This is a genomic window from Bradyrhizobium sp. I1.14.4, from assembly GCF_050435825.1.
Taxonomy (GTDB): domain Bacteria; phylum Pseudomonadota; class Alphaproteobacteria; order Rhizobiales; family Xanthobacteraceae; genus Bradyrhizobium.
The window spans coordinates 55,160-111,702 of record NZ_JBNDLA010000021.1 but is presented as its reverse complement, the minus strand read 5'-3'; the positions used below and the strand labels follow the sequence as shown (position 1 = coordinate 111,702).

General features: G+C 60.2%; 53 protein-coding genes and 2 pseudogenes (2 of these 55 running past the window's edge). 31 read left to right on the top strand and 24 right to left on the bottom strand.

Annotated elements, in window-relative coordinates; translation table 11 throughout:
* Positions 1–213 carry the beginning of an ATP-dependent protease subunit HslV gene (gene hslV, locus ABIB78_RS30175; protein WP_429031167.1) on the bottom strand. 345 nt of this gene lie to the left of the window's left edge, so the window shows 213 of its 558 coding nt (coding positions 1–213); it begins with the start codon at positions 211–213; the stop codon falls past the left edge of the window.
* A gap of 183 nt (positions 214–396) precedes the next feature.
* On the opposite strand from hslV, the gene hisB reads away from it, so the two are divergent.
* The 7 genes from hisB to coaA all read left to right on the top strand — a co-directional run bounded on the left by hisB (position 397) and on the right by coaA (position 5,179).
* The gene (gene hisB / locus ABIB78_RS30170) at positions 397–990 is read left to right on the top strand and encodes an imidazoleglycerol-phosphate dehydratase HisB (RefSeq protein WP_021078165.1); all 594 of its coding nucleotides are present in this window, start codon (positions 397–399) and stop codon (positions 988–990) included.
* A gap of 85 nt (positions 991–1,075) precedes the next feature.
* Positions 1,076–1,606 (top strand): DUF2628 domain-containing protein, encoded by a 531-nt coding sequence (locus ABIB78_RS30165; RefSeq protein ID WP_429031164.1) that lies wholly within the window; start codon positions 1,076–1,078, stop codon positions 1,604–1,606.
* The gene (hisH, locus tag ABIB78_RS30160) at positions 1,603–2,253 is read left to right on the top strand and encodes an imidazole glycerol phosphate synthase subunit HisH (RefSeq protein WP_429031162.1); all 651 of its coding nucleotides are present in this window, start codon (positions 1,603–1,605) and stop codon (positions 2,251–2,253) included. The genes ABIB78_RS30165 and hisH overlap by 4 nt, the downstream gene beginning before the upstream one ends.
* Entirely contained in the window at positions 2,250–2,981 is a 732-nt protein-coding gene (gene hisA / locus ABIB78_RS30155; protein ID WP_429031160.1) for a 1-(5-phosphoribosyl)-5-[(5-phosphoribosylamino)methylideneamino]imidazole-4-carboxamide isomerase, read from the top strand. The genes hisH and hisA overlap by 4 nt, the downstream gene beginning before the upstream one ends.
* An 11-nt stretch (positions 2,982–2,992) precedes the next feature.
* On the top strand, positions 2,993–3,769 hold the full coding sequence (gene hisF, locus ABIB78_RS30150) for an imidazole glycerol phosphate synthase subunit HisF (protein ID WP_038382736.1): 777 nt from the start codon (positions 2,993–2,995) through the stop codon (positions 3,767–3,769).
* 94 nt (positions 3,770–3,863) lie between these two features.
* Positions 3,864–4,187, top strand: a complete 324-nt coding sequence (locus tag ABIB78_RS30145; RefSeq protein WP_429031158.1) for a phosphoribosyl-ATP diphosphatase — start codon at positions 3,864–3,866, stop codon at positions 4,185–4,187.
* Between the two features lie 35 nt (positions 4,188–4,222).
* Positions 4,223–5,179, top strand: coding sequence for a type I pantothenate kinase (gene coaA / locus ABIB78_RS30140; RefSeq protein WP_429031156.1), 957 nt, complete (start codon positions 4,223–4,225; stop codon positions 5,177–5,179).
* A 168-nt stretch (positions 5,180–5,347) separates the two neighbouring features.
* Here coaA and ABIB78_RS30135 read toward each other — a convergent pair whose 3' ends face one another.
* From ABIB78_RS30135 to ABIB78_RS30125, 3 genes and pseudogenes are all read right to left on the bottom strand, one after another.
* Entirely contained in the window at positions 5,348–7,642 is a 2,295-nt protein-coding gene (locus ABIB78_RS30135) for a response regulator (RefSeq protein ID WP_429031154.1), read from the bottom strand.
* 103 nt (positions 7,643–7,745) lie between these two features.
* Positions 7,746–8,264 (bottom strand): hypothetical protein, encoded by a 519-nt coding sequence (locus ABIB78_RS30130; RefSeq protein WP_429031152.1) that lies wholly within the window; start codon positions 8,262–8,264, stop codon positions 7,746–7,748.
* 131 nt (positions 8,265–8,395) lie between these two features.
* Positions 8,396–9,304: pseudogene (locus tag ABIB78_RS30125) on the bottom strand (YifB family Mg chelatase-like AAA ATPase); the annotation flags it as partial.
* Positions 9,305–9,337: 33 nt separating this feature from the next.
* Between ABIB78_RS30125 and ABIB78_RS30120 the strand changes: the two are divergent.
* Positions 9,338–11,062 (top strand): recombinase family protein, encoded by a 1,725-nt coding sequence (locus tag ABIB78_RS30120; RefSeq protein WP_429031150.1) that lies wholly within the window; start codon positions 9,338–9,340, stop codon positions 11,060–11,062.
* A 28-nt stretch (positions 11,063–11,090) separates the two neighbouring features.
* Here ABIB78_RS30120 and ABIB78_RS30115 read toward each other — a convergent pair whose 3' ends face one another.
* The 4 genes from ABIB78_RS30115 to ABIB78_RS30100 form a co-directional block, all read right to left on the bottom strand.
* On the bottom strand, positions 11,091–11,252 hold the full coding sequence (locus tag ABIB78_RS30115) for a recombinase family protein (RefSeq protein WP_429031147.1): 162 nt from the start codon (positions 11,250–11,252) through the stop codon (positions 11,091–11,093).
* Positions 11,253–11,347: 95 nt separating this feature from the next.
* Entirely contained in the window at positions 11,348–11,803 is a 456-nt protein-coding gene (locus tag ABIB78_RS30110; protein ID WP_429031145.1) for a hypothetical protein, read from the bottom strand.
* Positions 11,804–11,965: 162 nt separating this feature from the next.
* Positions 11,966–14,803, bottom strand: a complete 2,838-nt coding sequence (locus ABIB78_RS30105) for an NB-ARC domain-containing protein (protein WP_429031144.1) — start codon at positions 14,801–14,803, stop codon at positions 11,966–11,968.
* A gap of 271 nt (positions 14,804–15,074) precedes the next feature.
* Complete coding sequence (locus ABIB78_RS30100) at positions 15,075–15,749, bottom strand: recombinase family protein (protein WP_429031142.1); 675 nt, start codon at positions 15,747–15,749, stop codon at positions 15,075–15,077.
* Between the two features lie 569 nt (positions 15,750–16,318).
* Between ABIB78_RS30100 and ABIB78_RS30095 the strand changes: the two genes are divergently transcribed.
* The 3 genes from ABIB78_RS30095 to ABIB78_RS30085 are packed head-to-tail and all read left to right on the top strand — an operon-like array spanning position 16,319 to position 23,118.
* Positions 16,319–19,453, top strand: coding sequence for a site-specific DNA-methyltransferase (locus ABIB78_RS30095; protein WP_429031139.1), 3,135 nt, complete (start codon positions 16,319–16,321; stop codon positions 19,451–19,453).
* A 15-nt stretch (positions 19,454–19,468) separates the two neighbouring features.
* A complete protein-coding gene (locus ABIB78_RS30090) occupies positions 19,469–22,669 on the top strand; it encodes a DEAD/DEAH box helicase (protein ID WP_429031136.1) in 3,201 nt (1,066 codons plus the stop codon).
* Positions 22,670–22,671: 2 nt separating this feature from the next.
* Complete coding sequence (locus tag ABIB78_RS30085; RefSeq protein ID WP_429031134.1) at positions 22,672–23,118, top strand: PIN domain-containing protein; 447 nt, start codon at positions 22,672–22,674, stop codon at positions 23,116–23,118.
* Positions 23,119–23,275: 157 nt separating this feature from the next.
* On the opposite strand, the gene ABIB78_RS30080 is transcribed toward ABIB78_RS30085, so the two are convergent.
* The gene (locus tag ABIB78_RS30080; protein WP_429031131.1) at positions 23,276–24,424 is read right to left on the bottom strand and encodes an ImmA/IrrE family metallo-endopeptidase; all 1,149 of its coding nucleotides are present in this window, start codon (positions 24,422–24,424) and stop codon (positions 23,276–23,278) included.
* The gene (locus ABIB78_RS30075) at positions 24,421–24,717 is read right to left on the bottom strand and encodes a hypothetical protein (protein WP_429031129.1); all 297 of its coding nucleotides are present in this window, start codon (positions 24,715–24,717) and stop codon (positions 24,421–24,423) included. Before ABIB78_RS30075 ends, ABIB78_RS30080 begins: the two co-directional genes overlap by 4 nt.
* A gap of 211 nt (positions 24,718–24,928) precedes the next feature.
* Here ABIB78_RS30075 and ABIB78_RS30070 point away from each other — a divergent pair, with 211 nt between their 5' ends.
* The 4 genes from ABIB78_RS30070 to ABIB78_RS30055 are packed head-to-tail and all read left to right on the top strand — an operon-like array spanning position 24,929 to position 27,544.
* Complete coding sequence (locus ABIB78_RS30070) at positions 24,929–25,222, top strand: hypothetical protein (RefSeq protein WP_429031128.1); 294 nt, start codon at positions 24,929–24,931, stop codon at positions 25,220–25,222.
* A 5-nt stretch (positions 25,223–25,227) separates the two neighbouring features.
* Positions 25,228–25,683: a hypothetical protein gene (locus ABIB78_RS30065; protein WP_429031125.1), complete on the top strand. Its 456-nt coding sequence runs from the start codon at positions 25,228–25,230 to the stop codon at positions 25,681–25,683.
* Positions 25,680–26,231, top strand: coding sequence for a Mov34/MPN/PAD-1 family protein (locus ABIB78_RS30060; RefSeq protein ID WP_429031123.1), 552 nt, complete (start codon positions 25,680–25,682; stop codon positions 26,229–26,231). The genes ABIB78_RS30065 and ABIB78_RS30060 overlap by 4 nt, the downstream gene beginning before the upstream one ends.
* On the top strand, positions 26,201–27,544 hold the full coding sequence (locus tag ABIB78_RS30055) for a ThiF family adenylyltransferase (RefSeq protein WP_429031120.1): 1,344 nt from the start codon (positions 26,201–26,203) through the stop codon (positions 27,542–27,544). Before ABIB78_RS30060 ends, ABIB78_RS30055 begins: the two co-directional genes overlap by 31 nt.
* 47 nt (positions 27,545–27,591) lie before the next feature.
* Here the strand turns inward: ABIB78_RS30055 and ABIB78_RS30050 are convergent, their stop codons facing one another.
* The gene (locus ABIB78_RS30050; RefSeq protein WP_429031118.1) at positions 27,592–28,482 is read right to left on the bottom strand and encodes a hypothetical protein; all 891 of its coding nucleotides are present in this window, start codon (positions 28,480–28,482) and stop codon (positions 27,592–27,594) included.
* Positions 28,483–28,556: 74 nt separating this feature from the next.
* On the opposite strand from ABIB78_RS30050, the gene ABIB78_RS30045 reads away from it, so the two are divergent.
* Positions 28,557–28,790 (top strand): helix-turn-helix domain-containing protein, encoded by a 234-nt coding sequence (locus ABIB78_RS30045; RefSeq protein WP_429031115.1) that lies wholly within the window; start codon positions 28,557–28,559, stop codon positions 28,788–28,790.
* 524 nt (positions 28,791–29,314) lie between these two features.
* On the opposite strand, the gene ABIB78_RS30040 is transcribed toward ABIB78_RS30045, so the two are convergent.
* Complete coding sequence (locus ABIB78_RS30040) at positions 29,315–29,701, bottom strand: hypothetical protein (RefSeq protein ID WP_429031113.1); 387 nt, start codon at positions 29,699–29,701, stop codon at positions 29,315–29,317.
* 577 nt (positions 29,702–30,278) lie between these two features.
* Here ABIB78_RS30040 and ABIB78_RS30035 point away from each other — a divergent pair.
* The 5 genes from ABIB78_RS30035 (at position 30,279) to ABIB78_RS30015 (ending at position 35,999) form a co-directional block, all read left to right on the top strand.
* On the top strand, positions 30,279–30,752 hold the full coding sequence (locus ABIB78_RS30035) for a rolling circle replication-associated protein (RefSeq protein ID WP_429031110.1): 474 nt from the start codon (positions 30,279–30,281) through the stop codon (positions 30,750–30,752).
* A 354-nt stretch (positions 30,753–31,106) separates the two neighbouring features.
* Positions 31,107–31,640 carry a hypothetical protein gene (locus ABIB78_RS30030; protein WP_429031108.1) on the top strand — a complete coding sequence of 178 codons (534 nt, stop codon included), beginning with the start codon at positions 31,107–31,109 and terminating at the stop codon, positions 31,638–31,640.
* Positions 31,641–31,745: 105 nt separating this feature from the next.
* Complete coding sequence (locus ABIB78_RS30025; RefSeq protein ID WP_429031105.1) at positions 31,746–32,732, top strand: hypothetical protein; 987 nt, start codon at positions 31,746–31,748, stop codon at positions 32,730–32,732.
* Between the two features lie 49 nt (positions 32,733–32,781).
* A complete protein-coding gene (locus tag ABIB78_RS30020; RefSeq protein WP_429031102.1) occupies positions 32,782–33,162 on the top strand; it encodes a hypothetical protein in 381 nt (126 codons plus the stop codon).
* 5 nt (positions 33,163–33,167) lie between these two features.
* On the top strand, positions 33,168–35,999 hold the full coding sequence (locus ABIB78_RS30015) for a DNA polymerase (RefSeq protein ID WP_429031100.1): 2,832 nt from the start codon (positions 33,168–33,170) through the stop codon (positions 35,997–35,999).
* Positions 36,000–36,545: 546 nt separating this feature from the next.
* Here ABIB78_RS30015 and ABIB78_RS30010 read toward each other — a convergent pair.
* The 5 genes and pseudogenes from ABIB78_RS30010 to rsmI form a co-directional block, all read right to left on the bottom strand.
* Positions 36,546–37,190: pseudogene (locus ABIB78_RS30010) on the bottom strand (magnesium chelatase domain-containing protein); the annotation flags it as partial.
* 106 nt (positions 37,191–37,296) lie between these two features.
* Positions 37,297–38,268, bottom strand: a complete 972-nt coding sequence (locus ABIB78_RS30005; protein WP_429031098.1) for an MBL fold metallo-hydrolase — start codon at positions 38,266–38,268, stop codon at positions 37,297–37,299.
* A 200-nt stretch (positions 38,269–38,468) separates the two neighbouring features.
* Positions 38,469–39,416, bottom strand: coding sequence for a glutathione synthase (gshB, locus tag ABIB78_RS30000; RefSeq protein ID WP_429031096.1), 948 nt, complete (start codon positions 39,414–39,416; stop codon positions 38,469–38,471).
* 30 nt (positions 39,417–39,446) lie between these two features.
* A complete protein-coding gene (locus tag ABIB78_RS29995) occupies positions 39,447–39,830 on the bottom strand; it encodes a YraN family protein (protein WP_429031094.1) in 384 nt (127 codons plus the stop codon).
* A complete protein-coding gene (gene rsmI, locus ABIB78_RS29990; RefSeq protein ID WP_429031092.1) occupies positions 39,817–40,770 on the bottom strand; it encodes a 16S rRNA (cytidine(1402)-2'-O)-methyltransferase in 954 nt (317 codons plus the stop codon). Before rsmI ends, ABIB78_RS29995 begins: the two co-directional genes overlap by 14 nt.
* Before the next feature lie 220 nt (positions 40,771–40,990).
* On the opposite strand from rsmI, the gene ABIB78_RS29985 reads away from it, so the two are divergent.
* On the top strand, positions 40,991–42,205 hold the full coding sequence (locus tag ABIB78_RS29985) for a penicillin-binding protein activator (protein ID WP_429031089.1): 1,215 nt from the start codon (positions 40,991–40,993) through the stop codon (positions 42,203–42,205).
* 91 nt (positions 42,206–42,296) lie between these two features.
* On the opposite strand, the gene hemW is transcribed toward ABIB78_RS29985, so the two are convergent.
* Genes hemW through rph form a run of 3 tightly spaced genes read right to left on the bottom strand, consistent with a single transcriptional unit; the run spans position 42,297 to position 44,816 of the window.
* Positions 42,297–43,469 carry a radical SAM family heme chaperone HemW gene (hemW, locus tag ABIB78_RS29980; protein ID WP_429031086.1) on the bottom strand — a complete coding sequence of 391 codons (1,173 nt, stop codon included), beginning with the start codon at positions 43,467–43,469 and terminating at the stop codon, positions 42,297–42,299.
* Entirely contained in the window at positions 43,456–44,091 is a 636-nt protein-coding gene (gene rdgB, locus ABIB78_RS29975) for an RdgB/HAM1 family non-canonical purine NTP pyrophosphatase (protein ID WP_429031084.1), read from the bottom strand. Before rdgB ends, hemW begins: the two co-directional genes overlap by 14 nt.
* An 11-nt stretch (positions 44,092–44,102) precedes the next feature.
* Complete coding sequence (gene rph, locus ABIB78_RS29970) at positions 44,103–44,816, bottom strand: ribonuclease PH (protein ID WP_429031081.1); 714 nt, start codon at positions 44,814–44,816, stop codon at positions 44,103–44,105.
* Between the two features lie 171 nt (positions 44,817–44,987).
* Between rph and hrcA the strand changes: the two genes are divergently transcribed.
* Positions 44,988–46,076, top strand: coding sequence for a heat-inducible transcriptional repressor HrcA (hrcA, locus tag ABIB78_RS29965; protein ID WP_021078184.1), 1,089 nt, complete (start codon positions 44,988–44,990; stop codon positions 46,074–46,076).
* 153 nt (positions 46,077–46,229) lie between these two features.
* Positions 46,230–46,835 carry a nucleotide exchange factor GrpE gene (gene grpE / locus ABIB78_RS29960; RefSeq protein WP_429031078.1) on the top strand — a complete coding sequence of 202 codons (606 nt, stop codon included), beginning with the start codon at positions 46,230–46,232 and terminating at the stop codon, positions 46,833–46,835.
* 45 nt (positions 46,836–46,880) lie between these two features.
* On the opposite strand, the gene ABIB78_RS29955 is transcribed toward grpE, so the two are convergent.
* The 4 genes from ABIB78_RS29955 to ABIB78_RS29940 form a co-directional block, all read right to left on the bottom strand.
* Entirely contained in the window at positions 46,881–47,306 is a 426-nt protein-coding gene (locus tag ABIB78_RS29955; RefSeq protein WP_429031075.1) for a VOC family protein, read from the bottom strand.
* A 68-nt stretch (positions 47,307–47,374) separates the two neighbouring features.
* Positions 47,375–48,229, bottom strand: coding sequence for a helix-turn-helix domain-containing protein (locus ABIB78_RS29950; protein WP_429031072.1), 855 nt, complete (start codon positions 48,227–48,229; stop codon positions 47,375–47,377).
* Positions 48,230–48,252: 23 nt separating this feature from the next.
* Positions 48,253–48,963 (bottom strand): bifunctional nicotinamidase/pyrazinamidase, encoded by a 711-nt coding sequence (pncA, locus tag ABIB78_RS29945; RefSeq protein ID WP_429031069.1) that lies wholly within the window; start codon positions 48,961–48,963, stop codon positions 48,253–48,255.
* Between the two features lie 85 nt (positions 48,964–49,048).
* The gene (locus tag ABIB78_RS29940; protein WP_429031066.1) at positions 49,049–49,984 is read right to left on the bottom strand and encodes a hypothetical protein; all 936 of its coding nucleotides are present in this window, start codon (positions 49,982–49,984) and stop codon (positions 49,049–49,051) included.
* A 567-nt stretch (positions 49,985–50,551) separates the two neighbouring features.
* On the opposite strand from ABIB78_RS29940, the gene dnaK reads away from it, so the two are divergent.
* From dnaK to dapB, 7 genes are all read left to right on the top strand, one after another.
* A complete protein-coding gene (gene dnaK, locus ABIB78_RS29935) occupies positions 50,552–52,453 on the top strand; it encodes a molecular chaperone DnaK (RefSeq protein WP_429031063.1) in 1,902 nt (633 codons plus the stop codon).
* 160 nt (positions 52,454–52,613) lie between these two features.
* Positions 52,614–53,744, top strand: a complete 1,131-nt coding sequence (dnaJ, locus tag ABIB78_RS29930) for a molecular chaperone DnaJ (RefSeq protein WP_429031062.1) — start codon at positions 52,614–52,616, stop codon at positions 53,742–53,744.
* A gap of 95 nt (positions 53,745–53,839) precedes the next feature.
* Entirely contained in the window at positions 53,840–54,442 is a 603-nt protein-coding gene (locus ABIB78_RS29925; protein WP_429031060.1) for a class I SAM-dependent methyltransferase, read from the top strand.
* 131 nt (positions 54,443–54,573) lie between these two features.
* Positions 54,574–55,152 carry an NADPH-dependent FMN reductase gene (locus ABIB78_RS29920; RefSeq protein ID WP_429031058.1) on the top strand — a complete coding sequence of 193 codons (579 nt, stop codon included), beginning with the start codon at positions 54,574–54,576 and terminating at the stop codon, positions 55,150–55,152.
* A 6-nt stretch (positions 55,153–55,158) separates the two neighbouring features.
* Positions 55,159–55,869 carry an orotidine-5'-phosphate decarboxylase gene (gene pyrF / locus ABIB78_RS29915; protein ID WP_429031055.1) on the top strand — a complete coding sequence of 237 codons (711 nt, stop codon included), beginning with the start codon at positions 55,159–55,161 and terminating at the stop codon, positions 55,867–55,869.
* A 23-nt stretch (positions 55,870–55,892) separates the two neighbouring features.
* On the top strand, positions 55,893–56,189 hold the full coding sequence (locus tag ABIB78_RS29910) for a DUF1330 domain-containing protein (RefSeq protein ID WP_429031052.1): 297 nt from the start codon (positions 55,893–55,895) through the stop codon (positions 56,187–56,189).
* Positions 56,190–56,319: 130 nt separating this feature from the next.
* A protein-coding gene (gene dapB / locus ABIB78_RS29905; protein ID WP_429031049.1) for a 4-hydroxy-tetrahydrodipicolinate reductase crosses the window boundary here: on the top strand, positions 56,320–56,543 show its beginning. 589 nt of this gene lie beyond the right edge of the window; the window shows 224 of its 813 coding nt (coding positions 1–224); its start codon is at positions 56,320–56,322; the stop codon falls past the right edge of the window.

Genomic DNA, 56,543 nt, shown 5'->3' with positions numbered 1-56,543 from the left:
CTCGAACAGGGTGAACGCATCGGCGGTGGCGCCGGCAAAGCCACCGATCACGTCGCCCTTGCCGATCCGCCGGACCTTTTTGGCATTGGCCTTGATCACGGTCTGGCCGATCGAGACCTGGCCGTCGCCGCCGATCACCACCGTGCCGCCCTTGCGGACCGTGCAAATCGTGGTGCCATGCCAGACCGGCAGGTCATTTTGGGATGCTTGCATAGGTTACCTCTCTTCCGGGCAGATTTAGGCTGTCGGGCAGGGGGTTACAATCGGGGAGGTTTAGCAACGATTTCCGGTCACCATGGCCCGAAGTTGGGGCGTTTCGAGGTCATCCCGCAGTAGCGAAGGTGACATCAGCCTGTTAAAAGACCGGCGTTTTCGGCACGGGAAAGCTTAATCTTCATGCGCACGGCAACCATCAAGCGCAAGACCAAGGAGACCGACATCGAGGTGACGGTCAACCTCGACGGAGCGGGCGTATCCACGGTTTCGACCGGGATCGGCTTCTTCGACCATATGCTCGACCTCCTGGCCCGGCATTCGCGCATCGACATCACCGTGAAGGCGGACGGCGATCTCCATGTCGATTACCACCACACCACCGAAGACGTCGGGATCGCGCTCGGGCAGGCCGTGAAGCAGGCGCTCGGCAACATGGCCGGCATCACCCGCTACGCCTCGATCCACATGCCGATGGATGAGACGCTGTCGCGCGTCGTGATCGACATTTCCGGCCGCCCGGTGCTGGTGTTCAAGGTCGAGTTCCCCCGCGACAAGATCGGAGAGTTCGACACCGAACTGGTGCGCGAGTGGTTCAACGCCTTCGCGATGAACGCCGGCGTGACTCTTCACGTCGAGACCCTATATGGCGAGAACAGCCATCATATCTCCGAATCCTGTTTCAAGGGTTTGGCGAGGGCGCTCCGGACGGCGGTTGCGATCGATCCGCGTGCCCAGGGCGAGGTGCCCTCGACCAAGGGTCAGCTCGGCGGCTGATCCCGGGAGCGTGATCCGGAAACGGTGGCACCGTTTTTTCTGGAGATCATGCCGTAAATAGAGTCCATCCTCGGCGGAGCGTTCGATGCCGGTCTATACAGTGCATGCCCCTGTGGCCAACGGCGCCGATCTTGCGGCGACCGACAAGTTCGTGTTCGTGCGCGACGGCTTCCATTTCTGGGCCGCGGTTGCGGGCGCGGTCTGGCTGGCCTGGCATCGGCTCTGGCTGGCGCTGATCGGCTGGCTCGTTGTCACCTTCGTGATCGATTATGTGCTGGCCAAGCTCGGTGTGGGCCGTGGCGCGATCTTGTTCGTCGACCTGGTGCTGATGCTATTGCTCGGCCTCGAGGCGGCAAGCCTGGAGCGCTGGACGCTGTCGCGGCGCAGATGGCGCCAGCTCGACATCGTCGTGGCCGACAACGTGGAGGCTGCCGAGCGCCGCTTCTTCGAGCGCTGGACTGCGCGGCATCGCGGCGCCCTCAACGACCAGCGGTCGGTCGATCGCGGCGGACCGCCCCCGACCCGGGACGTTCCCGGTCAATCATTCTCAAAACCCCCACCGATGCCGCAGGGCGGCATCATCGGATTGTTTCCAGAGCCAGGAGGATCGCGATGACCGTTGCAATCATCGATTACGGCTCCGGCAATCTGCATTCGGCGGCAAAGGCCTTCGAGCGCGCCGCGCGCAGCATGGAGGATCCGCAAGCCATCAAGGTGACGCGCGATCCCGACGCGGTGTATCGCGCCGATCGTATCGTGCTGCCCGGTGTCGGGGCGTTCGCCGATTGCCGCCGCGGCGTCGACGCGGTCGACGGCATGCTGGAAGCGCTGACCGAGGCGGTGCGGGTCAAGGCGCGGCCGTTCTTCGGCATCTGCGTCGGCATGCAGCTGATGGCGACGCGCGGCAAGGAGCACGTGATCACCGAGGGCTTCAACTGGATCGGCGGCGATGTTGAGAAGATCGAGCCGCGCGACGAGAGCCTGAAGGTCCCGCACATGGGCTGGAATACGCTCGATATGGTGCGCGAGCACCCGGTGCTGGAACGGCTGCCGCTCGGGCCGAAGGGGCGTCACGCCTATTTCGTGCACTCCTATCACCTCAACGCCGCCCACGAGGCGGACGTGCTGGCGCGCGCCGACTACGGCGGACCGGTGACCGCGATCGTGGGCAAGGACACCGCGATCGGTACCCAGTTTCACCCCGAGAAGAGCCAGCGCTTCGGCCTTGCTTTGATCTCGAATTTCTTGAAGTGGAAGCCGTGATTCTTTTTCCAGCGGTTGATCTGAAGAACGGCCAGTGCGTGCGCCTGGAGCAGGGCGACATGGCGCGCGCCACCGTGTTCAATCTCGATCCGGCGGCGCAGGCGGCGAGCTTCGCCGCGCAGGGCTTCGAATATCTCCACGTCGTCGATCTCGATGGCGCCTTCGCCGGCAAGCCGATGAATGCCCACGCGGTGGAGGCGATGCTGAAAGCCGTCATCATGCCGGTGCAGCTCGGCGGCGGCATCCGCGACCTCAAGACCATCGAGGCCTGGCTCGACAAGGGCATCACGCGCGTCATCATTGGCACTGCGGCGGTGCGCGATCCTGAGCTGGTGAAGGGCGCGGCGAAGAAATTCCCCGGCCGCGTCGCCGTGGGCCTCGATGCGCGCGATGGCAAGGTCGCGGTCGAGGGCTGGGCCGAAACCTCGCATGTGAGCGCGCTCGAGATCGCGCAGCGCTTCGAGGATGCCGGCGTCGCCGCGATCATCTTCACCGACATCGCCCGCGACGGCCTGCTCAAGGGCCTCAACCTCGATGCGACCGTCGCCCTCGCCGACCGCATCTCCATTCCGGTGATAGCCTCCGGCGGTTTTGCCTCGATCGACGACGTCAAGGCGCTGCTCGAGCCGCGCGCCAGGAAGCTCGCCGGCGCGATCGTCGGCCGCGCGCTCTATGACGGACGGCTCGATCCCGCCGCCGCGCTTCAACTGATCCGCAGCGCGACTTAGGAGACAGAGATATGTTCAAGGTTCGCGTGATCCCCTGTCTGGACGTCAAGGACGGGCGCGTGGTCAAGGGCGTCAACTTCGTCGACCTGCGCGATGCCGGCGACCCGGTCGAGGCCGCGATCGCCTATGACGCTGCAGGCGCCGACGAGCTCACCTTCCTCGACATCACTGCCACCCATGAGAACCGCGGCATCATGCTGGATGTGGTGCGGCGGACGGCGGAGGCCTGCTTCATGCCGCTGACCGTTGGCGGTGGTGTCCGCACCGTCGACGATATCAAGACCCTGCTGCGGTCCGGCGCCGACAAGGTCTCGATCAATTCCGCGGCCGTCAGCCGGCGCGAATTCGTGAAGGAGGCCGCCGAGAAGTACGGCGAGCAATGCATCGTGGTTGCGATCGATGCCAAGCGGGTCAAGCGTGCCGGCGGCTCCGACCGCTGGGAGATCTTCACCCATGGTGGGCGTAATGCCACCGGGATCGATGCCATCGAATATGCCCAGGAGGTCGTCTCGCTCGGCGCCGGCGAAATCCTGCTGACCTCGATGGACCGGGACGGCACTCGGCAGGGTTTTGACCTGCCGCTGACCCGGGCGATCGCGGACAGTGTCCCCGTACCGGTCATCGCGTCTGGTGGCGTCGGCAATCTCGATCACCTGGTCGATGGTGTCCGCGAAGGGCACGCCACCGGCGTGCTGGCCGCGTCGATCTTCCACTTCGGGGAATTTACCATCCGCCAAGCCAAGGATCACATGGTACGCGCCGGCCTGCCGATGCGCCTCGATCCGTAGCGCGTCGTCTGGGACTCCTTGTCACAAAAATGCTAAGTCCCCACCTAGGGGATGGCACAAGAGCGGTGCCGATGCGCATGCTTGAGTTGAGTTGATGTCGCGTTTCACGGTCCACGATTTGGCCGCCACCATCGACGCCCGTGCTGCGGCGGGCGGCGAGGCGTCCTATACCCGCAAGCTGCTCGACAAGGGCGCGGAGCACTGCGCCAAGAAATTGGGCGAGGAGGCGGTCGAGACCGTGATCGCCGCGGTCGAGAATGACCGCGATCACCTGATCGCGGAAAGTGCCGATCTCGTGTTTCACCTGCTGGTTCTGTTGAAATCACGCGGCGTGAGGCTGGAGGACGTCGAGGCGGCGTTGGAGAAGCGCACCTCGATGTCGGGACTGGAAGAGAAGGCGTCGCGCAAGCGCGACTAGCGCAAATGATCGAGCGCATTGAGAGGGGCAGCCTCATGGATATCCGGGCACCAGATCAGCAGTACAACCCCTACCGCGTCTTCACGCGCCAGCAATGGTCGCATCTGCGCGACGATACGCCGATGACGCTTGAGCCGGGCGAATTCGATCGTCTGCGTTCGATGCACGACCGCCTCGACCTGCAGGAGGTCGAGGACATCTACCTTCCGCTGTCGCGGCTGCTCTCCATTTATGTCGATGCGACCCAGCGCCTGTATTATTCGCAGCGCCAGTTCCTCGCGATCCGCGATCGCAAGATGCCCTACATCGTCGGGGTCGCGGGCTCCGTCGCGGTCGGCAAGTCGACCACGGCCCGCGTGCTGCAGGCGCTGCTGGCGCGCTGGTCGCCGCGGCCGAAGGTCGACCTGATCACGACCGACGGCTTCCTGTTTCCGAATGCGGTGCTCGAGCGGCAGGGCATCCTGCAGAAGAAGGGCTTTCCGGAAAGCTACGATCTGCCCACCCTGCTGTCGTTCCTGAGCGACATCAAGGCTGGACGGCGTCGCGTGCGCGCGCCGGTCTATTCGCATCTGACCTACGACATTGTGCCGAACAAATGGGTCGAGATCGACCAGCCTGACATCCTGATCGTCGAGGGCGTCAACGTGCTGCAGACCGGGCGGTTGCCGCGCGACGGCAAGGCGGTGCCGTTCGTTTCCGACTTCTTCGACTTCTCGGTCTATATCGACGCGGATGAAGCCGCGCTGCGGCAGTGGTACATCAAGCGCTTCCTGGCGCTGCGCGACACTGCGTTCACCGATCCCAGGTCCTACTTCCACCGCTATGCGCCACTGTCGGACGAGGAAGCAACCGCAACCGCGATCGCGATCTGGGAGCGCACCAACCTTGCCAATCTCGAGGATAACATCCTGCCGACTCGCCCGCGCGCGACGCTGATCCTGAAGAAGGGCGCCGACCACGTGGTGCAGTCGGTCGCGCTGCGTCGGCTGTAATCGTTGTTCGGTTAGGGCGGCCACATCATGGCTGTCGTCCCGCGAACGCGGAGACCCATAACCACAGGTGCCCGTCGCTTGCCGGTCTGTGGCCGCAGCGGGATACAAAATCAAGTCCGGTGGCTATGGGTCCCTGCTTTCGCAGGGACGACACTGAGGTTTTGGCTACTACGCCGCGATATGCCGCGCGGCGGCCAGGCCAGCGAGCGCTTCTTCCAGCTTCTCGCGATCGAGCGGCTTGATCAGAAAACCATCCATGCCTGCCTCGAAACAGGCATAGCGGTCCTCCACCAGCGTGTTGGCGGTCAGCGCCAGGATCGGGGTCCGGCGTCCGGACTGGCCCGCTTCATGGGCACGGATCTGCTTGGTGGTCTCGATGCCGTTGAGGCGCGGCATCTGGATGTCCATCAGGACGATGTCGTAGGGCGTGCCGGCCGACGTCGCCGAGAGCCAGGATTCCATCGCCTGCTCGCCGTTGGTGGTGATGACCACGTTGTGGCCGAGCCGGGTGAGCAGCGAACGCATCAAGAGCGCGTTGATCTCATTGTCTTCGGCGACCAGGATCGAGAGCCCCTTGTCCGGCGGCGGGGACGCTGGCGCAGTGGGCGCGGCCTCGGCGGCCGCGTCGATAGCAAGGCTTGACGTCGCGAGGTTTGACGTCACAAGACTTGACGTCACAAGACTTGGCGCTGCGATTTCGGGTGACGCGGTCAGGCGTGCGGCGAGCGACGACGCGCGCAATGGCTTGACCAAATAGCCGGTGAACATGGCTGTCTCGGAGGCCGAAAGGTCCTGCCGCGTCGCCGGCGTGACCATCACGATGCGATGGGACGCATGGATGCGAGCGGCGTCGGCAAACGCTTCGATCGCCGGCGTGCCGAGCGTGTGATCGATGAGGACGGCGTGCCAGCTCCGCTCCGGCAGCAGCGCCTCGGCGACATTGGCATCCGATACGATGCAGGTCTGCGCGCCCCAGCGCTGCAACCGCCGCGAGATCAGCGAAACCTCGATGCTGTGCAGCGCAACGAGCATGATCGATTGGCCGGCGAGGTCAGGCGCTGTGAAGCTGTTGGCCGCGCCGGTGTCGGCGACGGCCAGCGGGATCGAGACCTCGAAGGTCGAGCCCGCGCCCGGCGTGCTCGCGAGCGTGATGCGGCCGCCCATTCGCTTGACGATGCGGTCGCTGATCGAAAGCCCGAGGCCGGTGCCGCCATAGCTGCGCGCGATGCGGTCGTCGGCCTGCTCGAACTCCCGGAAGATGCGTTGCTGCGCTTCCGGTGCGATGCCGATGCCGGTGTCGCGGACCAGGAAGCTGATCTCGTTCGGCCAGATGCCAGGCTCGACGATCAGCGCCACGCCGCCGGTCGCGGTGAACTTGATGGCATTGCCGGCGAGATTGAGCAGCACCTGACGCAGCCGCGCGGCGTCGCCGATCACCTGCATCGGCAACCGCTCGTCGACATAGGCGGCAATCTCGATGCCTTTGGTCTGCGCGCGCGGCGCCAGCAGCTCGGTGATGTCCTCGATCAGGCCGGACAGCGCGAAGGCGCGGTGTTCGAGATCGATCTTGCCGGCCTCGATCTTGGAATAGTCGAGCAACTCCTCGATCAGCGCGAGCAGCGCGTCGCCGGACGTCTTGACCGCCTTGACATAGGTCATCTGCTCCGGCGTCAGCTGCGTGTCCATCAACAATCCGCTCATGCCGATGATGCCGTTCAGCGGCGTGCGGATCTCGTGGCTCGCCATCGCAAGGAAGCGCGACTTGGCGCGGTTGGCGGCGTCGGCCTGATCGCGCGCTTCGGACAGGGCGCGCTCGCTCTCGGCGCGGTCGGTGACGTCGCGGCCGACGCTCTGCATCTCTGCGGGCGCGCCGGCATCGTTGCGCACGAGACCCTCGCGCCAGGCGATCCAGCGCGGCCCGAGCGGTCCGTCGATCTTCTGGTCGTAGACCCGCGTGCCGTTGGATTCGAGCGCGATGTCGCCCTGCTCGAGCACCTTGAGCGTGGCGGTGCTGCCGATCAATTCGTTGCGGGAACTCTGTGCCAGCTCGCAATAGGCGTCGTTGGCGTAGGTGATGCGGCTGTCGAGGTCGCGCAGCACGATCAGGTCGTCCTGCGCCTCGAACAGGGTGCTGGCGCGTTGTTCGGCTTCCTGCAGTTCCCAGTTGCGGTCGGCCATCGCCTCATTGTGCATGGCGATGGTGCGCAGCCTCTTGCGCATCAGCCGCAGGCGGATGCCGAGCGTCACGATCCAGAGGCAGGCGAGTGCGAACAGGAAGCTGACCCCGATCGCGAATGCATTCGGGTCGTAGCCGCTCTGTTGCGAGAGGGCGCCCGAAATGAACCCGAAGGCGCTGCCGAATGCGACGGAGAAGATCGTGAAGGAGCGGACGATCGTCGCGACCCAGGAATGGCGCCGCAGGAAGCGACGAAGCCGTAACTTGATCCGGAAGAAACGCCCCATCAACGGTGGCCCTGAGATAGCTTGATCTGCCGATGACGATGCGTCGGCCACCTTGCAAAGTGCTTGAGGTTGGTGGCCGTTTCGCGCCGCACTCGGAACAAGGTTAGCGGGAGGTTAATTCCGCCATTGTCTGGCCGAGGAAGCGCGCGTGAGGCTCGAGCGATGCGGCTTCGATCCGGCGATGGTCGCCGCGGGCGCTGACGATCAGGGCCGCGGCATCGCGCGCCGAAAACGTCTTCGACCGGACGTAGACGCGGTAATCGAACGGACCTTCATGGGAAAGATAGATGACGGGGCCGGTTGCGGTCGGATTGCTGGAAATCCCGATCAGCTGCGGTGCCGCGCGGCTGTCGCACGCGCCGGCCTCGGCATCGTCGATGTCGTCGATCACCGTGAAGTCGGCAGCTTCGGCGCTGTCGGCAATCTGCACCCGGACGGTCGCAAGGCTGGGATTGTCCGTGAAGCTGACGTGAAGCTGCGCCAGCCAGGGGGCCGATGCGATCTGCATCGTGGTGCCGCCCACCTCGATGCAAGGCCGGGGGCCCGGCAGGATTTCCGCGCGGGCAAATACCGCGGCCACGGCAAGGGGCACCACCGAGGCCAAAACCTTCATACGCAACATGACACAACTCGCTCGACCCAAGCCTGCCGCGGATCGCGGCGCTTATGGTTTGCGGAGCGTAAAGAAAACTCGTTACCACCGCGTTGACACGGCGCAGTCCGGCACGAATCGGGACAGCGCTTCCGTTTCGGTCAGGCTGCGCGGCGGAGATCGTCGGCCAATGCACGATAGGACAGCGCTTCGGCGAGGTGCAGCCGGCCGATCGTCTCGGCGCCGTCGAGATCGGCGAGCGTGCGCGCCACCCGCAGCACGCGGTGATAGCCGCGCGCGGTGAGGCGCATGTTGTCGGCTGCCTCGCGGAGCAGCTTCTGCCCATGCGCGTCGGGCTGTGCGATGGTTTCGAGCAGCGAGCTCGGCGCCTCCGCATTGGTGCGGACATGCGGCATGCCGGCCGCCGCATAACGCGCGAGCTGGATATCGCGCGCAGCCGCGACGCGTCGGGCGACCTCGGCCGAGCCCTCCGCCGCCGGTGGCAGGATCAGATCCGCCGCGGTCACCGCGGGCACTTCGATCCGAAGATCGATGCGGTCCATCATCGGGCCGGAGATCCGCATCTGGTAGTCGGCGGTGCAGCGGTCGAGCCGGCCGCGCTTGCAGGAATAGCCGGGCTCATAGGCGTGGCCGCAACGGCACGGATTCATTGCCGCGACCAGCATGAAGCGCGCCGGATAGGTGACGCGATGGTTGGCTCTGCTCACCGAGACCTCGCCGTTTTCCAACGGCTGGCGCAGCGAATCGAGCACACGCGGATCGAACTCCGGCAATTCGTCGAGGAACAGCACGCCCTGATGCGCGAGCGAGATCTCGCCGGGCTTGGCGCGCATGCCGCCGCCGGTCAGCGCGGCCATGCTGGCGGAATGATGCGGGCTGCGGAACGGACGCCGCGCGGTCAAGGCGCCGTCGCGGATCTCGCCGGCAACGGAGGCGATCATCGAGACTTCGAGCAGCTCCGATGGCGACAGCGGCGGCAGGATCGAGGGCAGTCGCGCCGCCAGCATCGATTTGCCGGCGCCGGGCGAGCCGATCATCAGGATATAGTGGACAATTAAATTACTAAATGTTAATGATCCCGGATGGTTATATCCCCACCAGCGGACCGGCCGAAGGCCTATTCCTACGTCAGGATGTCCACCGACCTTCAGTTGAAGGGCGACAGCCTCCGCCGTCAGCGTGAGGCCTCTCGGAAATATGCTGAAAATCACGGTCTTGAGCTGGTCGAGGACTTCGATCTCCACGACATAGGTGTCTCGGCCTACAAGGGCAAAAATCTCGCCTCTGGGGCCTTCGGACGGTTCCTGGAGGCCGTTCGGGACGGGAAGATCGAGAAAGGCTCGTACCTGCTTGTTGAGTCGTTCGACCGGATGAGCCGGCAGGAGCCCATGATGGCCCTCAAGCCATTCATGGAGATCGTCGAAAGTGGCCTGATCCTCGTGACGCTGGACGATGAACGTGTCTTCAGCGGCAAGGTCAGCTTTGAGGACCTGATTATTTCGATCGCCAAGATGAGTCGGGCGAACGAGGAATCAGCCAGGAAGAGCGATCGCCTATCTCAGGCGTGGAAAGCAAAACGGGCCGGCATTGGTCTCAAGAAGCTCACGGCCCGCTGTCCAAGCTGGCTGCGCCTGACCCGAGACCGGATGGATTTCGAGGTCGTCGAAGACCGGGCAGCAGTGGTCCGCAGGATTTTCGACGAGGCTGCATCAGGGATCGGCACGTTCACGATCGTTCGCCGCCTGAACGAGGAGGGCGTCCCGACCTTCATGGGGAAGGGTGGCTGGCAGAACTCGACCGTCAACAAGGTCCTGAGCAGCGCAGCAGCGATTGGGACATTCCAGCCCAACCGCATGGAAGGTGGGAAGCGGACGCCCGACGGCGATCCGATCCGCAACTACTTTCCCCGGATCGTGTCGCAGCCTGTGTTCGAGGCAGCGCAACGCGGCAGACTAGAACGAAAGACTAAGCCAGATAAAGAAACTGGGAAGAAAGGTAGCGGCGGACCGAAGGGTAAGCACTTCGCAAACCTATTTTCGAAGCTGGCGGTCTGCGACTACTGCAGCGAGCCAATGCACTACCAGAACAAGGGCCAACCACCCAAAGGGAGGGCGTACCTCGTTTGCTCGAACGCACTCCGCAAAGATGGCTGCGAGATGACCGGCCGGTGGCGTTATGACCAGTTTGAGTCGACGTTCTTGTCCTTCGTCGAGCAGCTTGATCTGGCATCGCTCGTGTCGTCGACTGAGCATTCGTCCAAGCGCAATGAGGTCGCGTTCTACCTTGATGCTGCCGTGGGCAAAATAAGGCTGTTGGAGGACGAGCAGCGCAAGGCTTACGAGATCGGCCTGAAAATGGCGGATTTTGACAGCGCATTCATTGCCGAGCGGATCAAGAAGGCAGAACTAGACTTGGTCGCAGCAAAGAAGCTGGAGAAGCAACTTCGCCACGAAATTTCGGTCCTCGACCAAACGGCATTGACGTATTACCGCAGCCCTGATCAGGTCGCCGAGCTGATCGAGCGTGTGCGGGCGGCCAGAGGCGGTGACGTGTATAAGCTCCGCGCTCAGATAGCATCGAGGCTGCAATCGTTGATCAGCGAGCTGCGTCTGACTGTCGACCCTGACGCTCAGAGCTTTGAGGTGGTGTTCAGAGACGGCCAAGGCATGATTTTGTTCGTCGATCCTGAAGACCCGACAAAATTCGTCCAGAAAGTCACGGGCGCTGCTCCGGATTTCGAGATGGTCTCCGCTGATGGCACGATTATCCAACTGCCGGCCGATGCGCCCGCGCTGGACGGGAAATAAAGATTCCCAAACAGGTCACTCAGAGAACTTAAATTCCCCCATCGGGAAACAAGCGTTCTCGGGTCAAGTAGTTCTTGACCGTCTGCGGGTAGAACTTCCGCCCCGTCGTCGTCGTAATTCCCGTGTCGTTCAAGTGCCGCGCAATCTCGCTGTATGATCGCCGCAATAAATCCGTATCCAATTTGGCCATTGGCCGAGACGCAAGTTCGTCAGCCGCCCTGCGATTCGTAGCGGCCAAATTCCGACCATTCGTGCCAAAAACTTTGTCTCGACGTTTTGCTTTGGCTATTCACCGGATCGGATATGGATACTTGTAAGTTCACCGACGCCCCTAATCGGCTTCAGGTAACTAAGCTCGACATGAGTAACGCTACCAGCTTCGAGCCGCGACTGCAGAGCCCAAAAAGCATCTGAAGGCAAGTACGCCAACATGGATCGCTGATTGCGCTTGAGCGTTACCGACAAAAAGAAGGGACGACCCGTGCTGTTCTTCGCAAGATCTTCATTAAAGCGTCTGGCGCAGACCAAAGAGCACGTCAGCTCTGCCCCGAGATGATCTGCGCTTGGAGGTTCGATTTTTACAACGGTCGTGTTCAGATCGATGATCGCCTCGTCGTCCACGAATTGATGTCCCTGCGCGTGATGATCGGAGATATAGTAACTAAACGAACTCGACTGAATTCTGCCGATCAGGTGGTGTTCTGGATCGAACTTTGCGTTGCGTTTCCTCGTTGCGGCCATGAACTGCTCCCATTAGACGATTGGTCAGCCGCGATCGAAGATAACTCGCCCTGCGGAGCCGCCCCAACCTAGTCAGGCCAGCGTCTCATGTAGTTTTTGACCGTCTGTGGATAGAATTTCCGCCCAGTCATCAGACAAGGAAGGAGGGCGAGCTCCCGTTCTTTAAAGCCCCGAATACAGCTCGACGTTCACTCCTCGTTTGCGGCCATCCACCCCAACGTTGAGGGTGCATCTGACACGGTCGCCCGAAGCCAACTTGTTGAATCTAGTCGTCGGCGTGCAGTCATTGCGATGAAAGAATAACTCTCCGCCCTCATCCAGCTTGATGAAACCGTACGTCTTCGTAAGGGACTTTATCGAGCCGAGGAGAATGAAGGTCGCATCCCGCGGCAAAGAATCTTCGTTGATCGGCCTAACATTAATAGCGCATGGCCCTTTCTCGCTCTTGCTAATCTCGAACTCAACAATTGCTCCAGCACCAAGTGCGGTAAAGTCCGCCTTACCCAACCAGCTTCCTCGATGGAAGAAGAGGCGCGATCCGCCAGTATCAACGAAGGCATAGTTGGTATGAAGTTGGGCTAAGCGCCCACGATTAGGCGGTGCTTCGCTTGCTTTGGCCGGACTTAGCTCCTCCGAAGGGATGGATGACAATGCTTTGCGCTGGTCCGACTGTCCGGAACGAGCGATCGGATCAGCAAGCCACTTCTCTATAGCGCTGACGCGTTTCTCTTCCCGCAGTCCCGCCAAGGCACGCTTGAGCGGCAATAGGTTGCGCATCGCATGGCCAACGTGCCTGGTCGTTCGTTGGTCAATCAGCGCTGGTGGCGCCGCCTCGAAAGTGTTTCTCGCTGCCTCTAAACAGTCTAATGCATCTATGAATTTCTGCTGTGTTATGAGTTGCTCAGACTTACGAAGGTCATTCTGTAGACTCAAATCAAGGTGAGTCCTTCGCAGCCGAGCTGAAAGCTTGTCAATGTCTTCAACAGCACGAAGGCGAGCGTCAGCTTCGGAGAATTTCCTTTGATACTGAAACACGCGGGCGCATTCAATTTTGACATATGCGGAGTTGGGAGCAAGCTCTTCTGCTTTCAGCAGTTGAGCCAGTGCCCGCTCTTGATCGCCAAGTTGCCACGAAAGGAAACCAGCGTACCACAGCCTCAGCGGCGCTCTTTGTGGTGCGAGCGAAATCGCGGCCTCGTACTCAGTTTCAGCCGAGAAGTAATCCTCTTGTTCAATATGAAGTCGGGCTTTGACTCTGTGAACTTCAAAATAGTTCGGCGATAGGTCATTGGCTCTTTGAATCTGAGTTTCGGCCTCTGTGCAATCTTTTCTAAAGACGCATTCCAAAGCGCGAGTAAGTATCTTCGCAACGATGTAATCATCCTTGTCTCGGACGAAAACATTCTTCATGTCGAATATGTCGGCTCCCGCTTGGGACGAAAACTCCTCTTGCGCAGATCTCAGAGCGTTCTGTTTTGATATGAGCTTCTTCTGTTCTTCGAGCGGGGGACGAATGAATTTCTGAATATACATGCGAGCGAGCGCGCTAAGTGTGTATCGATCTTCATCTTCAGAGCTTCTCCCACGCTCGACTGACAGCAAGTTGGAAGTGACCAGAACGGAAAGAGCGCTCTGTATGGTTAAGCTGTCTAAGTCGGTATAAAACGCCAGGCTAGCAACGCTTTGGGAGCCGTTGACGCTCGCGAGCGTGCTTGCGACGGTTCGTGAGTCTGCCGATAGTGAATTGAAGACGTTTTGAAGGCAGAACTGCAGAAGAACGGTTGGGTCACTAGTGAGGACGGTAGGCCGCCTTCCTGAGCGGACGCTCTGTATGAACCATTTGATGAAAAGAGGGTTGTGCTGCAGCTTTTCGCAGTATCCATCGACGACCTTGGGCGTGGCTGATGCTAGATCGTTGACACCCCAAACTCGCGCAGTCCGTCGGAAATAGAATGCTGCTTCTTTGCTCGCCAGCGGCGAAAGCGGAACTGGGAAGTCAAACGCACCAAGGCCGATGCGTGTTGTAAAGAGAATACGACTACCCGGGGGCACTTGGCGTACTAGATTGCGGATATTCTGATCGATGACCGTTTCGAGGTTGTCGATCACAAGCAAGATTCTATTGTTTCTTAAGTGCGTCAGCAAATCATCCATCGCGGATGTTTCGGTCTGGCGCCCGAGCAGCGCGGTCGCGCTTTCAATGATGCCTAGCGAGGACGAAATAGCCCCCTCGATCACCTGCATTTCCGTCAACGTAAGTTTAGTCGCCTTGGCGGTTGTCCAGACTATGGCGTCTAAACGAGCCTCTTCATCATCTAGTAAATCATAGCAAGCTTTTAGTGCTAAAGCTGTCTTTCCGAGCCCGCCCTCACCGACCACGGTCACAACGGGATAGGATCCCGTCAGTGCTCGCTTAAGTTCACCAAGCTCCTTTTCTCGGCCAACAAATCCCGTATCGTCGAATTCGACTTGAGGGAGATTGTGAAGAAGTTTAGTGCTCTCATCTGGCGTGTCTGGGATAGTAAGACTGGCAGCAAACTCCGGATCGCGGTCCAACTCTCGGCGGGTGGTTCGAAGATTGGCCCAGAGTGCACGGTGCGATTTGACAAGCTCACTCGCGAGATCAGATACCCGGGGCAGGTCATCGAATTCCAGCGGCCGCGTATGCATCACTCGATTCCGGATCGGAATCAGTCCCTCAAGACCTAAGTAGTATTTCTTTATGTACGTGCGGGTAACGTCGTCGAGCAAGCGATCGTGCGTACGTATTGCCTGAATCTCTTCTCCAAGGTCCAGATAGTCCAATAGGTCTTCAAAGTCGGGGACCGTATCAGCATTCTCCTTGCCAAAACGCTCCGTCGCTTTGTCCATCATCTGTTTGGGCAGCAGCTTATTCGGGTCGACAAGCGGAGCCACATGAAGGGTGAGAAAGTCCCTTAGGTCGCGCTCCAGTGCCGAAATCAGAGCATACATAGTCAGACGTTGTATCGTGTACGCCATGCGTGATCTCGAGCCTTTGCCAAGTCAACGATTCCGTGTGCAATGTATCGTAGGTTGTGTTCGCCTTGCTAGCCTTCCACCTTCGGGGCGCACGTAGCTAGTTGCGACTTTAGCAGTACTTGATAAGACTCGGGACACTTGGCCTGCGGTCCCCGTGACGCCACTATCGAACTGAGCGGATTGCTTGCTATCGACCGTGTAAGGAGTTGTAAGCCGCAAACTTGCGAATGGCTGCTCTAGGCGGACGAGTAGATGTTTACGGCAGACCTAATTAATGCGGTAGCTGGAGCGGTTCGCCAGCGGCGCCGTCACCCAAAGCGATTGGGCGGCTCAAATAGTTCTTGACCGTCTGTGCATAGAACTTTCGGCCAGTCACGGTCGTGATTCCCGAATCGTTCAGGTGTCGCGCAATCTCGGTGTAAGATAACCGCATTAAATCCGCGTCCAATCTCGCCCTGAGTTGGGATGCAAATTCGTCAGCTGCCTTGCGATTCTTTGCGGCCAAACACCGACCATTCAAGCCGAGAACTTTGCCTCGCCGTTTCGCCTCAGCCAAAGCCGCCTTTGTTCGTTCGGAGATCAGCCGGCGCTCCTCCTGGGCAAGCGCTGCGAATATGTGCAACTGGAAATCGGTAGCATCGGGCATTTCGGCGCAGACTAAGCCGGTGCCTTGCTCGAGAATGCTGGCTATGAAGCTGACACGGCGGGAGAAGCGATCGAGGCGGGCGATAACGATCTTGGCGTTCTCACGTTTGGCCAGTTGGATCGCCTTCTGTAATTCAACTCGCGAATCGTCTTTCCCCGATTGAACGTCGCAGAACTCGGCGATCAGTGTCCCGGCTCCCGATACGAACTCGGAAATCTTGCGATGCTGAGCGGCCAAACCAAGCCCAGACTTGCCCTGGCGTTCGGTAGACACGCGAAAATATGCGATGAACTTTGTCATGGGGTGACCCAAATCAGACGGTGGTCGCCGCCATCAATGAAACGCGCACGTCGGACAACAGCTGATACTGAAAATGCTGCCGTTTGGCCTGTAGTTGACGTCTACCCTTGATCCAGTCCTCCGCCGGACGGTCCTGACGATCAAATTGTGGGTGCATTTGGGCCGGGTCGTTCGTGGTCTCGTGGAGAGCAGTAAACGACAGCAACTCGACTGGTAATTGGGCTCCCCGGTTGGGGCAAACCTTCAACCCGTCGCTATGACAGTAGATAATACCGGCCAGAACAACGCAGTGGAGGTCATAGTCAAATGGCTTATTTCGCGGTTCACCAGGCTAGACGTAATGATTAGATGACTGACCCAGTCTTAAGGGATTCCAACCCTGGGACTGGCAGAACTTCATCCTAGCGCAACTTGAGCGAGCATGAGATTGTAGACAGGCCGTTCAGGGGTCAAGCGTGCGACTTCAAGGTGGAAAAATGCCTACCCCAGCTATCGAGTTGTTTAAGGACCGGTAATGATCGGCTTAACGCAGAACCCCATTTCTATTCATCAAGTGAGTTGTCTCGCCCATGGCGCGTAAGGGAAAGGCCAATCCAGCCTCGACTGCTAAAGCTGGTGAGGCGATTACGTCGATCAAGTATTCGGCCAAACGGAAGAATATTCCGCCAGCGGGACTCGAGGCACAGGGTGTCCTAGGGAAGGCTCCGCGAATTCGCTACGAATACAATCCGCATCTTCCTACAGTCCTTCGCTCTGCGGTAGACGGCACAGCGACAGACAAACTACCGCAACTGATCGCGCTAGCGCGACAACGTGCCCTTTCGGCCGATGAAGCGAAGGTATTGGTAGATGCGCTGAGGCGGCATGAGCCGTGGCTGGAGTGGAGCGGCAAGCGAGAGAAGCTTTGGTTCGAGGTTGACCCCGTAGCGCTTCACATGCACGAGCGCATTTCCACCCAAGCCATTTTGAGAGTTTTGGCGAGAGAGGATGTCGATCGTGATCTCTTTGCCGATCCGCAGCACGAATACGCGAAAGCGGTGCAATTTTATCAGCACGATATGGATTGGGCGAACCGCATGATCTTGGGCGATTCGCTGCAAGTGATGGCGAGTCTCGCGAGGCGCGAAGACCTCGCTAACAAACTGCAGATGATCTACATCGACCCACCATACGGAATCAGATTCACATCGAATTTCCAACCGCAGCTTGGCCAACGCGACGTCAAGGACCGCGAGCAAGACCTCACTCGTGAACCGGAGATGGTTAAAGCGTACCGCGATACATGGACGCTAGGTATTCACTCCTACCTTGCCTACTTGCGTGATCGACTGGCTATGGCGAAGGAACTTTTGGCAGATACCGGCAGCATTTTTGTTCAGATAAGCGATGAAAATCTGCATCGAGTTCGGTGTCTAATGGATGAGGTGCTGGGGTCGAATAACTTCGTTTCCATGATTGGAGTTAGAAAAACAGGCGGCGCCACAAGCGTCACCCTTCCAACTGTTACCGACACTGTTTTGTGGTACGCGAAAGACATTGAGCGCATGAAGTATCGGCCGCTCTATGTCGAGAAAGAGCTGGGGGAAGAGGGGGCGGCGGAGTACTTCAATGTAGAACTCCCGAATGGGGCAGTTCGTTTGGCGTCCGAGGATGAAATATCGGGTCGAGCCAACCTTCCGGAAGGCGCGCGGATATTCGCGACGGATTCAGCGGTCTCTGACGGATTTCGAACGAATACTTCGGTGCCATTTGATTGGTCGGGAATCCACTTTGATCCGGGTAAGACCAAGAACTGGAAAACGACAATTGAAGGGATGCTCCGCCTTTGCAATGCTGGTCGGATTGTGGCTCGCGAAGGATTCCGTATCTACAAAAGATACTTCGACGACTTTCCGGTTCGATCTTTGAACAACGTTTGGATGGACGTGCGCGGCGCACTTGATCGTATTTATGTTGTCCAAACTGCAACGAAAGTGATTGAGCGCTGTCTCTTGATGGTCACAGACCCAGGTGATCTGGTGTTAGATCCGACGTGTGGAAGTGGGACAACGGCTTTTGTAGCTGAACAATGGGGCCGACGTTGGATCACTTGCGATTCCAGCCGAGTGGCGCTGGTGCTGGCCAAACACCGGCTTATGACTGCGAAGTTTGACTACCAACAGCTTCGTCCCTTGAACGCAGAAGACGTCGCACGAAATCCGAATGGGACCTGGCTCACCGACCCAACAGGTAAGGTTTCTGGCAAAGCAACGTTTCTATGTAAGGCGGTTCCTCATATCACACTCAAAAGCATCGCTCGTAACAGCTCACTCGATCCTATTTTTGCAAAATACCAGCCCGTTCTTGACCAGTTACTGGTACGGCTGAATCGTGAAGTCGCAAAGACCGGTGCCGGATTGAAGGAGAAGTTAGGAGAGAAGTTGATCCAGAAGCACCGAGAAGAAGGCGCCAATAGCATCACGGATGCCGACAAACGGCGCTGGTTGCTGCCGGACATGCAGAAGGCATTAGTCAAGTCTATACCAGCTCGCAAGCCGCTGAAGGGCATCACGCCCAGACAAGCGGATGCCTACCGTGGCCTCATCCCTAAAGCTGGTTGGAGGGAGTGGGAGGTACCTTTTGATAGCGACCCCGAGTGGCCTAGACCACTGCAGGAGGCTCTCTCCAGCTACCGCGCCGCCTGGCGGGCAAAGATGGACGACGTCAACGCTTGCATTAATGCCAATGCAAAAATGGAAGAACTCGTAGACAAACCAGAGCCGGTAAAAGGCGTGGTACGCGTGACCGGCCCCTTCACGTTGGAAGGGGTCATTGCGGTGGAGGACGGCCTCGATACCCCGATAGGTGGTGCCCCGGACGAGTTAGAGCCTTTCGACGGCGAAGCGGCGACGACAAACGCAGAGGCACATCTAGACAAAATCATTCGGCTGTTAAAGGCGAGCGGCGTTGATTTCCCAGGCAACAAGAACATGAAGTTTAGCCGACTCGATCCGATGGCTGGCGCCTCACTTCTCCATGCTGAGGGAGAATGGGTGAATGGCGATAAAAAAGATCGCCGAGTAGCTATCAGCATCGGCCCTGAAGTTGGGAATGTGTCGGCTATGCAAGTCGAGGATGCAATCCGCGCTGCAAACCGAAAAGGCTATGATGATGTAGTATTTGCTGGTTTCGGCTTTGACGCTGCCGCGCAGGAAGCAATCGAGAGCGCTAGCCATCCAAAGGTGCGACTGCACATGGCATTGATTCGTCCTGACATTGCGATGGGTAATCTTCTTAAAACCCAACCTGGCAGCCAACTTTTCACGGTTTTCAGTGCTCCGAGAGTTAAAGGTCCGACTCCTCAGGCAGACAACGAGTTCGTTGTCGAGGTAGATGGCATGGATGTCTACGATCCGGTTAGCAATACATTGTTTCCAACGGATCAGGAGCGTATCGCCGCATGGTTTCTCGATACGGATTACGACGGCCGGACTTTCTGCATCTGCCAAGCGTTCTTCCCGGACAAAACTAAATGGTCGAGATTGGCAAAGGCGCTGGGCGACGCGGACGTGATTGACGAAGACGCTTTCGATGCTCTTAGCGGATTGAAAAGTTTGCCATTCCCTCGTCCTCCGCGAATTGGGAAGGGTGAAAGTTGGCGCGTGGCTGTTAAGGTCATTGATCCACGCGGCAATGAAGGCCTACGCGTTCTTACCATCCCCTGAATGGGCGAAGCTTAAATGTCTGAAAGCCCAATTCCTATTCAGCCGGTTGAAAATCCTATTCTGTGCTCGCCCTACAACGAGCCTGATCAACATTGGCTGTACGACACCAGCACGGGTGTCCCTACCAAGGTCAAAGGTCGTCGTCCGGCGAGCTATTGGTTCAAAAGCGAACGAACCGGAACAGCCCAACAGCAGCTGGGATTCTTAGCAGAAGAGGAGAGAGACGATCTTCCGTTGGTAAATGCGCTACGCGATGATGTGCGCAGGTGGCGTGAATCCGGGTGGGAAAACGCGAGCGAGACTACGAAGAAACTACTCCGACATTGGTGGCGGGAAGACCGCACGCGGCGCCTATTCTTTTGCCAGATCGAGGCAGCGGAGACCGTCATTTACTTGAGGGAAATTCTAGCGCTCGGGAAGAAGCCTCGGTGGACCCCAAAATTGACGCTTGAGGATTTCAATGCGCTGAGCGAGGGACGAAACCCGCGTCCGACTGAGTGGATAGCGAAGGTGGCTCAGTATCCGAAGCTTTCCGACATTCCCAACGACGCAGGGATGTATCCGATCCCGCGCTACGCTTGTAAGATGGCTACAGGCAGCGGCAAGACGGTGCTGATGGCAATGCTGATTTCGTGGGCATTTTGCAATCGCGGCACTAAACCCAATGACCCGCGCTATCCCCGTCGGGCGATAGTTGTTTGCCCCAATCTGACGATCAAGGAGCGCTTAAGCGTTCTGAACGCTGGTAATCCGAACAACTACTACGACACGTTCGATATAGTTCCATCATCTATGCGGCCAGAGCTCGCCAAGGGCAAAGTATTCGTTACGAACTGGCACTGGTTTAGCCCCGAATCTGAAGTGATCAAGGTCGGTACCGTGGAAGTCGGTAAACTTGGCGCCGAAACACCAGAGGCATTTGCGAAGAATCGACTGGGTGACCTGTGGGACACTGAACCCTTAATGGTGCTGAACGACGAGGGACATCACGCTTACCGTCCGTCGCCGGTTAGCGACGACGTCAAGCTAACGCCCGAAGAAAAGGCAGACAGAGAAGAAGCAACAGTCTGGGTCAGTGGATTGGACAAGATCAACGCGGCGTGCGGGGTTGGCATTTGCATCGATCTGTCCGCCACGCCGTTCTACATTCACGGGAGCGGCTACCCAGAAGGCTCGCCCTTTCCGTGGATCGTCAGCGATTTTTCTCTTGTGGATGCCATTGAGAGTGGAATCACCAAAATTCCACGGCTGCCGGCTTTGGATAATACAGGGCGACCAGATCCAAAGTACTTCAAGCTCTGGGACCACATCACGCGAGATTTAAGAGCCGGCGAAAAGCTGACGGGGGGGAAGCCGAAGCCCGACGTCATATATCGCAAGGCAGAGGATGCATTGCTAACCCTGGCTGGCGAATGGAAAGAGCGCTGGGAACAGGTCCAGAAGTCATCGCCGGGGCAAGATCACACTCCGCCAGTCATGATCGTAGTTTGCGACAATACTAGTATCGCAGAACATTTTTATCGGGCGATTTCTGGCGAAGAATTGCTTCAAGTCGATGGTTCGGACGACGAAGACGACGATGAGGATGAGACGCCTAAGAAGAAGCGAAAAAAAGCATCGAGAGCCATCAGGAATTATGGGGCAGGGCTACCAGGCTTCCCTGAGCTCTGGAACCGTAAGGGAGCGGAGGTAACGCTCCGTATCGACTCCAAACTTTTGGCTGCTGCCGAAAGCGAGGACCCTGCAGCTACAAAAAAAGAAGCCGGTGAGGATCTTCGGAAAATCGTCTCCACTGTTGGACGTGTGGGCGAACCGGGCGAACATATTCGCTGTGTTGTGAGCGTGAACATGCTCAGCGAAGGTTGGGATGCTAATAACGTCACGCACATTCTTGGCCTGCGCGCGTTTCAAAGTCAGCTGCTTTGTGAACAAGTGGTGGGTCGAGGGCTGCGGCGAATGGATTATACCCCTGATCCGGACACCGGGCTCCTCACGGCGGAATACGTGGATATTTTTGGAGTGCCATTCTCACTCATTCCTTTCAAGGGCCGTTCTCCCGGGGGAGGCCCGTCGCCGGAAGATCGACCAAAACACGAAGTGCTCGCATTGCCCGAACGGAGAGACCTCGAAATCCGATTTCCGGTCGTCGAAGGTTATGTCGTCTCGCTGAAACGGAATTTGGTAACGTGTGATGTAGGTCAAGTCGAGCGTACGGTACTCGATCCTTGGAGCACACCAACGGCAGCATTCGTGCGACCGCAAGTTGGTTATCAGCTAGGACATCCGAGCGGGCACGGCGGGTTTGGCTTCGAACTCGTCAATCGACAGACCTATTATGACTCCGTCCATCCGCAGACCATCGAGTTTGAAATCGCGCGGGAAATCGCGAGGGCTCTGACGGACGCACATTCCACCAAGAAGCGACTACGTAGTGAGAGCAGAAGTGCGCTCTTTCCGCAGGTCCTCCGTATCGTTCAGAACTATATTCGCGATCGTGTCGACCTAAATGGGCTTCATCCCAGTGAGGTGGGTCTTCAAACCTACACCCAGCGAATCGTCGGGCTGCTGGTCGCAGCCATCACCCCAGACGATAACAAAGGCGAAACGCCCCTACTTCCAAGATTAAATCGATATAGGCCGGTCAGCAGCACAGCCGCAGTTCACTTCAAGACCGTAAAGCCCGTACAGGCCACGAGTGCGAGCCATCTCAATTTTGTCGCGTGCGACACAAACTCTTGGGAGCAAGCCGCCGTATTCCAACTTGAAAAATTGGCAAGCGAGGGAGTTGTCCACTCATACGCCCGAAATGATCGGCTAGAGTTCAATATCCCGTATGAGCTTTACGGAAATCCTCACGTGTATGAGCCGGATTTTATTGTTCGGCTCGACAATTCAGTCCACGTGGTGCTGGAAATCAAAGGCAAATCCCACGAGGATACGGATGCTAAGCATCAGGCTGCGAAGCGCTGGATCTCGGCAGTAAACTATTGGGGCAGTCTCGGCGAATGGGATTTCCTGGTCTGCCGCGATCCGCAATCGTTGGGCAAAGAGTTTGCAAGGCTGGCTGCAACACGCAAGGATCGTGTTCGCACAATGGCAGCGAATCTACAATCGAAAGCAGAAGCGGAGCTAAAACGCTTGCGCGCCCTAGGTTGGTCGCAGGCGGATTTCGCGAGAGCCTTACGCAAACTATTCGAAGAGAAGGAGCCTGATTAGCGATGTCAGGACAAGCTGTCCGCGTAGTTTTGGATACGAATCAGATCGTGGGAGCCGGGACCGGTTGGCTCGATCACGGAAGGCCCTCGCCAGATCGTAATACTCACCGCCGGATTCTTATCCGCGTGGCAGAATTTCACGCGGGTTTATACTGTGGGAAGATCATCGGTGAGTATCTTGAGAAGCTTGTAGACCTCGCCCATCCGCCGGAACGTGCGTTAAAGATGATCACGTATCTAATGGGAGCATTCGACGCGGTCACGATAATCAGCGAAGCTGCGCCCCATCCGCCGACCGATGTGGACGATGAAATATTCTTGCTGTGCGCGATTGATGGTGCGGCTAACTTCTTGGTTTCGGAAGATCACGCGTTGGTGAACTTGAAGTCGAATTATTCAAACTTTGTGATTGGTCGAAGCGCCGACTTGTTAAAGTCGTTGGGCGCCTAGACTTGAAGGTTTAAAGCATAAACCAGCGTTTATGTTTGACGGCATCCGCTTAGTGATTGTCGAGATCGCGTTAAAGCTGCTTCCGCTGTGCACTGGAAAGCAGACCTCGCTCGCGACACGCATCACGGCTCCAGTGGCCACCAGCGGACAACAAGTCTTATTCCGCGATAAAAGAAGATTTCACTTCGCCCCGACCGATTAGCTTGGAAAAACGACGATAGTCCGAATACTCAAATCGCCAGCGGCCGGCAGCAATCGCCGGGTGCACGCCAGCTTTCTCCGCCGTCTCCAACACCTCCTCCGTGCTGCTGTCTTCCTCAATCGGCTTCCAGATGGCAGGAGGAATAAGGGCGTTACGTGCAAACGCATCCGCTTCGGCTTCGATGGCTTCGGAACTCGTTACGTCTAGATCGTCAAGAATTACCTGTCGATCAGGACTCAAGTGGCAAGTCACGTGGGCAAACTCATGCAACAGCGTGAACCAGAAATTGTCCAATCGATCGTGGCGTAGAGTGAGCGCAATCACCGGGACACCATCGCTGCGGCACATTGCTGCTCCGTCGAGAAACGTTCCTGGTAGGTGTTCCAAAATGACCAATACTACGCCCATTCGATGTAACGCAGCAACGATTTGATCCTGCCAATCTGGCAAGATGCTCAGTTGAGCCAGCTCACGCGCCGCCTTTTTCGGATCGCCGATCTTCACCTTTTTGATGGTGATCTTTTCTGCGCGCACTAATGCAGCTGCACACCAAGCTTCAAGTGCCGCCATGTCCGTTTTCGCGTTCGTCCGCTCAGTCCTCGTCTTGCGCAACATAGCGACCGCCGGAGCGGAAGCCTTTGAACGCGACAAGAAGCCAGCGAGGTTCTCTTTCGTTTTCATCACGCCAAGCTTACGGAGAGCGCCCTCGGCTGCTATCGAGGTGCTTGAGGAGCCGGTGGCGGGCTCATGCTTGAACGAGCCGATAAGCGACGCAACTGGAATGCCGAGATGCTGGTGTAGCGCTCGGATCTGATCGACCGTAGGCTGTCGCTGCCCGTTGAGTACTTCTGATACGCGCGACTTGCTCCCCAGGTATGGGATCAAATCGCGTTGTGACAATCCGGTCTGCTCCATGCGGAATTTGATCGCCTGCGCGGGCGTAGCCGCTTCGATGGAATGTTGGGACCTCTCCCATCGTTCGATGAGGGCTTGCAGTACTTCAAGGTCATCACGCTCCTTTTGACTGCCATGCCCGAAAAGCGCCGCGGCACGCTTCAGTGCCGATTGGTAGTCCTCGTTCGTACGTATCGGTCGGATTGTCATGCCGCCTTGCTCCCTGTCTTGCCGGCGCGTGCCCCGCTTCCCGCACCCGCGTATTCGATGAGAATCATCTGCGCCTCACAGTCAGCCAGGAGATGGACCCGATGGCCGCTGGTGAGGGGAATTCGGACTTTGATGCCGTCGATCACCGCCGCAGGAAAGAAGTCAGCAATTTCAGCCATCGACCGCCATGCACCCGCCTCCAGTTCGGCGACAAGTGCCGGTATCGCCCCATCCAGGCCGTCCCCGGCACCATGATCAAGTTCGGCCAACTTCGATATTCCCATCAGCTTCATGGCAAACCGCGGCTCCGCCAAAAAAGAGTTCCCAAATGTGGGACGACATCTTGCGCTCGACACCGCGCCGTGCCATATGAGAATCAGTGTTCCCAAAAGTGGGATTAACACGCAGATTCGCCCGGGCCAAGGGTTTTGCTCCGCCCTCCCGTGCGCAGATTCCGGGGCATTAGCAAACGGGCGAGTAGCCCGGTAACAACGGAGTCTGCAGATGTCCCAGGACAGCAACGCCCCCAGCGACAATTCGGGGAAAGGTCACGACGACGAGGTGATGCTCGAGATCGCAACGCCGAACGGCGTCTTCCGCGGCTCGTTCGACAAGAACGATAAGGTCGAGAAAGTGATCGCGGAAGTGGTCAAAGACCGCGATCTCGCCGAGGGCGATGCTTTCGAGCTCTACTTCGGCGACATCGACCTCGAGCCCGTCAACCGTCCCCTCGTGAGTTTCGGCATCAAGAAGGGCAAGTACAAGCTGACGCTGGTCGCCACCGGTTCGGGGGTCTGATCATCTTGACCAGCCCCGCTGCCCTTTTGGTGAAGGTTGAGATCGATGCGCTCCGGGCGAATGCCAGCCTCATGGGCTGGTCTTTCGAGCAGATCGATGACCTGATTTTCGTCCTCGGGCTCCCGGCCAAGGACGGGATCGCCTACCACCTGCGCGTCAGGTGTGACGGATACAACGCCACACCTCCCGCCTGGCACTGGTTCAACCCGGCGACCGGCAAGATCGACGATCAGCGGGATACGCCCCGCGGCGGCAATTTTTTTCACGGCAATGGCGTGATCTGCGCGCCGTGGAATCGCCTCGCATACACCCCGGTCGATTCGCGCGGTCCGCACTCAGATTGGGAGATCGGCGCTTGGCAGAACAATCCGCATACCGGGGCGTGCCGCACCCTGAGCGCCATGGCCCTGCGCATCGCCCACGAGCTGATCAAGAAATACGAAGGCAGGCTGGCAGCATGATCGGAGACTGGCTCAAGCGTGCCCTTGGTTGCAAGCCGAAGGACATGCCGATCGCGATACGGCCGGCTAAGTTTCTGATCCCCGTCAACGTGCTCGACGACCTGATGACCGCTCTGACCCGGTCGCAACGGCAGCGGCATGAGGGGATCGCCTATCTTCTTGGTCGGTCCGATGGCAGCGTCACTCTAGCCGTAGCGGTCTTCGCACCAGAAGCGCTGACGACGTCAGGCAGCTTCCACGTTCAGACGCGGGCTATGATTTCCTGCATGAGCGCTGCGGCACGCTTCGAGTTGCAGGTGGTTGCTCAAGTCCACACCCATCCTGGCCACGCTTATCACAGTGATGGCGACGTCGAGGGAGCAAAAATCCGTTACCCTGGATACGTATCAATCGTACTGCCGGACTATGGGCGGCATCTGCCGTTACTGGCCGGCGCAGCCGCCTACATTTGGCAGAAAACGTCCGGCTGGACCAAGCTTTCAGATGACGACCTTATCATTATTCCGACAGGCGGCCCATGGACCAGCAACAGTTTTACAACGAGCTGAACGATCGCATGCGACGTTACGGCGCTTCGCCGCTCGATCCAGCGCAGCCCATCACGATCACCGTGTCGCCCGAGTACCTTGCAAGTTATGACGGGCAGGTGGCAGCGCTCGTCGCTTGTAATCTGTTGGGACGCCTATCACCCTCTGTGCAAATCGGATTCCCCGACGTCGCCATTCACCCGAGATTGCCGTGGGCTGGTCGTCCGCTTGTTAAACACGCCCTCGACGGCATGCGGGCCGCCGATCCGTTCGGCAGCTATAGCCAACGTCCCGTAGCAGCGGGCGACATTCGCTTCCATCTCGGCCCGGAAGGACACGAGACTGTCGTGCACGGCTCTGGATGGAACGCCTATATAGGCGAAAGCCATTCGCCACTCCCCTTGATCGCGTCGGACATCGGCGTCGGTGCAGCGCTGGCCGTGGTTCTTGGCGCTGCCCATCTCTTCCGCACACGCTTCGGGGCCGTGACGGCTCCCTTTACCTGCAACGCTTGGAACTGGACTAACGCCTCCAGCCCGATCGAATTCTCTCCAATCGGCATTTCTCTCGGGCACGTAATGACAGTCGGCATCGGCTCCGTGGGGTCGGCGGCGAATTTCTTTCTAGCCATCGCTACTCGCAACTTCCGCTCCAGCCTAATCGACCACGATCATGTCGGGATTCATAACATCACCCGCTCACCGATCTTTACCGATGCACATGCCGATATCAATCTCGCAAAGGTAGATGCAGTCGCCGCCTTTCTACGCGGGGCCGGCGTTGAAAACGTAGTGACCGATTCGATCACATTGCATGAATCGACGTTATGGAATTCCCGAGAGGCCGGCTCTATCGACGTTCTGATATCGGCAGCCAATGAGTTCAACGTGCGCTACCACATCGAAATGGGTTTTCCGCCGATACAGCTATACGCCACCACCGGCCGAAACTGGCAAGCGACCTTGATGCGACATCCGCCGGGCGCGAAAGCGTGCTCGCTCTGCGTATTCCCGCCCGCTGAGAAGTTCGCTCCCACTCTTTGCGCTACGGACAGTTCCGTGGCCCGACATGCGACAGTCGAGGAAAGTCACACAGACGCAGCGCTACCATTCCTTTCGTTCGCCGCTGGACTTATGACAGCAGCAGAGGTTCTGAAGCTCACAGCTCCTGGCTACCCGTTTTCGTCCGAACGGATGATGTTCAGCCTTAGAGGCCAGCCATTTTTGGCCGGCACGCCGATTTCGCATCGTGCTGGATGCCTGTGTGAGGGACGCCATAAGGGGGTCCATCAAGCAGCAATCGCGAACTCGCGTTACGCTAAGTTAGAGAGCTAGCGCACGTTGGGCGGCGAATCCCGACGTTGATGGAACGACAACGAAAATTATTTCGATTTGAGAAGAACTGCGATTTCGGCAGCCTTCTTCTCAAGATAGGAGCCATGGCAGGGCGAATAGCCGCCAGGCTCAACACCAACCCATTCCGCTGGAAGTAAACAGGCCAATGGTCCTGATCCTCCCCCATATTGTCCCACAGCGTCAATTTCTGCTTGAAGCTCTTGAGCTTGGAAATTCTCGAGCCCGGTCTTAATCGCTAACTGTGCTAGTCCCTGGTCAGTCATATCTTCAACCCTGGAAGCGCTGGCCTCCTTCAGCTTGATAGCATTGTTGAGCAGCCTTCCGTTGAGTGCGCCCAACTGATCGGCATAGAATCCGCTCGAGGCATTGGCGATGGCAAGTGAAGCAACGAACTGCTTGATGCAGGCGACTGTTGCGGCGGGACCCCTCTTAGACCCTAGGTCATCCTTGACCGTGCGGATTCGGAGCTGATCGCTCTTTGAGGTTGCTCCAGCTTCGGCAGCCTGCAACCGGCCTAACACCTTATCTTGGTAGAGCCCCACGACCTCGCGACACTGGGCGAATGCTTTGGCGAAGACCGGCTTTGCCAGGATGGTGGCATTCATCCACTCGGAAAATTCTACTACTGACCTGTCGGGACCCCCGAATGTGGGATGTGCGACGGACTCGACTCCGGCGGCGCTGTTACAAAACTCCTGTATTGCCGTGAGCCTCGGATCGGACGGGCGAACACCTGCCGCTATGAGCGCCTCCAGGTTCGAGCCCTGCTCCTGACGAAGTTGGTTATCAACACAGGTCCGAAAAACAGGTGGGAGTGCATTCCACATCCGAGCAGCAATGCTTTGCTGTTGCGCCGATGCGGCCGTGCCGCAAAGCAGCAAAGAGGCGACCAGAAAAATCGAAATTTTGGACTTCATGCTTTCCTCCAATCAGCCAATTTTGTCGATTTAAAGCGGTGGGTCAATAAACGACAGCCTGATCATTTTGGCCCATGGATTGGCGCCAGGTGGTTGCGGCTAACTTGCGGAGGATTCGGCGAGAACGTGGCTTCTCGCAGGAGACGCTGGCATATGAGGCCGACATCAATCGCACCTACATCAGCAAGCTTGAGAAAGGGGCGACCTGGGTAGGTCTGGAGATCCTAGTGAAGCTGTCGACGGTACTTCAGGCCGAACCAGCCGATTTTCTCCAGCGTCCCGCCCGGAAAGCGGCCAGGAAGGCTTAATGCCCACGACTCTTCTCCGGAGGACGACTGCGGAGCATCAGAAGCAGCATAATCAAGCTGCTCGTCGTGAGCTGCAGCACAGTGACACTGAAGGCCAATAGTGCGCTTCCCGTTCTCTTCCAGTTGTACCAGCCGCACCAGCACTGGCTGCCCAGAGCGACCAGTCCGGCAGCGTAGAGAACGGTGGCGTTGGGTTCTGCATGTGATCCATTCGGCTGGAGAGCAACTGCAAGACAGGCCAGTCCGATAGCCGCCCCCTCGGAAAGAAGTGACACATAGGTCGAAGTCAGTGACCAGTAGCCAAGTCCGAGTAGGTGGAGCGCCCTCACAGTCACAATGATCCAAACGAGGAATGTGACTGGACCCGAGAGGAAGGCCAGAGCGCGAAGGAGCGGACTCTCTGAGACGATCGAAACGAACACGACGTACGGCGCTGCTGTCACGCTGAACACGAGACAGAGCGCCGCAATGATCGGGTAGTGCGAGTGAGGTGCAGGCCTTGACATTCGGCTACTCTGAATGAGCTAGCCCTTGCCTGCCTTCTTGTCCTTCGCAGTCTTGAAGTTCGACCTCACTGCATTTGCGCAGGCAGCCAGTGCTTCGTCCATGCCGCCGGCAACAGCGATCGTCTTGATCTGGTCCAACTGCTCGACGAGATCGTCCCAACTTGACGCCTTCAGAGTGCTCTTTCCCTTGTCGAGCTCCAGGGGCGTCCGCCCATACTTCAAGCCGAAAAATATTGCGCCGTTCTCAACCCAAAAGCTTTCCCGGCTGATCCTCTTCCCCTCTCTGAAAAGAGAAATCTTCGTGATCTGCTGATCGATGCTCGACGTAAACTTGTTGCGTCGCTTCAGCACCGGGGTAGTCGCACTTGGACGTTGCGTTGCAACCAAAGTCAATGCGCGTGCCATGATGGGCTCCTTCGTTATTGATGGAGCCGCCGTCTTCTGAATTCGACACTTGGGCAACAGCGATTTGGGTCAAAAATTTCGCCCAGTAGCCGAAGGCGTTATCAGCAGAATTTCTAAATATCTCCGTTGGGGCTGACATCGACTGTCAGTCCGCAATCCCAATTCGCAACGAAAACGGAGATCATATCTACATGGCAACAGCGCCACCGCTCTGGGAACCAGAGCGCACTCTTACTCCTTCCCTTTCGGTCCCGCAGGAAGCTTCCAATCGTAAGCCGAAATATCGCGACCGCCATCGAAACGGCGTCTCGACCGATGTTATCGAATGGCTCAAACAGAACGAGCCAGCCAACTTTCTCGAATTGATGGACTTGCGAAAGGCCCTTTATGCCCGACGCACTACGGGAAAATACCGAGTCAGGCTTTGCGGCCTCAATTTGATGGGCGAGCAGAAACTACTGCTAACCGGCCCGGCCGGTGCGGTCCTGATCCTCAGTGAGAAGGCGCGCCACTTGCTTCTTCGAACGCTGTGTAGACTTCGCAAGGCTCGACGTTGGCAGCCCATTCGATACCGATGATGCCGTCCGAGCAGGCATGCCGGGAGCAATTGGCTCGCCTGATAAACACGATGCCATTCATCGCGCCGGCAGCAGTGACCCTTACGATGAAAAAGCGCTACGGAGCACGTTCGGCCGATGACATCGTTGCTTCTGAGAATTTCAGGCACTTCCGCAACAGACTTGAACACTCACTACTCGGGAGCGCAGTCAAGCGATATGGCAAGCGCTTGCTGATGATCGTGGTGCTCGAAACTAGCGCGGACAATCGGCTGCATTATCACTGCATCATCGACCGCCCATACCATTGCACTTTCGGCCGCTTTGATGCCGTGCTGCGTGAACAATGGGCGAAGACAGATTTTGGGTATCGGCAGATCGATGTACAAGACCAGCCGGACGAAGGCTGGACAGATTACCTCCTCAAGCGGCGCCAGAAGCGTTCGCTGTTCGATTCTATAGATTGGGCCAATTGCCAACTGATTGCTGAGTGAAGTCTCCTCTCAGGCAACCGATCGTTTATTTTTTCAGGCAGGAGGCGTTCCCCCGTGGTGACGCTTCAATAGCTAACTGTAGCCCAATGGAAGTAACGTAGAGAGCAACGATTCAAAAGCAGAGTACCGAAGGCGCGGTCTTTGGATACCAAAAATACGAAGTCTATGATCAGAATGCCTCAGGTACCTGAAGGCCGCTGAGTCCGGCAGGCCTACAAAGGACCACCGCAATCGATTCGAAGTGCGAACCGGACTGGCAACTTGATTTTCGCCGAAGGGCGTTCCGAACGACGCTTCAACAGTTGATTGGGTTCTAATAGACTTCGGCAGCGAGAGACCAAGAGGTGATGCGAAGTGACCAAGAAGCCCTTGAAGAAAGCGTCGGAAGGACCCAAGCGGCAACATAGCCGCAACTTCCGGGATGAGTTATTCGAGTTCTTGGCGGAAGTGAAGCAAGGGATCGAAGAAGGGGACGATTGGGAGCGCGAGTTCAAGCCACACGTACCAGACGAAGACAGTGCTCCGGGTCTGGTCGAGATGTTCAATAGAGCAGGCCTCGACATCAATAAACCCGGGCACTGGCAGTTCATGCTGGTAGCTGTCGTAAACGCCTATGCGAAGTATTGGACACGCGTGACGACGGATTGGACTGAGAGTGACAAGAATCAGTTTCTTCGTGACGTAATCGCCCAGCGCATAGAGGGCGAGAACAACCGTCGAGGCCTACTTTGTGAAAGCCTCCACGACAGCAAACCGGATGAATACCCAGCAACAGGCGAGAGCCTACGCATCCAGCTTCAGGAAATTTTGAGGGAGAAGAGAGGCCGCATAGCGAACGGCACGGCCTCGGAAGAAGATGTTGAGCTACTGAACCTATTCGACGGTTAGGATTGCATACAGGTCGTGTAGGAGCAGACTGCAATATCCTACACGACGCAGCCCCCACTCATCGATACGACTATCAGCACCGAAACCAACCAAAAAGGTGTTGATATGCAAGTACTTACTGAAGAACAATCCCTCGAAGCATCGGCCAACCTTTGCACCGACGGTGCAAAACAGGGGTTACTCACCGGTGACGATGTGGCCGCTTGCGAGGCCAGCAATCCAGCCAATTTCGCGAGACGATTCGTCGCCCATCGTGCTGCGAGCATTGAAGAGGAAGTGTCGAGCACGGTCGTTCTGTCGGAAGGCCTGACGGCATTCGCGGCCGACGAGGCGTTGATGAAGGAATTCCTTTTGGAGCTTGCCAGAGCAAAGGTCCTCACGGCAGCGGAGGTCGCAGAAGGCGTGACTGCCAAGACGTCAAACTCGACGATCTCCAGGCTGAAGAAGATCAAGCAGAACGCGAAGGTTATTCTGCATCCCAAGATCCTTCCATATGTTCAGCCCGGCTATTCGGTGCTGTACGAGATGGCACTTCTCTATGAAGCCATGGAAGATATTCGGGGCATCGAGGATGCTGACGCCGCAATTGCGAAGCTGCACGAGCTGCTCGCAAGCAGCGATGGGCCAGCGACACGCCAGTGGCTGAAGGGCGAACGTAGCAAACTCTGTCCGCCGGCGCCTGCCAAGTCTTCAAAGGTGTCGCAGCAGCAGACCGCAAACGAAAGCCGCGCAGGGAGCCCACACTCTGAATCAGCAGCTCAACGGGATGAAGTCGTCCAGAGCGAAACCGGCACAGTGGTCGGTGGCGCCGAGGCTGATCCGACTGATCCCGATGATGATGAGTTGGTGGGCAGCACTGTCATATTTACCCCGGGCTGTTCCGCGTTCTTGGTCCGAGATCATCTGGTACGGGTGCTCGATCTCGCTGAGAGCATTGGCGACGATGCTGTTCTTCTCGTTCAAGGCAGCAAGAGTTCACTGCAACAGGTCAGAAGGTCGATTCTGAAAAAGATTGCAGCAACCAATGTCCACCTAATCACCAACTCCCCCGAGAATGGGTGGATGATCGCGGACGAAGAGCCGGCCGCGTAACCCGAACCATAGTCTAAAACTCCAACGCTATGCACGATCGACCGAGGGCATGAATGCCCTCGGCTTGCGTGCCTATCGCGCAAAGAAAGACGAATTCGACATGACACCAGAAGAGAGATTTCGAGAACACGTGCTCGCTAACATCGAAACGGCAGAGAGCCAAATCGACTATTCATTCTTCGGCCTTCGCGAGTTGATCGAGCTGCACGGTGCCGTATCAGTCGCCAAGATGCTGGTCGATATGAATAACGTGCTCAAGCCGTACGACGGATTCCAAGTGCTCGCGGAACACGATCTCGAGCATCTTTCAGTGGAGCAGGCGATCATCGACTTTGCCGACTCGGACATGTTCACAGCAGCGGAAGTCCAGACAGCCAAAACGCGGTTGGCTATCCACAAGCGCAGGAAACTCCGAGAGCGGAGCGAGTGAACCCAATGGACATTATACCTGAAGAATCGGCTGACATCGCCGAGCACACTGAGCACCCTGCGTCGTCAGAATCAAAGATGAAGCAGGGTCGAGAAGCGTTCCTGTTGGCTACTAACAGTGCGCTGATCGCTGAGCGGCCTACCGGGCCAAAGGCTCAATTCTCAATCGACCGAGACGACGTACGGGACGATCTGAAGCGGGACACGCATTATCTGATCCTCGGTTTCGACACCGAGTATCAGCAGTTGCAGGAATTCTACACGAACAAAGAGGTGCGAGATCGATTGGCAAAGTACGAAGTCCTCTCGTACCAGTTTTACGCTATCAATCACACTGGCGTCGAATGGTCAGGCATTGCCATTCCTGAACCAGGCCGTCGCCTGTCGTTCACTGAATTTTTGGTGTATGCGCTCGGCAAAGGAACGATGCTTGGGGAGCAGATCCCGAAGACAATCATTCTCGTCGGGCACTATAATCGTGCTGACGTGCCCGCCTTTGACGATACAAAGCAAATATTTCCTCGGCTGAAAAACGTTCGGAACTCGCTTGTGTCACTTGGCGTGCCGATCAAGGTACGAATCGCGTTCAGTGATACGAGGGATGACCATGCAGACGTCAACGTCTACGTTCGCGATACCATCCTGCTGACAGCGGCCAATCGGAAGAGCCTAAGCAAGATCGCGCCGTTGGTCGGTGTCGAAAAAATCAAGCTTGCCGATACCGACGAGGAGGATCGAGAGCTCAAGAAGCTGATGAAGCTTGTGAGAGCTGACGATTGGCAGTTGTTTCGTGAGTATGCGCTCCTCGACGCCGAAATCTGCGCCCGTTACTACAAAAGGCTCGCGGATACCGTCGCCGACATCACAGGCGATTTCGCGCCGACAGCACTTTCCTCGATTGGCATGAAGCTCCTCATCAACGATTGGGAAAAGAGGGAACTCGATCCAGTCGAAGTGGTCGGCCGTGAACGCGTGGAGGAGAAGGTCTACGACGACAAACGGCACATTTTCCGCACCGAAAAGAGCGAGCCGTTCATTCAAGAGCTTCACTACTGGATCGATTTTGCAACCGATTGCTACCACGGTGGTCGCAATGAACAACTGTGGTTCGGCCCGAGCCCAGTCGGCGTCTATTCAGACTACGACCTTTCTGGTGCGTACCCCACCGTCATGGCTGGTATTGGTCGGCCTCGATGGACGGAGGCGCATTCTGTCAGAGCATTTTCTGAAATCGGGCCTGATGATCTCGGCCTTGTATGGGTCGATTTCGAGTTTCCCGCCTCTACCCGATACCCCGTCCTGCCGGTTCGATCCCAGAATGGCATCATTTTCCCGCTCAAGGGACGCAGTTGCTGCGTGATGCCGGAGATCGAGCTTGCGCGCCAAATGGGGTGCCGGCTCAATCTGCTGCTCGGCATCAGCATCCCCAGGGATGTGAATGACAGGATTTTCTTTCCATTCATCAAGCAGTCAATAGCGAACAGGTTCGCCGCTCGGGACGCTGGCAGCGAGTTTGACGAAGCGTTCTGGAAGGAGGCGACGAACTCCTGTTATGGCAAGACGGCACAGGGGCTCAGGGACAAGCGAGTCTTTAATCTCAGGACAAGGCGCGGCCAACGGGTATCTCCGAGTCCGATAACCAATCCTTTTCTGGCGGCCGAGATTACATCCGGTGTGCGCGCAGTTGTGGGTGAAATTATGAACCTCATCCCCGCGCACCGAATGGTCTTCAGCGTCACAACAGATGGGTTCATTACTGATGCGACAGAGGATGAGATGGCTGTCGCTAAGGCTGGTCCTCTCGCGCGAAAATTCGGCCGTCTTCGCCAAGAACTGACGGGCATCGATGACACTCTAAAGGAGAAGCATTCTGTCCGGCAGCTACTTGGCTGGCGAACCAGAGGCCAAGCAACGTTGCGGCCGGGCGAGGCGACCAGAGAAGAATCAATCGTATTGGCTCGCGCCGGCATTAAACCACCGATCTTCTCTACGGAACTCGACGAGCAGAACGATTATATCGTCCAGACTTTCCTCGATCGATCGGCGACGAGCCAGATCGATTTTCAGGTGCACACGAGCATCCGGGAGACGATCCTGTGGGACGCTGACCTCGTCTCGAAGAAAATCCCGCGCCGCATCAGCATGGAATTCGACTTCAAACGAAAGCCCCACGCAGTGGCTATGCTGTCCGGCGAGGTCTTGCCGCTCGGGCGCAAGTTCGAACACGTTGCGTTTAGCACGAGGCCCTGGGAGACCATCGAGGAGTTCAACAAGCTGCGCCGGTTTTGGGACGATCACTGGAGTACGAACCGCCGATGCATCAAGACAGTCGGGGACTTTCGAGACTTCGCGCGGTTCTTCGATATGATTGCTGGACTGGACGCGAAGGACGCGCCGTATCTCAAACGGACTCCAACCGCTGATGTCAGCAGACTGCAGAGAGATCTCTGTCGCGCATTCAAGCACGGCAAGGCGGGTCTGGCGGCCTACCAATCAATGTCGGCAGCGGATTTTGCGGCAGTTCTGAATGAAGTCGGGCTCAAGGACTACGGCATCGTGACTACGAGGGCGACCGTCGAGAACGGCAAGCGGACTGCCTTCAAACCGCACACAACACCTCGAACGGCTCGGATTTTTCAGATGCTGGAGAGATTGACGGAAAGGTTACCGAACCTTGAATCCGCAGCCATTCTGACCAAGTCGATGATTGGTTACGAACTTGAAGAGGCGCTGTCGGCCTCATGTCCGTTTATCGATCGGGTCCAGGCGAGTCGTTCTCTGGATGGGAATTATCGCGACAATGCAGACGAGGGCGGCGCCTCCGTAAGTTTGTATTGATCTATCCCGTACGTCACTTTTACGGACCCTCGCCAGTGACGTAACGACAGTCAATCAGGGGTCGGCAGTCCAACTGCGGTCCCAATCAGATCGTCCCGCAATACAGCGGGGCGATCTTTTTTTCGGTCTGCGATCTGATTCTTAGACCATTGCCCTGCGAATTTCTCGCAAGATAGTTTCGGCGGTGTTTCTCCTTACATCGGTCCGCTCTCTAACACTGGCCGCGAGATTGTAACCCAACTCTTTTTCGGCTGCGGACAACTCCTTTGCGGCAATTGCCTCGGCCGCCTTGAGCCCATCGATGAAGTCCTTTGAATGCGGCAACCTTATAACCTCCAGGTTGTGACCTGTCCGAGAGTATCAGCACGCGCTGGACTGATCTGACGCCCCAGTTCGGAGCGTTTCTTCGCTCGCGTCGCTTCAGTCTGAGGCTTCCGAGCGAGTCGGCATTGATAAGTGGCTTCGTTCAAACGGGGAGAGGGCGATACCAAAAGGCCACCATATAAAGACCAGGTGTCCAATCAATCCGAAATTAAAAGGACACTACATAAGCAGATGATGCCCGCCCGCGGCCGCGATCTCGAGCGCGCGTTTGGCGCTCTCCTGCCCCTTGATGTCGCGCAGGTCGAGATGCGCTTCCTCGCGCTCATGCACTTTCGGCTGCGGGCGCGACAGAACCTGCGTGCCCTTGAAGTGATTGGCGATCTGGATCAGCGAGTGAGCGGCGATGATCTGGATGTCGGGGCTGGCCCAGGCGGCTTCCGAGCCGCAGGCGGCCGGGCAGATCAATCCCTCATCGCGCGAATTGGCGCCGATCGCCGCCGGCAGCACGCCGGCCACCGGCGCGATCGAGCCGTCCAGCCCAAGCTCGCCGAGCACAGTGAAGCCGCCGAGCGCATCCGGCGGGATCGCCCCGATCGCCGCCATCAGGCCGAGCGCAATCGGCAGGTCGTAATGGCTGCCCTCCTTGGGCAGGTCGGCCGGCGCGAGGTTGACGGTGATGCGGCGGGCGGGAAGCGCAAGCCCGGAGGCGATCAGCGCCGAACGCACCCGCTCGCGCGCCTCCGACACCGCCTTGTCGGGCAGGCCGACGATCGCAAACGCCGGCAGTCCCGGCGCGACCTGGACCTGCACGTCGACCGCGCGGGCCTCGATCCCCTCGAATGCGACGGTAGAAACGCGCTGGACCATGCTGCCCCTATCTTCCGCAATCGAAGGTAGCGGAGCGGGCTTCCCAGCGCAAGAACATTAAGGGAACATCCGGGGGCGACGCGAGCCGCTCCCGGATGCGCCGCTGTTACAGCGTCATCTGCATCGGTTCCGGATAGTAGTGGAAGCCCTCGCCGGCCTTGGCGACGTGGCCGTAGCCGGGCCAGGCGAAGTGATAGGACATCACCGGCGTCTTGTTCGCGGCCAGCATCTCCAGCAGCTTGACCCGTGAGTTCGCCGCCTGCTTCGGATCGGTGTCGTAGGAGAACTCCATCCGTGGCCGCTCCAGCAGCAGCACCGCGTGATGCGAGAGGTCGCCGAGGAAGGCGAAGGATTTGCCGCCCGAACTCACCATGAAGATGGTGTGGCCCACGGTGTGGCCGGGTGCTGCGATCGCCTGCACGCCCGGCAGGAATTCCTGGCCGTCCTTGAAGAACACGATGCGGTCGCGCACCGGCAGCAGGTTTTTGCGGGCGTGCACGATGAAATCCTTCAGCCCGCCGCCCATCTTGCCTTCGTCGGTCCAGAAATCGAGATCGCTCTGCGCGATGTAGTACTGCGCATTCGGGAACAGCGGCTTGTTGTCGCCATCGACGATGCCGCCGATATGATCGATGTGCGCGTGCGACAGCACGACGGCGTCGATGTCCTCCGGCTTGATGCCGGCTTCCTTCATGCTCTTCTGCTGCCGGCCGGTGGTCTTGCCGAACAGCTGCGACGTGCCCATGCCGGTATCGAACAGGATCAGTCTGTCGCCCATGTTGACGATCGGCGAGTTCTGCTCGAGCACGACATTGTCGGGCGAGAGGAAGTTGTCGGAGAGCATCTTCTTGACCTCTTCCTTCGGCACGCCGGTGAAGGTGCCGGAGGGATCGCCGAGCGGAAGTGGGCCGTCGGACACCACGGTCACTTCGGCATCGCCGAGCGTGAAGCGATGCCAATAGGGTGTCTGCGTGCCCAGCTTCGGCGCGCGCGCCTGTGCGGTGCCGCCGAGCATGGTGCTGGCGCCGAGACCGGCACCGAGCGCGAGCAAGGATCGTCGTGAGACATTGAGCGTCATAACGTCTTCCTCCACATTTTTTATGAGATTGTCGCGTTGTTGCCCGCGCGCTGACCCGCCGCTTGACCTGACGCTTGACCTGACGCAGGCAAGAGGATGCTGCCCTCGCCCGCGCAAGCTGGCAAGAAGAATAAGGCGAACGCATGCGCCGTCGAACTCTGGCTCAAGTTCAACCTGCATGTGCGGCGCACAAGGGAGGATTATTTGGCGGCGCGCTTGGGCTCGATGGTATCCCAGATCATCGCGGCGACGTCGGGGCCATTGAGCCGCTGAATTGCGCGGATGCCGGTCGGGGAGGTGACGTTGATCTCGGTCAGGTTGCCGTCGATCACATCGATGCCGACGAACAGCAGGCCGCGTTCGCGCAGCGCCGGTCCGAGCGTGGCGCAGATTTCGCGCTCGCGATCCGAGAGCTCGGTCGCCTTGGCCGCGCCACCGCGCACCATGTTGGAGCGCAGATCGTCCGCCGCCGGCACGCGGTTGACGGCGCCGGCGAACTCGCCGTCGACCAGGATGATCCGCTTGTCGCCATGCTTCACCTCGGGGAGGAAGCGCTGGATCACCCAGGGCTCCTTGAAGGTGACCGAGAACATGTCGAACAGCGAGCCGAAATTCATGTCCTGCGGCATCACGCGGAACACGGCGGCGCCGCCATGGCCGTGCAACGGTTTCATGACGACGGCGCCATGCTGGTCGCGGAACGCGTTGATCTCGTCGAGGTCGCGCGAGATCAACGTCGGCGGCATCAGCTGCGGGAAATTCATCACGAACAGCTTTTCCGGCGCGTTGCGCACGCTGGCCGGATCGTTGACGACCAGGGTCTTCGGATGAATGCGCTCGAGGAAATGGGTCGAAGTGATGTAGGCGAGGTCGAACGGCGGGTCCTGACGCAGCAGCACGACGTCGAAGCTGTTGAGCGGCTCGCGCTTCGGTTCGCCCAGCGTGAAGTGATTGCCGACCTCATCGCGCACGGTGAGAAGCTGCAGCGGTGCCACCAGCTCCTCGCCGCGCAGCGACAGCTTGTCGGGCGTATAGTAGGAAATGCCGTGGCCGCGCTTCTGCGCCTCGAGCAGCAGCGCAAAGGTGGAATCGCCGCGGACGTTGATGCGCGCGATAGGATCCATCTGGACGGCGACGTTCAATTTCATAGGCGTGTCCCGCGAGGTCTGAGGGTAACTTCAAGTGCTTGCGTCGAATGCCGCTAACAGATGGCGCGGCAGGCTCTTCGGCGCAATCAGCACGGCGTCGAATCTGAGATCAAATTCGGCATGTTCGGGATGCGCCATCAGCCAGGCCTGGGCGGCATTGACGATGCGTTGCTGCTGGCGCGGCGTCACCGCATAGGCGGCGTCGTCGAGGCTGGCACGGGCCTTGACCTCGACGAAGGTGATCAGATTACGCCGGCGGGCCACCAGGTCGATCTCGCCATAGGGGGTGCGGAAGCGTCTTGCCAGGATACGATAGCCCTTGGCGATCAGAAGGGCTGCGGCGCGGCTTTCGGCCGAGATGCCGGTGCGGAACGCCGCGACGCGTTCGGGCGAGGCGCTGTCAGTCTTCGCCATCGTCGTCTCCGATGGTTTTTGCGAGCTCGAGGGCGCGGGCGTAGACCTCGCGGCGTGACCGGCCCGACAGTTCGACCGCGTGGGCAACCGCATCCTTGACGCTGCCGCGGGCGAGCTGCGCGCGCAAGAGATCGTCGAGCGCATCCTGGTCCATCACCCCGGCATCATCAGCCGGGGGGCCGATGATGAGCACGAACTCGCCGCGAGTCTCCAGCGCGTCCGCGCCTGCCGCAAGCTCGGCGACCGGTGCGCGCTTGACCTCCTCGTGCAGCTTGGTCAGCTCGCGGCAGATCGCGGCATCGCGCCCAGCCATGATCGCGGCGAGATCGCGCAGCGTGTCCTGCACGCGATTGCCCGATTCGAATATCACGAGCGTTGAATCGATCCGGGCGAGCTCATTGAGTCGCGTGCGGCGCGCGTGCTCCTTCGCCGGCAAAAATCCCTCGAAGAAGAACCGGTCGGTCGGCAGCGCCGCAACCGACAGCGCCGTCAGCACCGATGACGGCCCGGGAACCGCGGTGACGGCATGTCCGGCGGCGCAGACGTCGCGAACCAGCTTGAAGCCGGGATCGGAGATCAGCGGCGTGCCGGCGTCGGAAACCAGTGCGATCGCGGCGCCCTGCGCCAGCCGTTCGAGGATCTTGGGACGGGCCTGGGCCGCGTTGTGCTCGTGGTAGAGCGCGAGCTCCGCGGTGATCGCGTAACGCTCGGTCAGGCGGCGGGTTATCCGGGTGTCCTCGCAGGCGATGACGTCGACGCCCGCCAGCGTCTCCAGCGCGCGCAGGGTGATGTCGGCGAGATTTCCGATCGGGGTCGCGACCAAATGGAGCCCGGGTGCAGCCTTTGGCGCGGCCAGCTGCTGGCTGCCAATCGAAAAGGTTCTGGCCGCAGCACCTGTTGTGGCATCCGAACTGTGGAGGGAACTGGCTTTTGCGCGCATAATGCCAATCTAGAGGGATGGCAGCGCTCGCGCCACATCCGCAAAGGGCGGTGACGGAACGCTGCCCGACAGGGGAAATGGAGGCCGCGGCAAGGGCGCCGCGGGGCCATAATCCTTTTGTTTTAGTTAACTATTCGCCGACAATATGCCTGAATCCACCCGCCTCATCAGAGCTGGATGGCGTCCTGGCTGATCACGGTCGGCCAAGAGAAGAGAGACGATGGAAGGCCCGCATCACCGCAAGTCCCCGCCGTCGGGCACGACCCGGCGGACCGCGCTCGGCCTCCTCGTGGGCGCGCCGCTGCTGACGGCCTGCTCCGGCGTCCAGCAGAGCTTGAGTCAATTTTCCAGCCCGTTCGGCGGCAACCAGGAAGCCGGTCCGGCCGGCCCGCCGCAACAGCCGCAGGCGGTCGGTACCGGGCAGGTCAAGATCGGGCTGATCCTGCCGCTGTCGGCCTCTGGCAATGCCGGACTCGCCGCCCAGTCGATGCGGAACGCTGCCGAAATGGCGCTGGCGGAGTTTCAGAACCCGAACATTCAGCTCTTGATCAAGGACGATGGCGGCAGTCCGCAGGGCGCGGCGCAGGGCACCCAGCAGGCGCTGTCGGAGGGTGCCGAGATCATTCTGGGACCGCTATTCGCCGGCTCGGTGCCGGCTACCGCGCAACTGACGCGGCCGCGCGGAACCTCGGTGATCGCATTCTCCACCGATTCGAGCGTGGCCGGACGCGGCGTCTATCTCCTGAGCTTCCTGCCGGAATCCGACATCAATCGCATCGTCGACTATTCCGCGGGGATCGGAAAGCGCTCGTTCGCCGCGATGGTGCCCGACAATGCCTATGGCAATGTGGTGGAGGCCGCATTCAAGCAGGCGGTGGGCCGCAAGAACGGCCGCGTCGTCGCATTCGAGAAATACGGCGCCGGTCGCGCGACGCCGGCGCGGACCGTGGCGCAGGCGCTCGGCCAGGCCGATGCGCTGCTGATCGCCGATGACGGCGATTCGGTCGTCGCGACCGCCGATGCGCTGACCGCGGCCGGCGCCAATCTGCGCAGCATCCAGCTGCTTGGCACCGGGTTGTGGGACAATCCGCGGGTGTTCGCGAGCCCCGTCCTGCAGGGCGGCCTCTACGCCGCGCCCGATCCGTCCGGCTTCCGCAGCTTCGCCGGCCGCTATCGCGCCAAATACGGTGGCGAGCCGGTGCGCACCGCAACGCTAGCCTATGACGCCGTGGCGTTGATGGCGGCGCTTGCGCGCACCCAGGGCGCGCAGCGCTTTGCGCCGGAGACGCTGACCAATCCATCCGGCTTTGCCGGGATCGACGGCCTGTTCCGCTTTCGCTCCGACGGCACCAATGAGCGTGGTCTCGCGGTCATGAAAGTGGCGTCCGGCGGCGGCACGCCGGTCGCAGGCTCGCCGAAAAGTTTTGGCGCTTAGTTTTCGTCAGGCGGTCAAGCTGCCTTGTCGAGCGCCGGAACCCGCCAGCTACTTTGCATGGGGTTGTTTTCGATATTTTGGCAGCGCGCACCTAGGCGGCGAGGTCCGCGACGACCGCGTCGAGCACCGGGAAGCCCGACTTCGTCACCCGCAGCCGACCGTCGGCATCGACGGCGATGGCGCCTTCCTCGCGCAGCATGGCGATCCGGTGCGGATCGAGCTTGCGGCCGGAGAGTGCCGCATAGCGCTTTGGATCGATCCCCTCGGCGAGCCGCAGCCCCATCAGGAGAAATTCGTCGGCGCGTTCTTCGCTGTTGAGGCTGTCATCGGTGACGACGCCATGACCGCGCTCCTCGACGTTCAACAGCCATGCCTCGGGGCGCCGCTCGGTTGCAGTCGCGTGCCTGACGCCGTCGATGTCGAGTCGGCCATGCGCGCCGGGGCCGATGCCGGCATATTCCTCACCGCGCCAGTAGACGAGGTTGTGCTTACACTCCGCGCCTGACCGGGCGTGGTTGGAGATCTCGTAGGCCGGCAATCCCTCGCGGGCACAGACCTCCTGCGTCACGTCGTAGAGTGCGCGGGCGGTCGCTTCGTCCGGCGTCTGCAATTTGCCGGCAGCATGCAGCCCGAAGAACGGCGTGCCTTCCTCGATCGTGAGCTGATAGAGCGACAGATGCTCGGCCGCTTCCGAGATCGCCTGCTTCAATTCATTCGCCCACATCTGCGGCGTCTGGTCGGGGCGGGCGTAAATCAGATCGAACGAGTAACGGTCGAATGCTGAGCGCGCAATCGCGACCGCGTCGAGCGCCTCGCGCGCGGTGTGCAGGCGGCCCAATGCCTTCAGCGAAGCATCATCCAGCGCCTGCACGCCGAGCGACACGCGATTGACGCCGGCCACGCGATAGCCGCGAAAGCGCGTCGCCTCGACGCTGGTCGGATTGGCCTCGAGCGTAACCTCGACGTCGCGCGCCACCGACCAATGCTTGCCGATCGCATCGAGCACGGCGCCGACGGTCTGCGGCTGCATCAGTGAGGGCGTGCCGCCGCCAAGGAAGATCGAGGACACCTCGCGTCCCGGCACCCGCGCAGCGGTCGTCTCGATCTCGCGAGCGAATGCGCGCACGAAGCGCTCCTCGTCGACGGGCGCATGCCGCACGTGGCTGTTGAAATCGCAATACGGGCATTTTGACAGGCAGAACGGCCAGTGCACGTAGACGCCGAAGGCTTCTCGTTCAGCGGCTTCTCGTTCAGCGTGGCTCAAGGCAGATCTCCGCGAGCTTCACGAAGGCGCGGGCGCGATGCGACAGGCCGAGCCCGAGCGGCGGCAGGCCGTGCTTCTCGATGCTGGTCATCTCGCCGAAGGTCCGCGTATAGCCGTCGGGCAGGAACGCCGGATCGTAGCCGAAGCCGGCGGTGCCGCGCGGCGGCCAAACCAGGGTTCCATCGGCGCGGGCCTCGACTTCCTCAAGGTGATCGTCCGGCCAGGCCACGCACAGCGCAGAGACGAAATGCGCCTTGCGCTGCTCCGGCGCGGTGGCGCCGCGCTCCTGCAGCAGCCGCTCGATCCGCGTCATCGCCGCCATGAAGTCATTGCCCTCGCCGGCCCAGCGTGCCGAGTAGATCCCGGGCGCGCCGTCGAGCGCGTCGACCACGAGGCCGGAATCGTCGGCGAAGGCCGGTAGTCCCGCCGCTTTCGCCGCCGCGATCGCCTTGATCGCTGCATTGGCCCGAAAGCTGTCGCCGGTCTCCTCGGGCTCCGCCAGATCGAGCTCGCCGGCCGACACCGCCTCGACGCCGTGCGGCGCGAGCAGTTCCCGCATCTCGGCGAGCTTGCCGGGATTATGGGTGGCGATGACGAGCCTTCCGGTGATTCGGCGATGCATAACCAATCTGACTACGCCACCGCGATCTTTTGCAAGTCGACCAGACGCGCGACACCTTTGCGCGCCAGTGCCATCAGCGCCAGGAATTCGCCTTCCGAGAACGGCGTCTTCTCCGCGGTGCCCTGCACCTCGATGATCCGGCCGTCGCCGGTCATGACGAAATTGGCATCGGTCTCGGCTTCGGAGTCCTCGGCGTAATCGAGATCGAGCACCGGCGTGCCCTGGTAGATGCCGCAGGAAATCGCCGCCACATTATCGCGCAACACGTTGGTCTTCAGCATGTTGCGGGTCTTCATCCAGTTGATGCAGTCGGCCAGTGCCACCCAGGCACCGGTGATCGAGGCGGTGCGGGTGCCGCCGTCGGCCTGGATGACGTCGCAATCAACCGTGATCTGGCGCTCGCCGAGGGCCTCGAGATCGACGGCCGCGCGCAGCGAGCGGCCGATCAGCCGCTGGATCTCGACGGTCCGGCCGCCCTGCTTGCCGGCGGAGGCCTCGCGGCGGGTGCGTTCCAGGGTGGCGCGCGGCAGCATGCCGTATTCGGCTGTGACCCAGCCACGGCCCTGGCCCTTCAGCCACGGCGGCAACCGCTCTTCCAGCGTGGCGGTCACCAGCACGTGGGTGTCGCCGAATCTCACCATGCAGGAACCCTCGGCATATTTGACGACGCCGCGTTCGAGCGACACGGGACGCAGTTCATCGGGCGCACGGCGGCTTGGCCGCATGAAATCCTCCAAAAATCCGAGAGATATGGCTGGGCGTGCTTGTAGGAGGGGGAAGGGGCAGCGGCAAGAGTTTTCGGCCCCCGGTATGGTCCGGTGCCAGGGGGCCGAATGCATGCTTGTCACCGGCCTCCCGGAGCGACAGATTAGGCAGCAATTGTGAAGGACTGGAGTGTGACTCACCACGATCCGATAGGCCTGATTGCGCCGCATGCCGGGCTCGCCCAGCTCAATGAGCGTTCGCGCGACATTTTTCGTCAAATCGTCGAAAGCTATCTTGCGACCGGCGAGCCGGTCGGCTCGCGCAACATCTCGCGCCTGATCGCATTGCCGCTGTCGCCGGCCTCGGTCCGCAACGTGATGTCGGATCTCGAGCAGCTCGGCCTGATCTATGCGCCGCATACCTCCGCCGGCCGGTTGCCGACCGAACTCGGCCTGCGCTTCTTCGTCGACGCTCTGATGCAGGTCGGCGACCTCACCGAGGCCGAGCGTCAATCGATCCAGACCCAGCTTGCCGCCGTCGGCCGTGCGCAATCTGTCGAGGCGGCACTCGGCGAGGCGTTGACGCGGCTGTCGGGGCTGACCCGTGCCGCAGCAGTAGTGCTGACGCAAAAGTCGAATGCGCGGCTGAAGCACATCGAATTCGTGCGGCTGGAGCCGGAGAAGGCGCTGGTGGTGCTGGTCGGCGAAGACGGCCAGGTCGAAAACCGGGTGCTGGCGCTGCCGCCGGGCGTTCCATCCTCGGCGCTGACGGAAGCGACCAATTTCCTCAATGCGCGGATCCGTGGCCGGACGCTGGCCGAAGCGCGGCTCGAGCTTGAGACGGCATTGACGCAAAACCGCGCCGAGCTCGACCAGCTCACGCAAAAGGTCGTTGCGGCCGGCATTGCAAGCTGGTCCGGCGGCGAGAGTGAGGACCGGCAGCTGATCGTGCGCGGTCACGCCAATCTGCTCGAAGATCTGCATGCGCTCGACGATCTCGAGCGGATCAAGTCGCTGTTCGACGATCTCGAGACCAAGCGCGGCGTGATCGATCTGCTCGGCCGCGCCGAGCGCGGCGAGGGTGTGCGGATTTTCATCGGCTCGGAGAACAAGCTGTTCTCGCTGTCGGGTTCCTCGACCATCATCGCGCCATATGGCGACGCCCAGGGCCGGATCGTCGGCGTCCTCGGGGTGATCGGACCGACACGGCTGAACTATGCGCGGGTGATCCCGACCGTCGATTATGCCGCGCGGATCGTCAGCAAGATGCTGGGCGGCTGACCGGACCGGATTTCGCTTTCATTTTGCACCCAGGTCGGAGATCCCTGTTCCCGAAACCGGTATGTTGCGCTTGATTTTCGCCGCTTAAAGCACGATATCCCGGCAAGCAATCCCCAAGATTTGAACCGACGCGAGTTTTCGAGAAGGCAAGCCATGACCGATCCGAACCGGGCCAACGACAACACCGAAAATTCGGCGCCGACGGGTGAGCCCGTGGTCTCGAAGCCCTACATCATGCCTGACGATCCCGAGGCGGGATCAGCGGAGGCGCTAACCAAGGAACTCGCCGAGGCGCGCGACCGGACATTGCGCACGCTGGCCGAGATGGAAAATCTCCGTCAGCGCACCCGCCGTGAGGTCGCCGACGCCAAAACCTACGGCATCACCGGCTTCGCCCGTGACGTGCTCGACATCGCCGACAATCTGCAGCGCGCGCTCGACGCCGTGCCGGCCGAGACCAAGGAAGCAGCCGATCCCGGCCTGAAAGCGCTGATCGAAGGCGTCGAGCTGACCGAGCGCTCGCTGCTCAACACGCTGGAAAAGAATGGCGTGAAGAAGTTCGATCCGATCGGCGAGAAATTCGATCCGAACTTCCAGCAGGCGATGTTCGAGGTGCCTGACGCCTCGGTGCCGTCGGGCACCGTGGTGCAGGTGGTGCAGGCCGGCTACATGATCGGCGAGCGCATCCTGCGTCCAGCGCTGGTCGGCGTCTCCAAGGGCGGCGCCAAGGCCGCCCCAAGCGCCGACATCACGGTCTGATCGGTCCGACGCCGGTTGCGAAGGTGTGAGCTTGCTGCCGTGGCTTCACGACAGCGGCTTCTCATCAGCCTTCGGCCAATAGGTGCCGAAGCTCCAGAGATTTCCTTCCGGGTCGCGGCAGGCAAAATCACGGCTGCCATAGTCGGTCTCGCGCAGTTCCAATTCGATCTTTGCGCCCGCCGCCCTGGCCTTCGCATGCAGGGCGTCGGGATCGTCGACGGCGATGTAGATTGAATCTGTGCGTCGGCCGGTGAGATCTCCAACCAGCCCGCCATAGGCATCGTCGCGGCTCTGGCCCAGCATCAGCATCGAGGAACCATAGGCAAGCTCGGCGTGGTGGATCACGCCGCCGTCGCGGTAGACGACGTGCTCCGTGAATCCGATCACCGTCGTAAGCCAGGCGATCATCGACTCAGCATCCTTGCAGCGCAGGGTCGGATAGATGCGGGGCGGTTCGATGTCGTGCGTCATGGTAGCTCACCTCCTTGGCTGATGGCGCCACTCTGCATGAGCCCATGCGGCTCCGGCTTGAAGGTTTGTTACCAGTCCGGCAGTGCGTCGTCGGCGTGAACCAGCCGGTGGTCGGTCAGCGCCTGGCGCCGCGCCCAGGCGGTTGGCGGCTCTCCGGCGAATTCGACGAACTCGCGGGCGAGATGGGCCTGGTCGGCATAGCCGCTTTCCGCCGCAACTCCCGCCCAGCCAAGTTTGGATCCGCTTTGCGCCAGCCGGCTCGCCCGATGAAACCGCATCATGCGTGCCAGCGATTTGGGCGCGAGGCCGAACTCGGATCGAAACCGGTCGACCAGATGCTTGCGGCTCCAGCCGATTTCGTCAGCCAGTGCCGTGATGCGGGCGGCCCCGGCCGAGCGTGCCAGTCTTCGATAGGCGAACGCGACTTCGGGGGACGGCGTGTGGCCAGCGCGGCTGAGCACGAAGGCCTCGATCAGGTCGAAGCGGCGCTGCCAGCATGCCACCGCGCCGAGCTGCTCGCGCAGACGGCGGCCATCATGGCCGAGCACATCGTCGATATCGACCATGCGCCCGACCAGATCGGTCACCGCGCCGCCGAAGAAGCTGTAAGCGCCGAGCGGGGTGAAATCCACCTGCACGCAGGCGGCCTGGCCGTCGGATTCGATGTAGACCGGCCCCGCATGCAGGCCGGCGGCGAAGCTCGATTGACTATCGGCCGCACCGGGTTCGCGTGAAAGCGCGATCAGAAACGGCGAGCCGAAACTGACGATCAGTGGGACGATGAGCGGCGCAGTCTGGCGCTGCGCGAACCGGCCGGTCGCGGTCTCGCGATAACCCGTGATCCGGACGATCAGGCCCGCCATCCGTGGCGATGGCAGGCGCTGCGTGAGATCGAATGCAATCGGTGACGTGGACTCGGCCATGCGGATCTCGCGCGCGGCGGCGGTCAGGCGATATCCGACGACTGGATGCGCTTGACGCCGGCCTTGGCCATATCGGCCCAAGCCTTGGCGAGCGATCCTTGCGTGTCGATGCCGCGGCAGGCGTCTTCCACGACATAGGTTTCGAAGCCGGCCTTGCGCGCATCGAGCGCGGTCCATGCCACGCAGAAATCGGTGGCGAGCCCGGCCACGAAAACCCGCTCCACCTTGCGTGCCTTCAGATAGGCGGCGAGCCCGGTGGTGGTCTTGCCGTCGGCCTCGGTGAACGCGGAGTAGCTGTCGACGTCCTTGTGAAAACCCTTGCGGATGATCAGCTCGGCCTGCGGGATCGCGAGTTCCTTCGACAGGGAGGCGCCGTCGGTGCCCTGCACGCAGTGGTCCGGCCACAGCACCTGCTTCCCATAGGCGAGGTCGACGGTCTCGAACGGCTTCTTGCCGGAATGGGTCGAGGCAAAGGAGACGTGTCCGGGGGTGTGCCAGTCCTGTGTCATCACCACATTGGCAAAGCTCTTGGCGATCCGGTTGATCACCGGCACCACTTGCTCGCCATCCTTCACCGCAAGGCTGCCGCCGGGCAGGAAGCAGTTCTGCACGTCGATCACGAGCAGTGCGGAGCCATCGTCGGGTTTGATCGCAGCCGCCCGGAGACGCCTTGGAACCGCAGTCGCCAGCGCCAGCGTACCGAGGCCTGCAACAATCCGTCGTCGATCCAACATCGCGCCCCTCCTCGCTTTGATAACCGCGCGAGGAAGCTAGTTCCGTTCGGGGACCTGCGAAAGTCCGATTTTCGCAAGAGCCCGATCAGCCGCGCGGCTGGATGCCGTCGCGCACCGCGCGGAAGCGCGGGAAGGCCTTCTCCCAATCAGTGCGCGGCGAGCTACCGATGACGCGCATCGATGTTTGCGCGCCGAACCGCAGCCACTGCACGATGGTCACCGGGGTGTTGTCCTTGCCGCTGACGGCGTCGATCCGCGTCTCGAAGCCGGGCTGCCCGTCGATCCGGATCGGTTCGGACATGGTGATCCGCCCGTCGCGCACGCCGGGGATCGTGGTCGCGATCTGCTGGGCAAAGCGGCCGCGATCATCGGGCGTGGCTGGGGCCGAGCCGATGATGCCGAGAAGCATGAAGGGCTTGGTCTCAAGGGCCCTGTCGTCGCCGTCGGCCATCAGCAACGCGGCGCCCGGCGCCAGCATGCGAACATTCTTGAAATCGCTGAGCTCGGTGACCTTGAACGGCATCATGCCGAGCTGCTCGTCGACCGGCACCTCCTTGCGGATTTCGGCGGAGGCGAACATCTGCCGTACGGCGTCGTCGGTGTAGATCTTGCTGGCGTTCTCCGGCACCTGCACCGCGACATAGCCGGAGAAGGTCGGTCCCGGCAGGATCATGGAATAGCGCCGCACATTGATGGCGCCGTTGCGCGCGCTCTCCACGGTGTAGTAGGCAAGGCCAGCCGGCGTCTCAAGGCTCTCCGGCTTGATATTTCCGGTGCCGCCCGGGTTGGCCTTGAAGGCGCTCGCGACCTCGGTATAGGCGTCCGCTGGCAGATCGGCGATCAAGACCTTCACGCCCTGATCCTCCGTCTCGAAGCCGATGAATGACTTGGCACGGACGAGGCCCACCAGCGGTTTCATCCCGACATGTGCGCCAGGCGGAAACACCGCGTCGGCGGCAAAGCCACGACAGGTAGCAGCAATCAGCAAGGCAACCGCAACGAGAACTCGAAAAGGCGTCATGGGGGATTCTACCGGTTTTGCTGGGTGGCCGCGCAACGGGGCCGGTGCAGGGCTGGATGGCCTCTTTCAGTCGGACCGCTTTTAGCGGTTTTGATGACCCTGCAACAGGCCGCCAAATCTCCGCTCCGGGCCTGCAGGCCCGATTCCATCGGCTTTTCGCCCTGATTGGCAGGCACTTTCCAGTTTCCCGACGTTTCCGCGATCGGCCGCCAGCGGCCAAACAGCGCGCCCTCGACCCGTGCGCCGCTCTCGCATACGACGTTTGTAAGCGTTCACTCAACAGCGCTGACGTCGCGCGGCGGACGTTCGCGGTCGACGGCGGGCGTCATCATTGCCGATTTGTTAACTTGGCTCGGGGTTGAACCGGCACTGGAGCCCGGCTGACACAATCTTTCAAACGTCAGTCTTTTCAGGCCTCAACGTTGCGTCCAGTCCTTGCGGGCAGGACCCTCTCTCCTATATCAGGCTCACCGTCGCAATATCGCGAGTATGTGAACGTCTGGGGGTTCGGTACGGAGCGCCGTCAGGGCCCAACCAACCTGCCGTAGCAAAGAGGATATGAAAACCATGGGTAAGGTCATTGGGATCGACCTCGGCACCACGAATTCGTGTGTCGCCGTAATGGATGGCAAGAACGCCAAGGTGATCGAGAATGCCGAGGGTATGCGAACGACGCCGTCGATCGTTGCCTTCACCGACGATGGCGAGCGCCTCGTCGGACAGCCGGCGAAGCGCCAGGCGGTGACCAATCCCGAGCGTACGTTCTTTGCGGTGAAGCGCCTCATCGGCCGCCGCTATGACGACCCGATGGTCGAGAAGGACAAGAAGCTCGTTCCCTACAAGATCGTCAAAGCATCGAACGGCGACGCCTGGGTCGAAGCCGACGGCAAGACCTATTCGCCCTCGCAGGTCTCGGCCTTCATTCTGCAGAAGATGAAGGAGACCGCTGAGGCGCATCTCGGCCAGAAGGTCGACCAAGCCGTCATCACCGTTCCTGCTTATTTCAACGACGCGCAGCGGCAGGCCACCAAGGACGCCGGCAAGATCGCCGGTCTCGAAGTGCTGCGCATCATCAACGAGCCGACGGCTGCCGCGCTCGCCTATGGCCTCGACAAGTCGAAGTCCGGCACGATCGCCGTGTACGACCTTGGCGGCGGCACCTTCGACGTCTCGATCCTCGAGATCGGCGACGGCGTGTTCGAGGTGAAGTCGACCAACGGCGACACCTTCCTCGGCGGTGAAGACTTCGACATGCGCCTGGTCGGCTATCTCGCCGACGAGTTCCAGAAGGAGCAGGGCATCAACCTGCGCAACGACAAGCTCGCCTTGCAGCGCCTGAAGGAGGCCGCTGAAAAGGCCAAGATCGAGCTGTCGTCGACCACGCAGACCGAAATCAACCTGCCGTTCATCACGGCTGACCAGACCGGTCCGAAGCATCTGACGATGAAGCTGACCCGCGCCAAGTTCGAGGCGCTGGTGGCCGATCTCGTCGAGAAGACCATCGAGCCGTGCCGCAAGGCGCTGAAGGATGCCGGCCTGACCGCCGGCGAAATCGGCGAAGTGGTGCTGGTCGGCGGCATGACCCGCATGCCGAAGATCCAGGAAGTGGTGAAGCAGTTCTTCGGCAAGGAGCCGCACAAGGGCGTCAATCCCGACGAAGTCGTCGCGATCGGTGCTGCGATCCAGGCCGGCGTGCTGCAGGGCGACGTCAAGGACGTGCTGCTGCTCGACGTGACCCCGCTGTCGCTGGGCATCGAGACGCTGGGCGGCGTGTTCACCCGCATCATCGACCGCAACACCACGATCCCGACCAAGAAGAGCCAGGTGTTCTCGACCGCCGAAGACAATCAAGGCGCCGTCACCATCCGCGTCTTCCAGGGCGAGCGTGAAATGGCGGCCGACAACAAGATGCTCGGCCAGTTCGACCTGATGGGCATTCCGCCGGCTCCGCGCGGCATGCCGCAGATCGAGGTGACCTTCGACATTGACGCCAACGGCATCGTCAACGTCTCGGCCAAGGACAAGGCGACCGGCAAGGAACAGCAGATCCGGATCCAGGCCTCCGGCGGTCTGTCCGAGGCCGACATCGACAAGATGGTCAAGGACGCCGAGGTCAACGCGGCCGAGGACAAGAAGCGCCGCGAGGCCGTCGACGCCAAGAACCACGCCGATGGCCTGGTTCATTCGACCGAGAAGGCTCTGGCCGAACACGGTTCGAAGATCGCCGAGACCGAGCGCCGTGCGATCGAAGACGCCGTCAGCGACCTCAAGGAAGCGCTGAAGGGCGACGACGCCGAGGCGATCAAGGCCAAGACCAACACGCTGGCGCAGGCTTCGATGAAGCTCGGCGAGGCCATGTACAAGCAGCAGGCCGAGGCCGACGCGGCCAAGGACGCTGCGAAGGATGACGTTGTCGACGCGGAGTTCACCGAGGTTGACGACGACAAGAACAACAAGAAATCTGCTTAAGCGCGGGTTTGCGATCATGACCCTCACACCAAAGAGCACGCGACGCGTCTCGGAGGAGTGGGGGTCATTTTTCTTTAAGGCGATCGCTGCATCTTCCAGACAGGCGCAATCCTTGACGCAATCCTTGGCGATCGCGACGAACTTCGGACGGAATTGAAGGATGTCCACCAAGCGCTGCTATTACGAGACCCTCGAGGTCGATCGGAACGCGGACGAGACCAAGCTGAAATCGGCTTTCCGCAAACTCGCGATGAAATGGCATCCGGACAAGAATCCGGGCGACGCCACCAGCGAAGTCCGGTTCAAGGAAATCAACGAAGCCTATGAGGTGCTGAAGGACGGCGACAAGCGCGCCGCCTATGACCGCTTCGGCCATGCCGCCTTCGAGCAGGGCATGGGTGGTGGCGGCCCCGGCTTCGGCGCCGGCTTTGCCTCATCGTTCTCCGACATCTTCGAGGATCTGTTCGGCATGGCCGGGCAGCGCCGCGGCGGCGGCCGCGAACGCGGCGCCGACCTGCGCTACAACATGGAGATCACGCTCGAGGAGGCCTTCCAGGGCAAGACCGCGCAGATCGAGATCCCGGTCTCGGTCACCTGCGAATCCTGCTCGGGCACCGGCGCCAAGGCCGGCACCAAGCCAAAGACCTGCTCGCATTGCGGTGGCGCCGGCCGTATCCGGCAGGCCCAAGGCTTCTTCACGCTGGAGCGAACCTGCCCCGGCTGCCAGGGCCGCGGCCAGATGATTGAGGACGCCTGCACCTCCTGCGCCGGTTCCGGCCGGGTAACGCGCGAGCGCACGCTGTCGGTCAACATTCCCCCGGGAGTGGAGGACGGCACCCGTATTCGTCTCGCCGGCGAAGGCGAGGCCGGTGTCCGCGGCGGGCCGCCCGGCGACCTCTACATCTTCCTGTCGCTGACCACGCACCAGTTCTTCCAGCGCGACGGCGCCGACCTGCACTGCCGCGTGCCGATCTCGATGGTGACCGCAGCGCTCGGCGGCGAATTCGAGGTGCCGACCATCGACAAGGGCAAGACCAAGGTGAAGGTGCCGTCCGGCACCCAATCCGGCCGGCGATTCCGCATCGCATCAAAGGGCATGCCGGTGCTCCGCTCGCGCCAGACCGGCGACATGTATGTCCAGGTTATGGTCGAAACGCCGCAGAATCTGACCAAGAAGCAGCAAGAATTGCTGATGGAGTTCGAAAAACTCTCGTCCGGCGCTACTCAGCCGGAGGCCGCGGGTTTCTTCTCTAAGGTCAAGGACTTCTTCGGAAACCGCGCCGCCCAGTAATTGTCGTCATGCTTGACCGTAACGGCTCTGACATATACGTCTTTGTGACTGTTTTCTGACAACCACTCGGTTGTGCGGTCCCGCCTGGAAGCGACATGCCCCTGCAATCGTCCGTGCGTGCGTCGAAGAAACCCCTCCGTCTCGACGACGAGGTTCGTTTTCTCCGTTCATGGATCGAGAAGCCGCTGCATATGGGCGCGGTAATGCCGTCCGGACGGCTGCTTGCCCGTACCATGGCGCAATATGTCGATCCCGAGGCCGAAGGGCCGGTTGTCGAACTCGGACCCGGCACCGGGGCGATCACCAACGCGCTGATCGAGCACGGCGTCGATCAAAAGCGTCTTGTCCTGGTCGAATACAATCCCGGCTTCTGTGCACTGCTGCGCGAACGCTATCCGCAGGCCAAGGTGGTCCAGGGCGACGCCTACGCGCTTCGTGACGCGCTGTGGGATGTCCTGAAGACTCCGGCCTCGGCCGTGGTCTCCGGCCTGCCGCTGGTCACCAAGCCGATGCTGACTCGTTTGAGGTTGATCCGCGACGCCTTCCAGGCGCTCGCGCCCGGCGCGCCTTTTGTTCAGTTCACCTATTCGGTGGCGCCCCCGATTCCGAAGTCGCTGCCGGGCGTGTCCACAGAGGCCTCCGAGCGGATCTGGATGAACCTTCCGCCCGCGCGGGTCTGGGTGTATCGCAAGGGCTGACGCGTATTCCGCAAGAGCGGGTGCCGGTTTTGCGCATGGAATACGCGCAGAACATTAGCTAAGAGCATTTTCAGAGAAAATGCTCGGCCGGTGCCGTCGCGCTGGACGCGTGCCCTAACCGCGATTTCAAAATGTCCGCACTGAAAATCCTCGTGATCCCCGGATCGCTTCGATCAGGCTCGCTCAACGCGAAGCTGGCCGCCGTGCTGGTGCAGGAGCTCGCGCAATCCGGCGCCGACGTCACTCGCATCTCGCTCGGCGATTTCCCGCTGCCGATCTATGACGGTGACCTGCAGGCGAGGTCGGGGGTGCCGCAGCATGCCGTCAATCTGAAGCGGATGATCGGCGCCCATCATGGCGTGCTGATCGTGACGCCGGAATATAATTCCTCGGTGCCGGCGCTGGTGAAGAACACCATCGACTGGGTGAGCCGCGTGCAGGATCCGCACGAGACCCGCGGAGAGGTGTTCCACGGCCGCGCCTTCGCGATCGCGGCGGCATCCGGCAATCGGCTCGGCGGCACCCGCGCGCTGGCGGCGCTGCGGCTGATCCTGACGGCGTGCCACGCCACCGTGATCCCGAACCAGCTCGCGCTGTCATTCGCCGAGCAGGCCTATGACGATATGGATCATCTAAAACACCAGGCCGACATCGACGCGATGCGAGCGTTGGTGCGGCAGCTGATCGACCATTCTCAACGCATGATGTGAGGTGACATGCCGCCAGCCAAGATCGCTCCAAGAGACCGGTTGATTGTGGCGCTCGACTTGCCATCCGTCGCCGCAGCCGAGGCGATGATCGACAGGCTCGGCGACAGCGTCACCTTCTACAAGATCGGCTATCAGCTCGGTTACGCCGACGGCCTCGCGCTGGCGAAGCAGCTTGCAGCCGGCGGCAAGAAAGTCTTTCTCGATCTCAAGCTGCATGACATCGGCAACACGGTCGCGCGCGGGGTCGAAAGCATCGCCGGTCTTGGCGCGGCCTTTCTCACCGTGCACGCCTACCCGCAGACCATGAAGGCGGCGGTCGAGGCGCGCGCAGGCTCCGGCCTGAAGATCCTCGCGGTGACGGTGCTGACCTCCTACGACGACGCGGACCTTCACGCGGCGGGCTACCGTCTCAACGTCTCCGATCTCGTCGAGGCGCGCGCCCGGCAGGCGCAGGCGCTCGGTGTCGACGGCCTCGTCAGCTCGCCCGAGGAAGCCGCCGCCTTGCGCAAGATCGTCGGCGATCAGATGAACCTGGTGACGCCGGGCATCCGCCCGGCGGGCTCGGCGACCGGCGACCAGAAGCGCATCATGACGCCGGCCCGCGCCATTGCCGCCGGCGCCGACTATCTGGTGGTCGGACGTCCGGTGATGGAGGCAGCCGATCCGAAGGCCGCCGCCGAAGCCATTCACACCGAAATCGCCCAAGCGCTTGCCTGAACCAACAACAAGGGAGAAGAGAGATGGCGAAAGGATACTGGATTGGACGCGTCGATGTTCATAATGAAGAGGGCTACAAGCCCTACATGGCGGCCAACCCCGCCATCTTCCAGAAATTCGGCGGCAAGTTCATCGTGCGCGGCGGCAAGTTCACCGGCGTGGAGGGCCAGAGCCGCTCGCGCAATGTCGTGATCGAGTTCCCGGACTACGACACCGCGCTCGCTTGCTACAATTCGCCCGAATACCAGGCCAACATCAAGGTGCGGCAGCCGCATTCGATCGCCGATCTCATCATCATTGAGGGGCACGACAGCCCGTAGCCCGGACATCGGGGCAGCCGCTCGCTTGCCGGAACAGCCGTGGATGTCGCCCGTTTAAGCATAATTCCAGCCCGGAAAAGCGGTTTCCCCTTTTCCGGCTCATGCTTTATACGGCGGTGAGAGGTGAGCCATGGCTGACATGCGTCTGATTGTTGCGGGAGCCGGCGGCCGGATGGGCCGCACGCTGACGCGGGTGATTTCCGAAACCCCGGGGGCGGTGCTGGTCGGCGCGCTGGAGGCGCCGGGCTCGGAGCTGCTCGGCAAGGACGCCGGCGTACTTGCCGGCCTTCCCGCCAATGACGTCGAGCTGTCGGCCGATCTGTGGTCGATGTCGGCCGGCGCCGACGGCATCCT

What these genes read in the sequence shown, in the direction of transcription:
- hisB (WP_021078165.1), top strand. Translation starts at nt 397, where the DNA reads ATGCGCACGGCAACCATCAAGCGCAAGACCAAGGAGACCGACATCGAG.
- ABIB78_RS30165 (WP_429031164.1), top strand. Translation starts at nt 1,076, where the DNA reads ATGCCGGTCTATACAGTGCATGCCCCTGTGGCCAACGGCGCCGATCTT.
- hisH (WP_429031162.1), top strand. Translation starts at nt 1,603, where the DNA reads ATGACCGTTGCAATCATCGATTACGGCTCCGGCAATCTGCATTCGGCG.
- hisF (WP_038382736.1), top strand. Translation starts at nt 2,993, where the DNA reads ATGTTCAAGGTTCGCGTGATCCCCTGTCTGGACGTCAAGGACGGGCGC.
- ABIB78_RS30145 (WP_429031158.1), top strand. Translation starts at nt 3,864, where the DNA reads ATGTCGCGTTTCACGGTCCACGATTTGGCCGCCACCATCGACGCCCGT.
- coaA (WP_429031156.1), top strand. Translation starts at nt 4,223, where the DNA reads ATGGATATCCGGGCACCAGATCAGCAGTACAACCCCTACCGCGTCTTC.
- ABIB78_RS30135 (WP_429031154.1), bottom strand. Translation starts at nt 7,642, where the DNA reads ATGGGGCGTTTCTTCCGGATCAAGTTACGGCTTCGTCGCTTCCTGCGG.
- ABIB78_RS30130 (WP_429031152.1), bottom strand. Translation starts at nt 8,264, where the DNA reads ATGTTGCGTATGAAGGTTTTGGCCTCGGTGGTGCCCCTTGCCGTGGCC.
- ABIB78_RS30120 (WP_429031150.1), top strand. Translation starts at nt 9,338, where the DNA reads ATGGTTATATCCCCACCAGCGGACCGGCCGAAGGCCTATTCCTACGTC.
- ABIB78_RS30115 (WP_429031147.1), bottom strand. Translation starts at nt 11,252, where the DNA reads ATGGCCAAATTGGATACGGATTTATTGCGGCGATCATACAGCGAGATT.
- ABIB78_RS30110 (WP_429031145.1), bottom strand. Translation starts at nt 11,803, where the DNA reads ATGGCCGCAACGAGGAAACGCAACGCAAAGTTCGATCCAGAACACCAC.
- ABIB78_RS30105 (WP_429031144.1), bottom strand. Translation starts at nt 14,803, where the DNA reads ATGGCGTACACGATACAACGTCTGACTATGTATGCTCTGATTTCGGCA.
- ABIB78_RS30100 (WP_429031142.1), bottom strand. Translation starts at nt 15,749, where the DNA reads ATGACAAAGTTCATCGCATATTTTCGCGTGTCTACCGAACGCCAGGGC.
- ABIB78_RS30095 (WP_429031139.1), top strand. Translation starts at nt 16,319, where the DNA reads ATGGCGCGTAAGGGAAAGGCCAATCCAGCCTCGACTGCTAAAGCTGGT.
- ABIB78_RS30090 (WP_429031136.1), top strand. Translation starts at nt 19,469, where the DNA reads ATGTCTGAAAGCCCAATTCCTATTCAGCCGGTTGAAAATCCTATTCTG.
- ABIB78_RS30085 (WP_429031134.1), top strand. Translation starts at nt 22,672, where the DNA reads ATGTCAGGACAAGCTGTCCGCGTAGTTTTGGATACGAATCAGATCGTG.
- ABIB78_RS30080 (WP_429031131.1), bottom strand. Translation starts at nt 24,424, where the DNA reads ATGACAATCCGACCGATACGTACGAACGAGGACTACCAATCGGCACTG.
- ABIB78_RS30075 (WP_429031129.1), bottom strand. Translation starts at nt 24,717, where the DNA reads ATGAAGCTGATGGGAATATCGAAGTTGGCCGAACTTGATCATGGTGCC.
- ABIB78_RS30070 (WP_429031128.1), top strand. Translation starts at nt 24,929, where the DNA reads ATGTCCCAGGACAGCAACGCCCCCAGCGACAATTCGGGGAAAGGTCAC.
- ABIB78_RS30060 (WP_429031123.1), top strand. Translation starts at nt 25,680, where the DNA reads ATGATCGGAGACTGGCTCAAGCGTGCCCTTGGTTGCAAGCCGAAGGAC.
- ABIB78_RS30055 (WP_429031120.1), top strand. Translation starts at nt 26,201, where the DNA reads ATGGACCAGCAACAGTTTTACAACGAGCTGAACGATCGCATGCGACGT.
- ABIB78_RS30050 (WP_429031118.1), bottom strand. Translation starts at nt 28,482, where the DNA reads ATGAAGTCCAAAATTTCGATTTTTCTGGTCGCCTCTTTGCTGCTTTGC.
- ABIB78_RS30045 (WP_429031115.1), top strand. Translation starts at nt 28,557, where the DNA reads ATGGATTGGCGCCAGGTGGTTGCGGCTAACTTGCGGAGGATTCGGCGA.
- ABIB78_RS30040 (WP_429031113.1), bottom strand. Translation starts at nt 29,701, where the DNA reads ATGGCACGCGCATTGACTTTGGTTGCAACGCAACGTCCAAGTGCGACT.
- ABIB78_RS30035 (WP_429031110.1), top strand. Translation starts at nt 30,279, where the DNA reads ATGCCGTCCGAGCAGGCATGCCGGGAGCAATTGGCTCGCCTGATAAAC.
- ABIB78_RS30025 (WP_429031105.1), top strand. Translation starts at nt 31,746, where the DNA reads ATGCAAGTACTTACTGAAGAACAATCCCTCGAAGCATCGGCCAACCTT.
- ABIB78_RS30020 (WP_429031102.1), top strand. Translation starts at nt 32,782, where the DNA reads ATGAATGCCCTCGGCTTGCGTGCCTATCGCGCAAAGAAAGACGAATTC.
- ABIB78_RS30015 (WP_429031100.1), top strand. Translation starts at nt 33,168, where the DNA reads ATGGACATTATACCTGAAGAATCGGCTGACATCGCCGAGCACACTGAG.
- ABIB78_RS30005 (WP_429031098.1), bottom strand. Translation starts at nt 38,268, where the DNA reads ATGACGCTCAATGTCTCACGACGATCCTTGCTCGCGCTCGGTGCCGGT.
- gshB (WP_429031096.1), bottom strand. Translation starts at nt 39,416, where the DNA reads ATGAAATTGAACGTCGCCGTCCAGATGGATCCTATCGCGCGCATCAAC.
- ABIB78_RS29995 (WP_429031094.1), bottom strand. Translation starts at nt 39,830, where the DNA reads ATGGCGAAGACTGACAGCGCCTCGCCCGAACGCGTCGCGGCGTTCCGC.
- rsmI (WP_429031092.1), bottom strand. Translation starts at nt 40,770, where the DNA reads ATGCGCGCAAAAGCCAGTTCCCTCCACAGTTCGGATGCCACAACAGGT.
- ABIB78_RS29985 (WP_429031089.1), top strand. Translation starts at nt 40,991, where the DNA reads ATGGAAGGCCCGCATCACCGCAAGTCCCCGCCGTCGGGCACGACCCGG.
- rdgB (WP_429031084.1), bottom strand. Translation starts at nt 44,091, where the DNA reads ATGCATCGCCGAATCACCGGAAGGCTCGTCATCGCCACCCATAATCCC.
- rph (WP_429031081.1), bottom strand. Translation starts at nt 44,816, where the DNA reads ATGCGGCCAAGCCGCCGTGCGCCCGATGAACTGCGTCCCGTGTCGCTC.
- grpE (WP_429031078.1), top strand. Translation starts at nt 46,230, where the DNA reads ATGACCGATCCGAACCGGGCCAACGACAACACCGAAAATTCGGCGCCG.
- ABIB78_RS29955 (WP_429031075.1), bottom strand. Translation starts at nt 47,306, where the DNA reads ATGACGCACGACATCGAACCGCCCCGCATCTATCCGACCCTGCGCTGC.
- ABIB78_RS29950 (WP_429031072.1), bottom strand. Translation starts at nt 48,229, where the DNA reads ATGGCCGAGTCCACGTCACCGATTGCATTCGATCTCACGCAGCGCCTG.
- pncA (WP_429031069.1), bottom strand. Translation starts at nt 48,963, where the DNA reads ATGTTGGATCGACGACGGATTGTTGCAGGCCTCGGTACGCTGGCGCTG.
- ABIB78_RS29940 (WP_429031066.1), bottom strand. Translation starts at nt 49,984, where the DNA reads ATGACGCCTTTTCGAGTTCTCGTTGCGGTTGCCTTGCTGATTGCTGCT.
- dnaK (WP_429031063.1), top strand. Translation starts at nt 50,552, where the DNA reads ATGGGTAAGGTCATTGGGATCGACCTCGGCACCACGAATTCGTGTGTC.
- dnaJ (WP_429031062.1), top strand. Translation starts at nt 52,614, where the DNA reads ATGTCCACCAAGCGCTGCTATTACGAGACCCTCGAGGTCGATCGGAAC.
- ABIB78_RS29925 (WP_429031060.1), top strand. Translation starts at nt 53,840, where the DNA reads ATGCCCCTGCAATCGTCCGTGCGTGCGTCGAAGAAACCCCTCCGTCTC.
- ABIB78_RS29920 (WP_429031058.1), top strand. Translation starts at nt 54,574, where the DNA reads ATGTCCGCACTGAAAATCCTCGTGATCCCCGGATCGCTTCGATCAGGC.
- pyrF (WP_429031055.1), top strand. Translation starts at nt 55,159, where the DNA reads ATGCCGCCAGCCAAGATCGCTCCAAGAGACCGGTTGATTGTGGCGCTC.
- ABIB78_RS29910 (WP_429031052.1), top strand. Translation starts at nt 55,893, where the DNA reads ATGGCGAAAGGATACTGGATTGGACGCGTCGATGTTCATAATGAAGAG.